Annotated in this window: 49 protein-coding genes; 38 read left to right on the top strand and 11 right to left on the bottom strand. The window is 56.8% G+C overall.

Features of this window, described 5'->3' with window-relative positions; all coding sequences use genetic code 11:
* The first annotated feature begins 559 nt into the window (after positions 1-559).
* The 5 genes from araF to otsA all read left to right on the top strand — a co-directional run bounded on the left by araF (position 560) and on the right by otsA (position 6,509).
* On the top strand, positions 560-1,549 hold the full coding sequence (gene araF / locus IM265_RS19990) for an arabinose ABC transporter substrate-binding protein AraF (protein WP_008500409.1): 990 nt from the start codon (positions 560-562) through the stop codon (positions 1,547-1,549).
* A 71-nt stretch (positions 1,550-1,620) separates the two neighbouring features.
* Entirely contained in the window at positions 1,621-3,135 is a 1,515-nt protein-coding gene (gene araG, locus IM265_RS19985) for an L-arabinose ABC transporter ATP-binding protein AraG (protein ID WP_028013659.1), read from the top strand.
* Positions 3,136-3,149: 14 nt separating this feature from the next.
* On the top strand, positions 3,150-4,130 hold the full coding sequence (gene araH / locus IM265_RS19980) for an arabinose ABC transporter permease AraH (protein ID WP_032644894.1): 981 nt from the start codon (positions 3,150-3,152) through the stop codon (positions 4,128-4,130).
* Between the two features lie 176 nt (positions 4,131-4,306).
* On the top strand, positions 4,307-5,110 hold the full coding sequence (otsB, locus tag IM265_RS19975; RefSeq protein WP_193032054.1) for a trehalose-phosphatase: 804 nt from the start codon (positions 4,307-4,309) through the stop codon (positions 5,108-5,110).
* Entirely contained in the window at positions 5,085-6,509 is a 1,425-nt protein-coding gene (gene otsA / locus IM265_RS19970; RefSeq protein WP_028013656.1) for an alpha,alpha-trehalose-phosphate synthase, read from the top strand. Before otsB ends, otsA begins: the two co-directional genes overlap by 26 nt.
* Before the next feature lie 16 nt (positions 6,510-6,525).
* Here otsA and uspC read toward each other — a convergent pair whose 3' ends face one another.
* The gene (gene uspC, locus IM265_RS19965) at positions 6,526-6,954 is read right to left on the bottom strand and encodes a universal stress protein UspC (RefSeq protein WP_063437716.1); all 429 of its coding nucleotides are present in this window, start codon (positions 6,952-6,954) and stop codon (positions 6,526-6,528) included.
* Positions 6,955-7,749: 795 nt separating this feature from the next.
* On the opposite strand from uspC, the gene flhD reads away from it, so the two are divergent.
* The 6 genes from flhD to cheW all read left to right on the top strand — a co-directional run bounded on the left by flhD (position 7,750) and on the right by cheW (position 13,182).
* The gene (gene flhD / locus IM265_RS19960; RefSeq protein ID WP_028013654.1) at positions 7,750-8,100 is read left to right on the top strand and encodes a flagellar transcriptional regulator FlhD; all 351 of its coding nucleotides are present in this window, start codon (positions 7,750-7,752) and stop codon (positions 8,098-8,100) included.
* 2 nt (positions 8,101-8,102) lie between these two features.
* Positions 8,103-8,681 (top strand): flagellar transcriptional regulator FlhC, encoded by a 579-nt coding sequence (gene flhC, locus IM265_RS19955; RefSeq protein WP_013096051.1) that lies wholly within the window; start codon positions 8,103-8,105, stop codon positions 8,679-8,681.
* A 123-nt stretch (positions 8,682-8,804) separates the two neighbouring features.
* Complete coding sequence (motA, locus tag IM265_RS19950; RefSeq protein WP_008500417.1) at positions 8,805-9,692, top strand: flagellar motor stator protein MotA; 888 nt, start codon at positions 8,805-8,807, stop codon at positions 9,690-9,692.
* Entirely contained in the window at positions 9,689-10,618 is a 930-nt protein-coding gene (gene motB, locus IM265_RS19945) for a flagellar motor protein MotB (RefSeq protein WP_028013653.1), read from the top strand. Before motA ends, motB begins: the two co-directional genes overlap by 4 nt.
* Before the next feature lie 4 nt (positions 10,619-10,622).
* Positions 10,623-12,659 carry a chemotaxis protein CheA gene (cheA, locus tag IM265_RS19940; protein ID WP_193032056.1) on the top strand — a complete coding sequence of 679 codons (2,037 nt, stop codon included), beginning with the start codon at positions 10,623-10,625 and terminating at the stop codon, positions 12,657-12,659.
* A gap of 19 nt (positions 12,660-12,678) precedes the next feature.
* Entirely contained in the window at positions 12,679-13,182 is a 504-nt protein-coding gene (cheW, locus tag IM265_RS19935) for a chemotaxis protein CheW (RefSeq protein ID WP_014884351.1), read from the top strand.
* A gap of 105 nt (positions 13,183-13,287) precedes the next feature.
* Here cheW and IM265_RS19930 read toward each other — a convergent pair whose 3' ends face one another.
* Positions 13,288-14,547 carry a dicarboxylate/amino acid:cation symporter gene (locus IM265_RS19930; RefSeq protein ID WP_028013651.1) on the bottom strand — a complete coding sequence of 420 codons (1,260 nt, stop codon included), beginning with the start codon at positions 14,545-14,547 and terminating at the stop codon, positions 13,288-13,290.
* Positions 14,548-14,978: 431 nt separating this feature from the next.
* Here IM265_RS19930 and IM265_RS19925 point away from each other — a divergent pair, with 431 nt between their 5' ends.
* From IM265_RS19925 to IM265_RS19850, 16 genes are all read left to right on the top strand, one after another.
* Positions 14,979-15,551: a spore coat protein U domain-containing protein gene (locus IM265_RS19925; protein WP_028013650.1), complete on the top strand. Its 573-nt coding sequence runs from the start codon at positions 14,979-14,981 to the stop codon at positions 15,549-15,551.
* Between the two features lie 8 nt (positions 15,552-15,559).
* Entirely contained in the window at positions 15,560-16,108 is a 549-nt protein-coding gene (locus IM265_RS19920; RefSeq protein WP_028013649.1) for a spore coat U domain-containing protein, read from the top strand.
* A 17-nt stretch (positions 16,109-16,125) separates the two neighbouring features.
* Positions 16,126-16,887, top strand: coding sequence for a molecular chaperone (locus IM265_RS19915; RefSeq protein ID WP_045260435.1), 762 nt, complete (start codon positions 16,126-16,128; stop codon positions 16,885-16,887).
* Positions 16,863-19,247, top strand: coding sequence for a fimbria/pilus outer membrane usher protein (locus IM265_RS19910; protein ID WP_045260326.1), 2,385 nt, complete (start codon positions 16,863-16,865; stop codon positions 19,245-19,247). The genes IM265_RS19915 and IM265_RS19910 overlap by 25 nt, the downstream gene beginning before the upstream one ends.
* Positions 19,244-20,206: a spore coat U domain-containing protein gene (locus IM265_RS19905; RefSeq protein WP_045260325.1), complete on the top strand. Its 963-nt coding sequence runs from the start codon at positions 19,244-19,246 to the stop codon at positions 20,204-20,206. The genes IM265_RS19910 and IM265_RS19905 overlap by 4 nt, the downstream gene beginning before the upstream one ends.
* 84 nt (positions 20,207-20,290) lie before the next feature.
* On the top strand, positions 20,291-21,958 hold the full coding sequence (gene tar, locus IM265_RS19900) for a methyl-accepting chemotaxis protein II (RefSeq protein WP_193032057.1): 1,668 nt from the start codon (positions 20,291-20,293) through the stop codon (positions 21,956-21,958).
* A gap of 44 nt (positions 21,959-22,002) precedes the next feature.
* A complete protein-coding gene (gene tap / locus IM265_RS19895) occupies positions 22,003-23,604 on the top strand; it encodes a methyl-accepting chemotaxis protein IV (RefSeq protein WP_193032059.1) in 1,602 nt (533 codons plus the stop codon).
* 19 nt (positions 23,605-23,623) lie between these two features.
* Complete coding sequence (gene cheR, locus IM265_RS19890; RefSeq protein WP_014884342.1) at positions 23,624-24,490, top strand: protein-glutamate O-methyltransferase CheR; 867 nt, start codon at positions 23,624-23,626, stop codon at positions 24,488-24,490.
* A complete protein-coding gene (locus tag IM265_RS19885; protein ID WP_014884341.1) occupies positions 24,487-25,536 on the top strand; it encodes a chemotaxis response regulator protein-glutamate methylesterase in 1,050 nt (349 codons plus the stop codon). The genes cheR and IM265_RS19885 overlap by 4 nt, the downstream gene beginning before the upstream one ends.
* Positions 25,537-25,553: 17 nt before the next feature.
* Positions 25,554-25,943 (top strand): chemotaxis response regulator CheY, encoded by a 390-nt coding sequence (cheY, locus tag IM265_RS19880; RefSeq protein WP_008500431.1) that lies wholly within the window; start codon positions 25,554-25,556, stop codon positions 25,941-25,943.
* A gap of 10 nt (positions 25,944-25,953) precedes the next feature.
* Entirely contained in the window at positions 25,954-26,598 is a 645-nt protein-coding gene (gene cheZ, locus IM265_RS19875) for a protein phosphatase CheZ (protein ID WP_028013643.1), read from the top strand.
* A 148-nt stretch (positions 26,599-26,746) separates the two neighbouring features.
* Positions 26,747-27,895, top strand: coding sequence for a flagellar biosynthesis protein FlhB (flhB, locus tag IM265_RS19870; protein ID WP_041909432.1), 1,149 nt, complete (start codon positions 26,747-26,749; stop codon positions 27,893-27,895).
* Complete coding sequence (flhA, locus tag IM265_RS19865) at positions 27,888-29,966, top strand: flagellar biosynthesis protein FlhA (RefSeq protein ID WP_028013641.1); 2,079 nt, start codon at positions 27,888-27,890, stop codon at positions 29,964-29,966. The genes flhB and flhA overlap by 8 nt, the downstream gene beginning before the upstream one ends.
* On the top strand, positions 29,963-30,355 hold the full coding sequence (locus tag IM265_RS19860; RefSeq protein ID WP_193032067.1) for a flagellar protein FlhE: 393 nt from the start codon (positions 29,963-29,965) through the stop codon (positions 30,353-30,355). Before flhA ends, IM265_RS19860 begins: the two co-directional genes overlap by 4 nt.
* 263 nt (positions 30,356-30,618) lie before the next feature.
* Positions 30,619-32,202, top strand: coding sequence for an MFS transporter (locus IM265_RS19855; protein ID WP_193032061.1), 1,584 nt, complete (start codon positions 30,619-30,621; stop codon positions 32,200-32,202).
* Between the two features lie 4 nt (positions 32,203-32,206).
* The gene (locus tag IM265_RS19850; RefSeq protein WP_193032069.1) at positions 32,207-33,346 is read left to right on the top strand and encodes a glycoside hydrolase family 105 protein; all 1,140 of its coding nucleotides are present in this window, start codon (positions 32,207-32,209) and stop codon (positions 33,344-33,346) included.
* 34 nt (positions 33,347-33,380) lie between these two features.
* On the opposite strand, the gene argS is transcribed toward IM265_RS19850, so the two are convergent.
* Positions 33,381-35,114: an arginine--tRNA ligase gene (gene argS, locus IM265_RS19845; protein ID WP_193032063.1), complete on the bottom strand. Its 1,734-nt coding sequence runs from the start codon at positions 35,112-35,114 to the stop codon at positions 33,381-33,383.
* Positions 35,115-35,353: 239 nt separating this feature from the next.
* On the opposite strand from argS, the gene IM265_RS19840 reads away from it, so the two are divergent.
* Positions 35,354-35,914, top strand: coding sequence for a VOC family protein (locus tag IM265_RS19840; protein WP_045631220.1), 561 nt, complete (start codon positions 35,354-35,356; stop codon positions 35,912-35,914).
* A gap of 78 nt (positions 35,915-35,992) precedes the next feature.
* The gene (gene cutC / locus IM265_RS19835; RefSeq protein WP_028013633.1) at positions 35,993-36,736 is read left to right on the top strand and encodes a copper homeostasis protein CutC; all 744 of its coding nucleotides are present in this window, start codon (positions 35,993-35,995) and stop codon (positions 36,734-36,736) included.
* A gap of 120 nt (positions 36,737-36,856) precedes the next feature.
* Here the strand turns inward: cutC and cmoB are convergent, their stop codons facing one another.
* From cmoB to IM265_RS19810, 5 genes are read right to left on the bottom strand one after another with little or no spacing between them, the layout of a single operon-like run.
* Positions 36,857-37,828: a tRNA 5-methoxyuridine(34)/uridine 5-oxyacetic acid(34) synthase CmoB gene (cmoB, locus tag IM265_RS19830; RefSeq protein WP_028013632.1), complete on the bottom strand. Its 972-nt coding sequence runs from the start codon at positions 37,826-37,828 to the stop codon at positions 36,857-36,859.
* 11 nt (positions 37,829-37,839) lie between these two features.
* Positions 37,840-38,583 carry a carboxy-S-adenosyl-L-methionine synthase CmoA gene (gene cmoA / locus IM265_RS19825; protein ID WP_045260318.1) on the bottom strand — a complete coding sequence of 248 codons (744 nt, stop codon included), beginning with the start codon at positions 38,581-38,583 and terminating at the stop codon, positions 37,840-37,842.
* Positions 38,584-38,623: 40 nt separating this feature from the next.
* On the bottom strand, positions 38,624-39,019 hold the full coding sequence (locus tag IM265_RS19820; protein WP_028013630.1) for an MAPEG family protein: 396 nt from the start codon (positions 39,017-39,019) through the stop codon (positions 38,624-38,626).
* A 52-nt stretch (positions 39,020-39,071) separates the two neighbouring features.
* Positions 39,072-39,890 (bottom strand): DUF72 domain-containing protein, encoded by an 819-nt coding sequence (locus IM265_RS19815; RefSeq protein WP_048956525.1) that lies wholly within the window; start codon positions 39,888-39,890, stop codon positions 39,072-39,074.
* The gene (locus tag IM265_RS19810) at positions 39,887-40,453 is read right to left on the bottom strand and encodes a hydrolase (protein WP_047367817.1); all 567 of its coding nucleotides are present in this window, start codon (positions 40,451-40,453) and stop codon (positions 39,887-39,889) included. The genes IM265_RS19815 and IM265_RS19810 overlap by 4 nt, the downstream gene beginning before the upstream one ends.
* A gap of 264 nt (positions 40,454-40,717) precedes the next feature.
* Here IM265_RS19810 and aspS point away from each other — a divergent pair, with 264 nt between their 5' ends.
* From aspS to ruvB, 6 genes are all read left to right on the top strand, one after another.
* Positions 40,718-42,490: an aspartate--tRNA ligase gene (gene aspS, locus IM265_RS19805; RefSeq protein ID WP_028013627.1), complete on the top strand. Its 1,773-nt coding sequence runs from the start codon at positions 40,718-40,720 to the stop codon at positions 42,488-42,490.
* 1 nt (position 42,491) lies between these two features.
* Positions 42,492-42,935, top strand: coding sequence for a dihydroneopterin triphosphate diphosphatase (nudB, locus tag IM265_RS19800; RefSeq protein ID WP_059353978.1), 444 nt, complete (start codon positions 42,492-42,494; stop codon positions 42,933-42,935).
* Between the two features lie 27 nt (positions 42,936-42,962).
* Positions 42,963-43,703: a YebC/PmpR family DNA-binding transcriptional regulator gene (locus IM265_RS19795; RefSeq protein ID WP_003859747.1), complete on the top strand. Its 741-nt coding sequence runs from the start codon at positions 42,963-42,965 to the stop codon at positions 43,701-43,703.
* Positions 43,704-43,737: 34 nt separating this feature from the next.
* The gene (gene ruvC, locus IM265_RS19790; protein WP_003859749.1) at positions 43,738-44,259 is read left to right on the top strand and encodes a crossover junction endodeoxyribonuclease RuvC; all 522 of its coding nucleotides are present in this window, start codon (positions 43,738-43,740) and stop codon (positions 44,257-44,259) included.
* 80 nt (positions 44,260-44,339) lie between these two features.
* Positions 44,340-44,954: a Holliday junction branch migration protein RuvA gene (gene ruvA, locus IM265_RS19785; RefSeq protein WP_028013624.1), complete on the top strand. Its 615-nt coding sequence runs from the start codon at positions 44,340-44,342 to the stop codon at positions 44,952-44,954.
* Positions 44,955-44,962: 8 nt separating this feature from the next.
* Positions 44,963-45,973: a Holliday junction branch migration DNA helicase RuvB gene (gene ruvB, locus IM265_RS19780; RefSeq protein ID WP_028013623.1), complete on the top strand. Its 1,011-nt coding sequence runs from the start codon at positions 44,963-44,965 to the stop codon at positions 45,971-45,973.
* A 52-nt stretch (positions 45,974-46,025) separates the two neighbouring features.
* Here the strand turns inward: ruvB and znuB are convergent, their stop codons facing one another.
* Together znuB and znuC are read right to left on the bottom strand one after the other, a co-directional pair.
* Positions 46,026-46,811, bottom strand: a complete 786-nt coding sequence (gene znuB, locus IM265_RS19775; RefSeq protein WP_041909449.1) for a zinc ABC transporter permease subunit ZnuB — start codon at positions 46,809-46,811, stop codon at positions 46,026-46,028.
* Complete coding sequence (gene znuC / locus IM265_RS19770) at positions 46,808-47,563, bottom strand: zinc ABC transporter ATP-binding protein ZnuC (RefSeq protein WP_028013621.1); 756 nt, start codon at positions 47,561-47,563, stop codon at positions 46,808-46,810. Before znuC ends, znuB begins: the two co-directional genes overlap by 4 nt.
* A gap of 77 nt (positions 47,564-47,640) precedes the next feature.
* On the opposite strand from znuC, the gene znuA reads away from it, so the two are divergent.
* The 3 genes from znuA to lpxM all read left to right on the top strand — a co-directional run bounded on the left by znuA (position 47,641) and on the right by lpxM (position 51,012).
* Complete coding sequence (gene znuA, locus IM265_RS19765) at positions 47,641-48,585, top strand: zinc ABC transporter substrate-binding protein ZnuA (protein ID WP_069733103.1); 945 nt, start codon at positions 47,641-47,643, stop codon at positions 48,583-48,585.
* A gap of 15 nt (positions 48,586-48,600) precedes the next feature.
* Positions 48,601-49,920 (top strand): murein DD-endopeptidase MepM, encoded by a 1,320-nt coding sequence (gene mepM, locus IM265_RS19760; protein ID WP_028013619.1) that lies wholly within the window; start codon positions 48,601-48,603, stop codon positions 49,918-49,920.
* Between the two features lie 120 nt (positions 49,921-50,040).
* Entirely contained in the window at positions 50,041-51,012 is a 972-nt protein-coding gene (gene lpxM / locus IM265_RS19755) for a lauroyl-Kdo(2)-lipid IV(A) myristoyltransferase (protein ID WP_028013618.1), read from the top strand.
* Between the two features lie 80 nt (positions 51,013-51,092).
* On the opposite strand, the gene IM265_RS22085 is transcribed toward lpxM, so the two are convergent.
* Positions 51,093-51,184 (bottom strand): hypothetical protein (locus IM265_RS22085; protein WP_226839559.1); only part of this gene is annotated, 92 nt, incomplete at its 5' end.

The following is a 51,184-nucleotide window of genomic DNA, read 5'->3' as shown; positions in this document are numbered from 1 at the left end:
TATATAGCCACCAAATGAAATTTTATTAACCTGTTGATACTAAAGGTTAAGTGTCTTTCGAGGGATACTGATTTACTTTCGTGAACATTTAGCCGGAATAATGCTCTGTAAGAAAAATAAATACAGATTATTCATTTCAAATATATGATGCGTTGCTGAATTTGCGCTAAGTCAATTTTAACGGAATAACGCCGTTTCATAACGCGTTCGTTTTTTTGATGAAAAGCATGGATGCCCGTCAGGGGAGAGCCACAGCGACATCCGCCGTAAGGCATCAGGGATTTCTTAGCTAATCTTATGGATAATTCTGCTTATCCTGCTTTCATTTGTCAGACAATTCCTGCCTTTTTTATGTCATTTTTCGCTGAATTTATGTACGCAATTACTGTAATTCTGCGGTGTGATGGGGCTCTCTTATGGATGATTAATTTCCCGCTAAAACTATCACCAGCAATAACGCTTATGACGAGGTAAGCGCTAATGCCTTGTTTTAAGTCCGATTAAATAAGAAGCACGCAAATCTTCCCTACAGAAAAGAATGCTAAAGCTGGAGTTTACCATGCACAAATTTACTAAAGCGCTGGCGGCCATCGGTCTGGCTGCCGTTATGTCACAATCCGCTATCGCTGAGAATTTAAAACTCGGTTTTTTGGTAAAACAGCCGGAAGAACCCTGGTTCCAGACCGAATGGAAATTCGCTGATAAAGCCGGAAAAGATTTAGGTTTTGAAGTGATTAAAATCGCCGTGCCGGACGGTGAAAAAACCCTGAACGCCATCGACAGCCTGGCGGCCAGCGGCGCGAAAGGCTTTGTTATCTGCACCCCGGATCCAAAACTCGGATCGGCAATTGCGGCGAAAGCCCGCGGTTACGACATGAAGGTTATAGCGGTTGACGATCAGTTCGTTAACGCCAAAGGCAAACCGATGGACAGCGTTCCGCTGGTCATGATGGCGGCGACCAAAATTGGGGAACGTCAGGGGCAGGAGCTTTATAAAGAGATGCAGAAACGCGGCTGGGATGTGAAAGAGACCGCCGTCATGGCCATCACCGCAGACGAGCTGGACACGGCGCGTCGTCGTACGACCGGTTCAATGGACGCGCTGAAAGCGGCCGGCTTCCCTGAAAAACAGATCTATAAAGTGCCAACCAAATCCAACGACATCCCGGGCGCCTTTGACGCGGCGAACTCTATGCTGGTCCAGCACCCGGAAGTGAAGCACTGGCTGGTGGTTGGCATGAACGACAACACCGTGCTGGGCGGCGTGCGCGCGACGGAAGGTCAGGGCTTCAAGGCGCCTGACGTTATCGGGATCGGCATCAACGGCGTGGATGCGGTGAGCGAGCTGTCCAAAGCGCAGGCCACCGGCTTCTACGGCTCTCTGCTGCCAAGCCCGGACGTTCACGGCTACAAATCCAGCGAAATGCTCTACAACTGGGTCACCAAAGGGGCTGAACCGCCGAAATTTACCGAAGTGACCGACGTGGTGCTGATTACCCGCGACAACTTCAAAGAGGAACTGGCGAAAAAGGGACTGGGCGGTAAGTAATACGCTGTGATTGTGCCCCTTACTCGCCGTAAGGGGCCAGACGTACACACTACAGGAATCACGGAGTCGTTATGCAACAGTCTAATCCGTATCTCTCTTTTCGCGGCATCGGGAAAACGTTTCCCGGTGTTAACGCGCTGACCGATATCAGCTTCGACTGCTATGCCGGCCAGGTTCATGCCCTGATGGGGGAAAACGGAGCGGGGAAATCCACGCTGCTAAAAATCCTCAGCGGCAACTACGCGCCAACAACCGGCACGCTGGCCATTCGCGGTGAAGAGGTGGCCTTTGCCGATACCACGGCGGCGCTCAACGCCGGTGTCGCCATTATCTATCAGGAACTGCACCTCATCCCTGAGATGACCGTGGCCGAAAACATCTATTTAGGCCAGCTTCCGCACAAAAGCGGCGTGGTGAATCGTTCGCTACTTAATTATGAAGCGGGGCTGCAGCTTAAGCATCTTGGTCTGGACGTCGATCCCCAGACCCCGCTGAAATACCTCTCCATCGGCCAGTGGCAGATGGTTGAAATTGCCAAGGCGCTGGCGCGTAACGCCAGGGTTATTGCCTTTGATGAACCTACCAGTTCGCTTTCCGCGCGTGAAATCGAAAACCTGTTCCGCGTGATCCGCGAGCTGCGGCAGGAAGGCCGCACCATTTTGTACGTGTCGCACCGCATGGAGGAGATATTTGCCCTGAGCGATGCCATCACCGTATTTAAGGATGGGCGCTATGTGCGCACCTTTACCGATATGCAGCAGGTTAACCATGATCAGCTTGTTCAGGCGATGGTCGGGCGCGATCTGGGCGATATCTATCACTGGAAACCGCGCGAGTACGGCCCCGAGCGTCTGCGTCTGGACAACGTCAAAGCGCCGGGCGTGCGAACGCCGGTTTCGTTATCCGTACGCAGCGGTGAGATCGTCGGTCTGTTTGGCCTTGTTGGGGCGGGACGCAGCGAGCTGATGAAAGGGCTGTTCGGCGGTACACGCATTACCGCAGGGCAGGTCTCTATTGACGGCGAGCAGGTGGATATCCAGAAACCCGCCCACGCAATCAGGGCCGGGATGATGCTCTGCCCGGAAGACCGCAAGGCGGAGGGGATCATTCCGGTGCATTCGGTGCGCGACAACATCAACATTTCCGCCCGGCGTAAATTTATCCGCGCGGGTTGCCTGATTAACGACGGCTGGGAGTCGAGCAACGCCGACCATCATATTCGCTCGCTGAATATCAAAACGCCGGGACCGGAACAGCTGATTATGAATCTGTCAGGAGGAAACCAGCAGAAGGCCATTTTAGGCCGCTGGCTGTCGGAGGATATGAAGGTCATTCTGCTGGACGAGCCGACGCGCGGTATCGATGTGGGCGCAAAACACGAGATTTACAACGTGATATATGAACTGGCAAAACGCGGCGTGGCGGTGTTGTTCGCCTCCAGCGATCTGCCTGAGGTGCTTGGCGTTGCTGACCGCATTGTAGTGATGCGCGAAGGCGAAATCGCCGGTGAATTACTTCATGAACAGGCGAATGAACAACAGGCGTTGAACCTCGCCATGCCTAAAGTCAGCCAGGCTGTCGCCTGAGTAAGGAGTTAATGATGTCCTCTGTTACTACATCCGGAGCGCCGAAGTCGGCTTTTAGTTTTGGACGCATCTGGGATCAGTACGGCATGCTGGTGGTCTTTGCCGCACTCTTCATCGCCTGTGCAATCTTCGTCCCTAATTTTGCCACCTTCATTAATATGAAAGGGCTGGGACTGGCGATTTCCATGTCCGGCATGGTGGCCTGCGGCATGCTCTTCTGTCTGGCCTCCGGTGATTTCGACCTGTCGGTGGCCTCGGTTATCGCCTGCGCGGGCGTCACCACGGCGGTGGTGATCAACATGACGGAAAGCCTGTGGATTGGCGTTTTTGCCGGTCTGTTGCTTGGCGTGATCAGCGGTCTGGTGAACGGTTTTGTTATCGCACGCCTGAAGATTAATGCCCTGATTACCACGCTTGCAACGATGCAGATAGTCCGCGGTCTGGCCTATATCATCTCCGACGGTAAAGCGGTAGGGATTGAAGACGAGCGCTTCTTTACGCTGGGCTACGCCAACTGGCTGGGCCTGCCTGCGCCTATCTGGCTCACCGTGGCCTGCCTGATCCTGTTCGGCTTCCTGCTGAACCGCACCACCTTTGGTCGTAATACGCTGGCGATCGGCGGCAATGAAGAAGCGGCCCGTCTGGCAGGGGTGCCGGTTGTACGCACCAAGATTATTATCTTCGTGCTCTCCGGGCTGGTCTCCGCCGCGGCGGGGATTATTCTGGCGTCGCGTATGACCAGCGGCCAGCCAATGACTTCTATCGGTTATGAGCTGATCGTCATCTCGGCGTGCGTTTTAGGGGGCGTTTCCCTCAAGGGAGGCATCGGAAAAATCTCATATGTAGTGGCCGGTATCCTGATTTTGGGCACGGTGGAAAACGCCATGAACCTGTTGAATATTTCGCCGTTCTCTCAGTACGTCGTGCGCGGCCTGATCCTGCTGGCAGCCGTGATTTTCGACCGTTACAAGCAAAAAGCGAAGCGTACCGTGTAACCCCAGCGCTGACTTTTTATTGCTCAACTAATAACCATAGTTGACCCCTGAACCGCCTCGCCAGTTTTGCTGGCGGGGCGGTTGTCAAATGGCGAGGCCCATCACACTGTCTATACTTACATGGCTATGAAAGAGGTAAAGGCGTTTACCTCTCGTAAACCGTAAGGAGGATTAGGGTGGCTGACTTGTTAACCGCACCGCCTGTACTGCCCGGAAAATATGCTTTCTTTTTTGACCTCGACGGGACGCTCGCCGGGATCCAGCCGCATCCTGACGACGTGGTCGTACCGGATACGGTGCTAGAGAATTTGCAGCAGCTCTCTCGACTGAACGAGGGCGCATTGGCATTGATTTCAGGGCGCTCAATGGCCGAGCTGGACGTGCTCGCCAGTCCTTACCACTTTCCGCTGGCCGGTGTACACGGAGCGGAGCGCCGCGATATCCATGATCAACTGCATGTTGTATCACTCCCCGATACCTTAATTCAGGCGTTACATACTGAACTCTCCTCGGCGCTGGCGTCGCTCCCGGGCACGGAACTGGAAGCGAAAGGCATGGCGTTCGCCTTGCACTATCGGCAGGCTCCGCATCACGAAGCGGCGATCTTTGCGATTGCCCGCAGCGTGGCCTATGCACATCCGCAGCTCGCGCTGCAGCCGGGGAAGTGCGTCGTTGAGATAAAACCTGAGGGCATCAATAAGGGGGCCGCTATTGCGGCGTTTATGGCGGAACCGCCATTTAAGGGACGTACACCGGTATTTTTTGGCGATGACCTGACCGATGAGGCCGGTTTTCGCGTGGTGAAACAGGCCGGAGGGATCGCCGTCAAGGTAGGGCCTGGTGACACTGTCGCAGAGTGGCGTCTGGCGAATGTCGAGGCCGTGTGGCAGTGGATTTCTGATATCGCTAACCAGCAACAACAACAAATAGCGCAAAACAAAGGGGGAAACCATTATGGGTCGCTTAGTCGTCGTCTCTAACCGAATTGCACCGCCTGATGATAAAAAAGCCAGTGCAGGTGGCCTGGCGGTAGGGGTATTAGGTGCCTTAAAAGCTGCTGGCGGGCTGTGGTTTGGCTGGAGCGGTGAAATCAATGAACAAGAGAAACCGCTTAAAAAGGTGACGCGCGGGAACATTACGTGGGCATCATTTGCGCTCAAAGAGAAAGACTATGACGAGTATTACTCGCAGTTCTCCAACGCGGTCCTGTGGCCTGCGTTTCACTATCGTCTTGACCTGGTGAAATTCCAGCGTGAATCCTTCGAGGGCTACTCGCGGGTGAACGCGCTGCTGGCGGATAAACTGCTGCCTTTAATAGAGGAAGACGACATTTTATGGATCCACGATTATCATCTGCTCCCCTTCGCCAGAGAGCTGCGTAAAAGGGGAGTCAATAACCGGATTGGCTTCTTCCTGCACATTCCGTTCCCGACGCCGGAAATTTTCACCGCGCTGCCGCCGCATGAAGAACTGCTGGAGGCGCTGTGTGATTATGACCTGCTGGGCTTCCAGACCGAAAATGACCGTCTCGCGTTCCTGGACTCCGTGTCAGGCAAAACGCGCCTGGTAACCAACGGCGGCAAAACCCATACGGCGTGGGGAAAAACCTTCCACACCGAGGTCTATCCGATTGGTATTGAACCCGACGAAATTGCGGAACAGGCCTCGGGCCCGCTGCCGCCGAAGCTGGCCCAGCTTAAGAATGAACTCAAGCACGTGAAGAATATCTTCTCGGTAGAGCGTCTGGATTATTCCAAAGGGTTGCCGGAACGCTTCCTGGCGTATGAAACGCTGCTGGATAAATACCCTCAGCACCACGGTAAAATCCGCTATACCCAGATCGCGCCAACGTCGCGCGGGGAAGTGCAGGCCTATCAGGATATTCGTCATCAGCTGGAGACAGAAGCAGGGCGCATCAACGGGCGCTACGGCCAGCTGGGCTGGACGCCGCTCTTTTATCTGAATCAGCATTTTGACCGTAAGATCCTGATGAAGGTTTTCCGCTACGCCGACGTTGGCCTGGTTACGCCGCTGCGCGACGGGATGAACCTGGTGGCAAAAGAGTACGTGGCGGCTCAGGACCCGGCGGATCCGGGCGTGCTGGTGCTTTCCCAGTTTGCCGGGGCAGCGAACGAACTGACCTCAGCGCTGCTCGTTAACCCTTACGATCGGGATGATGTGGCAAATGCCCTCAACCGCGCGCTGACCATGCCGCTGACGGAGCGAATTTCCCGCCATGCCGAAATGATGGAGACGATCCGGAATAACGATATAAATCACTGGCAGGCGCGTTTCATTCAGGATCTACGCGAAATAGCCCCGCAAAGTCACGAAGGCGATCTGCAAAAAAAGATCGCGACCTTCCCTAAACTCGCCTGATATTCCTCTGGGGGGGTTAAGCCCCCCCAAGCGGCACTAACAGCACGTCAACCTGGCTTGAGGCGATAATAGATTTTGCCGCGCAGGTAGCCCTTGATATAAAGCTGTGGTTATGGTTCCCGCAAATCACTAAATCAATATTCTGCTTGCGGCACATATTAAGAATATGGGCATTCAGTTCCCCCGTCGCAATAACGGTTTCATCAATGGGGTACTCTGCTTTTTCGACAAGCTCTCGCAGAAACTGCTGCGTTTCCTCCTGCAAAACCTCACGAATATCTTCCAGCATCGGGGCCGCCAGTTGATTGTACATCTCGGGCTCGGCCGCGAGGGTGATGAGGCTGATGCGCGCATTATGCGGCCGGGCGATGGATACGGCCCGGGCGACAAGCTGGTGGCTTTCGGGGGAAACGGCAACAGAAACAAGAAGATGGGAGTAACTCATGGCGCACTCCTTAGATGCCTGACAGACAGCGTTTCATCACCATTACCGCGAATTTCCTGGTTTCGCAAGACTTGAATACGACATTAGTGTGAAGCTTATCATAATTATTCATTAATTATTCTTATAAGAAGAATAACTGATAAATGCGCCTAAATGAAAAAAATTAACAACTTAACGTAAGTCACACAAATCCTCGCTTTCGCTATTAAATCATTCTAACAAGTTATAAACGCATTTCGAATGATCACGCAATGAAACAATTTTATTGCCAGAAATGCATAACTCTATGTTTTATCGAAGTAATCAAAATGTATCCCTGACGCATACGCGATGTAAACGATTGCTGATACTGCACGCACGGGTAGAAGCACATTGCGTGCCACTTATTCTCACGCTTATGCATGAGTATTCGTCGATTAAGAATACAAAACAGTGCCGATTGCTTAAAAAATGAGCAAATTAGAAGTCATACTGATGGATTTATGGGTAACATTCACTTAAATTGTGTGACGTAGATCACATTTTTTTTAAATTTGAGGGTGGCTGCATTGTATGTGTCAAATCTGGCGAGTAGAGTTTGCGTCGAATTAGGAAAAATCTTAGTTATTTGTAAGAAATGATAAAACCTGTAAGAGATGTAACCGCGTTGCATCCCTTACGCGTTTGGATGAATACAAACCTAGATTCAACTATGCATTTAGCCTTTTCTTTTTTATACCGGGTGATTTCCCGGCGACATCACGGGGTGCGGTCTTTCCGCATAAAAATAATAGTTGGTTATTCGGGATGGGAACAATGCATACATCCGAGTTGCTAAAACATATCTATGACATCAATTTGTCATATTTACTGCTCGCGCAGCGTTTAATTAGTCAGGACAAAGCGTCCGCGATGTTTCGTCTGGGTATTAACGAAGAAATGGCAACCATGCTGGGTGGATTAACCCTCCCGCAGATGGTAAAACTGGCGGAAACGAATCAACTGGTGTGCCAGTTCCGTTTTGATAATCCGCAGACGATAACGCGTCTGACGCAGGAATCCCGCGTGGACGATCTGCAACAGATCCATACCGGTATCCTGCTCTCCACTCGCTTGCTTAGCGACATCAGTCAGCCTGATGACGCAGCCCGTAAGAAAAGGGCCTAGCAATGAGCGAAAAAAGCATTGTTCAGGAAGCGCGTGACATACAGCTGGCCATGGAGCTGATTACGCTGGGTGCTCGTTTACAAATGCTGGAAAGCGAGACTCAGTTGAGCCGTGGTCGCCTCATCAAACTGTATAAAGAGTTACGCGGTAGTCCCCCGCCGAAAGGCATGCTGCCGTTTTCTACGGACTGGTTTATGACCTGGGAGCAGAACATCCACGCTTCCATGTTCTGTAATGCCTGGCAGTATCTTCTCAAAACCGGTTTGTGTAGCGGCGTAGACGCCGTGATCAAAGCGTACAAACTTTACCTTGAACAATGCCCACAGCAGGAAGAAGGCCCTCTGCTGGCGCTGACCCGCGCATGGACGCTGGTGCGTTTTGTTGAGAGCGGAATGCTTGAACTGTCGCGCTGCAATTGCTGCGACGGCAATTTTATTACCCATGCTCATCAGCCTGCAGGCAGCTTCGCCTGTAGTTTATGTCAGCCGCCGTCCCGCGCAGTAAAAAGACGTAAACTTTCCCGGGATGCTGCCGATATTATTCCACAACTGCTGGATGAACAGATCGAACAAGCTGTTTAACCCGAACGTGTGGGCAAGATTCCAGCAGCGGTAAGTCATTACCGCTGCTTTTTTTTACCCCGCAAACGGTAAACGCTGCGAGCTGGACGTCCTTGCCATAGTCACTAGCGGAAGGATGATGTCGTGCTTATCTTATTAGGTTACCTGGTAGTTCTCGGTACAGTTTTCGGCGGTTACATGATGACCGGCGGGCACCTTGGAGCACTCTATCAACCGGCTGAACTTATTATCATCGGCGGCGCAGGGGTAGGGGCTTTTATCGTTGGCAACAACGGTAAATCGATCAAGGGCACGTTGAAGGCAATTCCATTGCTTTTCCGTCGCTCGAAATACACCAAAAGCATGTATATGGATCTGCTGGCGCTGCTCTATCGCCTGATGGCGAAGTCGCGTCAGCAGGGGATGTTCTCGCTTGAACGGGATATCGAAAACCCGAAAGAGAGCGAAATTTTTGCCAGCTATCCGCGCATTCTGGCGGACGCCATGATGCTGGATTTCATCGTCGATTACCTGCGTCTCATCATCAGCGGCAATATGAATACCTTCGAAATTGAAGCGCTGATGGACGAAGAGATCGAAACCCACGAAAGCGAATCTGAAGTGCCGGCCAACAGCCTGGCGCTGGTGGGCGACTCCCTTCCGGCGTTTGGTATCGTGGCGGCGGTCATGGGGGTGGTACACGCCCTGGCCTCGGCGGACCGTCCGGCGGCTGAACTGGGCGCGCTGATTGCCCATGCGATGGTGGGCACCTTCCTCGGTATTTTGCTGGCTTATGGTTTTATCTCTCCGCTGGCAAGCGTGCTGCGCCAGAAAAGCGCGGAAACCACCAAAATGATGCAGTGCGTGAAGATCACGCTGCTCTCTAACCTCAACGGTTACGCGCCACCGATCGCGGTTGAATTTGGCCGTAAAACGCTTTACTCCAGCGAGCGTCCGTCGTTTATCGAGCTTGAAGAACACGTGCGCGCGGTGAAAAACCCAAACCAACAGACGACAACTGAGGACGCATGAAAAACCAGTCCCATCCGATCGTCATCGTTAAAAAACGCAAGCACAAGGGCGGCGGGCACGGTTCCCACGGCTCCTGGAAAATCGCGTACGCCGACTTTATGACCGCAATGATGGCGTTCTTTCTGGTGATGTGGCTGATCTCCATCTCCAGCCCGAAGGAGCTTATCCAGATTGCCGAATATTTCCGTACCCCGCTGGCGACGGCGGTGACCGGTGGGCCGCGTATCTCTAACAGCGAAAGCCCGATCCCTGGCGGCGGCGATGATTACACCCAGCAGAAGGGTGAGGTGAAAAAAGAGCCGAACATCGACGAGCTGAAACGCAAGATGGAGCAGGCGCGTCTGAAAAAACTGCGTGGCGATCTCGACCAGCTGATTGAAGCGGATCCTAAACTGCGCGCGCTGCGACCGCACCTGAAAATCGATCTGGTCCAGGAAGGGCTGCGTATTCAGATTATCGACAGCCAGAACCGCCCGATGTTTAAAACCGGGAGTGCGGAAGTTGAGCCGTACATGCGCGATATTTTACGCGCCATTGCGCCGGTGCTGAACGGCATTCCTAACCGAATCAGCCTTTCGGGCCACACGGATGACTTCCCGTACGCCAGTGGGGAAAAGGGATACAGCAACTGGGAGCTTTCTGCCGATCGTGCCAACGCCTCGCGTCGCGAGCTGGTGGCAGGTGGGCTTGATGATGGCAAGGTACTGCGCGTGGTCGGCATGGCAGCAACCATGCGGGTCTCCGACCGCGGGCCGGATGACGCCATCAACCGTCGTATCAGTCTTTTAGTGCTGAACCAGCAGGCGGAGCAGGCCATCCTGCACGAAAACGCCGAAAGTCAGAATGAGTCACTGGACGATTTAAAACAGCCTGGGGCCGTCCCTGCGGCTGCCGTTCCAACATCGCCACCAGCCAATCCGAGGTGATAGCGTGAGCATGGATATTAGCGATTTTTACCAGACATTCTTTGATGAAGCCGACGAACTGTTGGCGGATATGGAGCAACATTTGCTCGATCTGGTGCCCGAAGCACCGGACTCCGAGCAGCTCAATGCCATCTTCCGCGCGGCGCATTCTATTAAAGGCGGAGCCGGAACGTTTGGATTTACCATCCTGCAGGAAACGACCCATTTAATGGAAAACCTGCTTGATGAAGCACGACGCGGTGAGATGCAGCTCAATACCGACATTATCAACCTGTTTTTGGAAACCAAAGATATTATGCAGGAACAGCTCGACGCCTATAAAAGTTCGGCAGAGCCTGATGCCGCCAGCTTTGAATACATCTGCAATGCGCTGCGCCAGCTCGCCCTGGAAGCAAAAGGTGAGGTCGCTGCAGCCGTTGTCCCTGCGGCAAAGCTGAGCGTTGTCGATGCGGTTGCTGCTGAAGAGGCCGCGCCAGCCGCCGCGCAAGCGGGCAAGCTGCGCGTTGTGCTGTCACGCCTGAAAGAGAGCGAAGTTAACCTGCTGGAAGAAGAGCTGGGTAACCTGGCGAAATTAAGTAACGTAGTGAAAGGCAAAGACAGCCTCGCAGCGACCCTCGATGACGGTATCAGTCAGGACGATATCGTGGCGGTGCTGTGCTTTGTCATTGAAGCCGACCAGATCGCCTTCGAAACGGAAGCCGCCGCGGTAGCAGCTCCGGTTGCAGAAGAAGAGGTTGCTGTCGTTGCCCAGGCCGCCGCACCGGCTGTGGCCCCAGCGGCCCCGGTGCTGAAGGCGGTGCCAAAAGAGGCCGCGGCGCCTGGCCGTGGTGAAAAACCGGCCGCGCGCTCCAGTGAGTCCACCAGCATCCGTGTTGCCGTTGAGAAGGTTGACCAGCTGATTAACCTGGTTGGCGAACTGGTGATCACCCAGTCCATGCTGGCGCAGCGTTCTAACGAACTGGACCCGGTCACGCACGGCGATCTGATCACCAGCATGGGCCAGCTGCAGCGTAACGCCCGCGACCTGCAGGAATCGGTGATGTCCATCCGCATGATGCCGATGGAATATGTCTTCAGCCGCTTCCCGCGCCTGGTGCGCGACCTTGCCAGCAAGCTGAATAAGCAGATTGAACTGACCCTGATGGGCAGCTCAACGGAGCTGGATAAGAGCCTGATCGAGCGCATCATCGACCCGTTAACGCACCTGGTGCGTAACAGCCTCGACCACGGTATTGAACTGCCGGAAAACCGCATTGCCGCCGGGAAATCTCCGGTCGGGAATCTGATCCTCTCTGCGGAACATCAGGGCGGGAACATCTGCATCGAAGTGACCGACGACGGCGCGGGCCTTAACCGCGAGCGCATCCTGGCGAAAGCCATTTCACAGGGGATGGCGGTGAATGAAAACATGACCGACGAAGAAGTGGGCATGCTGATCTTCGCGCCGGGCTTCTCGACCGCCGAGCAGGTGACGGACGTTTCCGGACGCGGCGTCGGCATGGACGTGGTGAAACGTAACATTCAGGAGATGGGCGGCCACGTTGAGATCCAGTCTAAACAGGGCTCCGGCACCACCATCCGCATCCTGCTCCCGCTGACGCTGGCGATCCTCGACGGCATGTCGGTCAAAGTCGCGGACGAAGTCTTCATTCTGCCGCTGAACGCGGTGATGGAATCCCTCCAGCCGCGTGAAGAAGATCTGCATCCGCTGGCGGGCGGCGAGCGCGTTCTCGAAGTGCGCGGTGAGTACCTGCCGCTGGTCGAGCTGTGGAAAGTGTTCGAAGTGGACGGGGCGAAGACCGAGGCCACGCAGGGTATCGTGGTGATCCTGCAAAGCGCGGGCCGTCGCTACGCGCTGCTGGTCGATCAGCTGATTGGTCAGCACCAGGTGGTGGTGAAGAACCTCGAAAGCAACTACCGCAAGGTGCCGGGTATTTCTGCTGCCACCATTCTGGGGGATGGTAGCGTGGCGCTGATCGTCGACGTGTCGGCGCTTCAGGGATTAAATCGTGAACAACGTGTGGCGTACACAGCCGCCTGATTAAGTAGAAGGTAATAACATGACCGGTATGAGTAATGTAACGAAACTGGCGGGCGAGCCATCAGGGCAGGAGTTCCTGGTATTCACTTTGGGCGATGAGGAGTACGGCATCGATATCCTGAAAGTGCAGGAAATTCGTGGTTACGACCAGGTTACCCGCATCGCTAACACGCCAGCGTTTATTAAAGGCGTCACCAACCTGCGCGGCGTGATTGTGCCAATCGTGGATCTGCGCGTGAAGTTCAGCCAGGGCGACGTTGACTACAACGACAATACCGTCGTGATCGTCCTGAACCTGGGACAGCGCGTGGTGGGTATCGTGGTGGATGGCGTATCTGACGTGCTTTCCCTGACCTCTGACCAGATTCGTCCTGCGCCGGAGTTTGCGGTCACGCTGTCGACCGAATACCTGACCGGCCTGGGGGCGCTCGGCGAGCGTATGCTGATTCTGGTGAACATCGAGAAGCTGCTGAACAGCGAAGAGATGGCGCTGCTGGATATCGCGGCGAATCATGTAGCGTAGGTAAATGCAAAACGGCAACCCAGGTTGCCGTTTTTAGTGTTTGCTCCCTCTCCCTGTGGGAGAGGGCTGGGGTGAGGGCATCAGGCCTCACCCTTTTTCATGCCATTACGCTTCCTGCTTTACCAGTTCAGCTTCAGCTTCCCGCGCACCTTCATTCTGCGAGAGCATCGCCGTCGCAATCCCGTTCCCCAGCACGTTAATCGCGGAACGCCCCATATCCAGGAAGTGGTCGATCCCCATCAGCAGCAGGATCCCCGCCACCGGAATGTTAAAGCTTGGGATCGTCGCGGCCAGCACCACCAGCGAAGAACGCGGCACGCCCGCAATGCCTTTCGACGCCAGCATCAGGGTTAACATCAGCACCGTCACCTCAGAGAAGCTCAGGTGAATGTTGTACGCCTGCGCAATAAACATCGAGGCAAACGAGCAGTACACCATCGACCCCACGAGGTTGAAGGAGTAGCCAATCGGCAGAACGAAAGAGGCGATATTGCGCGAGCAGCCAAAGCGCTCCAGCTGCTCCAGCGTTTTAGGGTAGGCCGCTTCAGAACTGCTGGTGGTGAATGCGACCAGCACCGGATCTTTCAGCATGCTGACCAGGCGAAACACCTCTTTTTTCAGCACCATGTAACCCACGGCCAGCAGCACCATGCAGGTGAGAAGAATGGCAACGTAGTAGCCGCCAATAAAGGAGGCGTAGTTCAACAGGATGCCCAGACCCTGCGTGGCAATGACGGAGGAGATCGCCGCGAAGATGGCCAGTGGCGCAACGTACATCACGTAACCCGTTACCTTCAGCATGATATGGGAAACCACATCCAGTGCGGCCACCAGCGGCGCGTTGAATTTCTGCCCCAGCGACGCGCCGCCGATGCCGAAGAACATCGAGAACACCACAATCTGCAGGATCTCATTGTTCGACATCGCCCCCGCGATGCTGGTGGGAATGGTGTGAGACAGGAACGCCTTCAGCGTCATCCCGCCCACGGCCAGACCGGTATCCACCGCCTCGGTTGGAATAGTCAGGTTCAGGCCGCTTCCCGGACGCTCCAGCGTGACGATAAACAGTCCGACCAGAATAGAAAGCACGGATGAACTGATGAACCATACCATCGCTTTGCCGCCCACCCGGCCTATGGTGGAGGTTTCTCCCAGCTTCATAATGCCCACGGTCAGCGTGCTGAAGACCAGCGGCGCAATAACCATTTTGATCAGACGGAGGAAAATATCGGTCAGAAGGGTAATATTATCCGACCAGGCTTTGATGGCATCCGCAGATGCGTACTCGTGAATTGCCGCCCCTGAAAGAATACCCGCCAGCATGAATATCACGATGAAGAGTGTAAGTTTGTTTGCACTTGCCACGAAAAAAGACCCTCTATGCGCTATCAGATGTCGCCCGCGCCGATACATATAAATTTTTTATTACTGCGCGGGAAAATATTCGGCACATAAATTGACGCAAAGCGTAGGGGGTTACAACAAGTTTTTAAGTTTTATTGATTTTGTTGTTGGTAGTATGACGATATATTGTGATGGTGATCACACTATAAGGGATATATTCTCTTCTGAAAAAATAAAAATGCGGCCAAAATAATTTTAATTCATTGTTATTTATAAGAATATTAAGTCAATAGGACACAAGGATTATGCGTTTTGGGGCGGGTGGTGGAAGCGATATCCGTAAACTAAATTCTCATTAACCCCTCTCAGAGGAACCTTAAGCGGGGCTAACATCTTGAACAGCATAAATAAAATGTGGCAAGGGAACGCGTTTGACTTCCGGAGGGTGAAAAATGAAAAGAAAACGCCTTTTAATCTGCGCTGGCGCGTTACTGGCGGCGACAACGGTACATCCTGCGCTGGCCGTGACCAGCAGCGGCACCATCGGTGCGACGCTGACCCTCACAAACGGGTGTCTGATTAACGGATCGCCCACGCAAAACGGTATTAACTTCGGGACACTCGATTTTGGTACCCATCCCGCCACGTTTTCCACGCTGACCACCCAGCTCACCGGCGCCAGCGGCGGGAATACGTTCACCATTCAGTGCACCACCGCCAGCTATACGGTGGCGATCACCGGCAACACTAACTCCACCGCACCCGGTACCGTGGTCGGCACGCCGGGCACGCCTGCGCGCTATCTGATCAATACCGCCAATGCGGCGCAGGGCGTGGCTTACAGTCTGTACAGCGACAGCGGATTTAACAACGTCATCGCCAACAACGCGGCGCTGCCGGTCGCGTCGACGGCGGGCGGGGTCAACAGCTACACCCTTTACGGGCGCATCACCGGCGGCGGTAACAGCGTCACGGTGGTGCCGGGCACTTATACCGACACGATCAACGTCAGCGTCACCTACTAGCTCCAGCCATGAAGGCCTCCTTTTTAAGTCTGCGCGCTTGCGCAGAGGGGATCGTGCAGCCTTTTTTTGCGCTGGCGCTGGGGCTGACCCTGGTTTCCGGGGCCGGCGCTGTGACGTCGCAGTCGTTTAAGGTGAGCGCGACCGTCGTGCCGGGATGTTCTGTCACGACGGGGACCGGCGGGATCTTCGGGACGCTGGATTTTGGAACCCATACCGGCGTGGAGAGTGCCCCGGTCAGCACCAGCTTTGTGCCCAACGGGGCGCTGTCCATCGCCTGCACGCCGGGCGTGGCGCTGAGCATGAGTATCAACGGCGGGCAAAACTACGCCTCGGTGCGCCGCATGACGCGTTCAGGCGGCACCGACGTGGTGGGCTACCGGCTTTACAGCAGCAGTTCACTGGCGGCGAACAGTGAGATTGGGGTCAACCAGGCCATCCCGGTGACCTACACCAACAGCAACAATATTGCACTACCACTTTTTGGCGTAGCGCTGCTGACGGGATTTAGCCCGGCAGGCACCTATTCCGATCAGCTCACCGTGACCTTGTCATGGTGAAAAAGGGAGAACATTCGATGAAGCCACTATTCAGGCATTGGTACCTGGTGAGTATGTTGGGCGTGACCGCCATGGCGGCAGGACAGGCGCAGGCGGCGGCGACCATTCTGTTATGGCCCATCGATCCGTGGCTGTCGGCCGACAGCAAAGCGACTGAATTGTGGATCCAGAATCAGGGAAACAGTGCCACAACGATGCAGGTGCGCATTGTGCGCTGGAAGCAGGAGGGGGGCTTTGAGCGCTATACCGCCCAGCAGGACGTGGTCGCCAGCCCGCCCATCGTCACCATCGGCAAAGGCAGTAAACAGCTGATCCGCCTGATCAAACAGGGTACGGTTCCGATGGGCGTTGAACAAGCCTATCGCATTATCGTGGATGAAATTCCCCAGCCGGACGCGAAGGCCGACCCCGCCATCGGCCTTAAACTGCAGATGCGCTATTCCATACCGCTGTTCGTTTACGGACAGGGGATCCCGACAATAAAAGAGGGGGCGCATCATGCCCTCGTGGATACCCGTAACCTAAGCTGGCGCGTCACGCAGGTGGCGGGCCAGCCTGCCATTGAAGTGCGCAATCAGGGCGATGTTCACGTCAGGCTCAGCCAGGTGGCGCTGGAGCAGGGGGGACAAAAGCGCATGATTGCGGATGGCCTGCTGGGCTATGTGCTGCCGGGCAGCACCCGCAGCTGGCCGATTCCGGCCGGGATCCGCCAGCCCAGCCAGATCAGCGCGCAGATTAATGCCAGGGATGCACAATGGCAGTCGACGCCCGTCAACTGAAGCCCGCAATGATGATCCTGCTTTGCGTGAGTACCAGTACCTGGGCCGAACCGGGTGATGACAGCTTACCGCCGCCGCCGCAAGCGCAGGCGATAAACGGGGAGGCGGTTTTCCAGCTCGCCCTGGTACTGAACCACTACGACACCGGGCTGGTGGTTCCCGTGACGCAACGCGACGGCGCTTACTATATCTCCAGCGCCGATTTGCTGCGCGCCGGGCTTCCGCCTGAACATGTGCCCAACGGCGACGTCAATCTCAGCACGCTTCCGGCGGTGCGGGTGGAGTATGACAGTCCCGCGCAGCGTCTGCTGCTGACCGTGCCCCGTGAGTGGATAACCTCCCGCGTCACCCCGTTTGGCGGCCAGCCGACGCAGAGTAAGCCTCACTATGGCAGAGGCGCGCTGCTCAATTACGATTTTTATACCAACCATACCGAGCACGTCGGCGGGCAGGCCTCGCTCTGGCATGAATTCCGCTACTTCAATGAAAACGGTTCATTCTCCTCCACCGGCTACGCCCGCGAAAATTTCACCGGCAACGACGGTCAGCAGGAGGGCTATGTCCGCTATGACACCACCCTTCTGGTGACCAACGAGGAGGACGCCACCACCTGGACCGCCGGGGATGTCATCAGCGATGCCCTGAGCTGGAGCAGCAGCGTCCGCATGGGCGGGATCAGCTATGGGCGTGATTTCTCCCTGCGTCCGGACCTGGTGACCTGGCCGCTGCCGGAATTTTCAGGTGAAGCGGCGGTGCCGACCTCGGTCGACCTCTTCATTAACGGCTACCGCTCCGGGTCCACGCAGCTGCAGCCCGGACCGTTCACCCTGACGAACCTGCCCTACATTAACGGCGCCGGGGATGCGGTGCTGGTCACCACCGATGCGCTGGGGCGCCAGGTGAGTACCACGCTGCCGTTTTACGTCACCAGCGATCTGCTGAAAGAAGGGCTTAGCGACGGGGCCGTTACCCTGGGGAGCCTGCGGCGCAACTACGGCATTAAGAATTTTGACTACGGCCCGGCGGCGGGGAGCGGATCGTATCGCTACGGCCTGACGGACTGGCTGACGCTGGAGGGGCACGCCGAAGGCGCGGAGGAACTGGCGCTCGCCGGTGCGGGGACGGTGGTCAAGCTGGGGCGTTTTGGCGTGGTGAATACCTCGTACAGCCAGAGCCGGATGCGCGGAGATGACGGCGGGCAAATCAACTGGGGCTACCAGTACAGCACCAGCGAGTTCAGCCTCGCCACCCAGCATACCCGCCGCGATCGCGGCTTTGGTAACCTGGCCCTGTATGACCAGCCGACGGTGTACGACGAAAATGACCGCCCCATCGCCAGCTTTAGCCGCAATACCGATCAATATTCCCTGACCTTCAACCTGGGGGAATACGGCAACATCGGGGCGGCCTGGATCGGCGTGGAGAGCTTTGACAGCCAGAAAACCGAGCTGCTTAACCTCTCCTGGAGCCGAAATCTGTGGGGCTCCAGCAGCATTTACCTCGCCGCCAGCCGGGACCAGCAGCGGGGCGACTGGACGGTCGCGATGTCATTCCAGGTGCCGCTGGGCGAACGCGACAGCGCGGCGCTCACCGTGGAAAATACCCCGGATGCAGGCAGCACGCAGCGCATCAACTACAACCACTCGATGCCCTCCGACGGCGGCTTCAGCTGGAATATGGCGTGGGCGAACCAGTCGCGATCGAATAACTACCAGCAGGGAACGGTGGGCTGGCGCAATAACAATATCGAGCTGCAGGGGGGCGGGTACGGCGAGAAGGGCATGATGACCTGGTGGAGCGAAGCGATGGGCTCCCTGGTGCTGATGGACGGCGAACTGTTTGCGGCAAACAAAATCAACGATGCGTTTGTGGTCATCAGCACCGATGGCCAGCCGGATGTCCCCGTCAGCTATGAAAACCAGCCGGTTGGTAAAACCAACCGCAACGGGTATCTGCTGGTGAGCGGCGTCTCGGCCTATTACCCGGCAAGCTACAGTATTAATACCCTGAACCTGCCTGCCGACACCCGGCTGAAAGAGACCGAGCGGCGGGTGGCGATCCGCCGCCACAGCGGTTATCTGGTGGATTTCCCGATGGAACAGGAGCGGGTAGCGAGCGTCATCCTGCACGACGCGCAGGGGGAGGCCATTCCGGTGGGAAGCCAGGTTCGACGCGCCTCGCGCAGCAATGCGGTGGTGGGATATGACGGGATTGCCTGGCTGGAAAACCTCAGCGACGTCAATCTGCTCGACGTCACGACGCCGACAGGCAAACGCTGCAGGGCAACGCTGACCATCGGCGCGAACCCGGACCACAGGCTGCAAACCTACGGCCCGCTGGTCTGCCGGGAGGGGCCATGAAGCGCTGGGTGATGTTGCTCCTGCTGCTGCTCTCCGGCGGCAGCTGGGCGGCCTGTACCGTCAGCACGGTCAATGCGTCGTTCGGCAGCGTCACGTCGTTTGCGCTGAGCGGCTCCGGGGAGGTGGAGACCACCGGCACGCTGGTGGTGGCGTGTGATGCGATACTCAACCTGCTGACGAACGACTCGGTGACGCTGAACTACACCGCAGCAACGATATCGGCCAACAGTCGTGCGACCCTGAAACGCACCGATAATGCCGCCATCACGGACGTGATCCCCACCCGGCTGTGTGGACTTTCGGGTTGCGCGAGCAGCAGTGAGGTACAGATAAGTAAATCGTATACCTGGAGCGGAAATACCTTGCTGGGATTGCTCGGGTCAAAGCAGTACAACATTCCGCTCTATTTCCGCACCGTCGCCGGACAAAACGTCTCTGCCGGGCCGTATCAGGTGCAGTTAACCTTCAGCGTTAACTACAGCGTCTGTTCCGTGGGGGCGCTCGGTATTTGCACCATCAATCAAACGGGAACCGCGACGACCAGTATTCTGCTTAACCTGACCGTCACCAACGACTGCAGCGCCATGACCACGCCGGACGTCAACTTTAGCAGTGCGCCGCTGGTGCAAAATTTCCCCACGGTCTCGCAGGCGATTGCCGTCACCTGTACCAAAGGCAGTACCTATACCATCGGGATTAACAATGGTGCCAACGCGCTGAATAACGTGCGCCGGATGGTGAGCGGCAGTAACTACCTGAGTTATGACATCTATAAAGAAGCCACGACTAACCGCTGGGGCAGCAGCGGCAGCGAACGCTGGACCAGCGCGACCTCCTCGCTGGTCAGCGCCGACGGCCTGCTGCGTACCTATAACTACACCGCCAAAGTCCTGACGAATCAGGCCACGCCACCCGCCGGTACCTACACCGATACGCTGATTGTTGACGTCGCGTTTTAACCCCGCGCTTTTCCCTTTCGCAAATGTAAAGTTCCTGTGGCCTGTGCCGATAACACCGTTAATAAATCTATGAGAAGGTGTTGTATGTTGAACCGTATCCGCGTTGTCACAATGCTAATGATGGTGCTGGTCATTTTCGCACTACTTCAGCTTATCTCCGGCGGGCTTTTTTTCTCGTCGTTAAAACAGAACCAGGACAGTTTCGCCGCCTCAAACGATCTCCGCCTGCAGCAGAGTGAGCTCACCTCAACGTGGGATCTGATGCTGCAAACGCGTATCAACCTGAGCCGCTCGTCCGCGCGCATGATGATGGATCCGAACAATCAGCAGAGCAGCGCGAAAACCGATCTGCTAAAAAATGCCCGGGCCACGCTGGCCGACGCGGCTAAACACTACGCCGCCTTCAGGCAAATCGCACCGCAGCCTGCTATGGCGCAGGTGAGCCAGAACATTGATGAAAAATACAGCGCCTACTATGCCGGGCTGACGGAGCTGATCCAGTTCCTGGAGAGCGGCAACATGGATGCCTACTTCGCACAGCCGACGCAGGGGATGCAAAACGCACTCGGCGCGGCGCTGGGGGAATACGCGAAGGCCAGCGGCGATCTGTATCACTCGGCCTTTACTGAAAGCCAGAATGACTACCGCTTTGCGAAATGGCAGATGGCGGTATTGGCCCTGGCGCTGGTCATTGTGCTGTTCGCTGTGTGGTACGGCATTCGCCACATCTTGCTGAACCCTCTCGGCCGCGTGATTGCCCATATTCGCGAGATTGCCTCTGGCGATCTGACCAAAACGCTGACCGTTTCCGGACGTAACGAGATCACCGAGCTGGCCAACAGCGTCGACCACATGCAGCGTTCATTGATCGAGACCGTCGCCAACGTGCGTAACGGATCCGAGGCGATCTATACCGGCACCAGCGAAATCGCGATGGGGAATAACGATCTCTCATCCCGTACCGAGCAGCAGGCGTCGGCGCTGGAAGAGACGGCCGCCAGCATGGAGCAGCTCACCGCAACCGTGAAGCAGAACGCCGATAACGCCCGCCAGGCGTCTCAGCTGGCGGAAAGCGCCTCCGAAACCGCGCAGCGCGGCGGTCGCGTGGTGGATGGCGTGGTGAAAACCATGCACGAAATTGCCGACAGCTCGAAGAAAATCGCCGACATCATCAGCGTCATCGACGGCATTGCCTTCCAGACCAACATCCTCGCGCTCAACGCCGCCGTGGAAGCAGCGCGCGCGGGTGAGCAGGGGCGCGGGTTTGCGGTGGTGGCCGGGGAAGTGCGCAACCTTGCCAGCCGCAGCGCCAACGCGGCAAAAGAGATTAAATCCCTGATTGAAGACTCCGTCTCCCGCGTGGATACCGGCTCCGTGCTGGTGGAGAGTGCCGGGGAGACCATGAATGACATCGTGAATGCCGTTACCCGCGTGACGGACATCATGGGTGAAATCGCCTCTGCGTCCGATGAGCAGAGTCGTGGTATCGACCAGGTTGCCCTGGCGGTATCGGAAATGGACCGCGTGACACAGCAAAACGCCGCCCTGGTGCAGGAGTCCGCTGCGGCGGCCGCTGCACTGGAAGACCAGGCGAGCCGTCTGAAGATGGCCGTCTCGGCGTTTCGTCTCGCTTCACTCGCTGGAAATACGGTCACTGCGCAAGCTACGTACCGCGCGCCAGCCGCCGACACGGCGATCACCCGCACGCGTGCTGCAACGACCGGACAAGATGAAAACTGGGAAACATTTTGACTGACAATTAAACCGCGGCTGCTTGCCGCTTGATGGGAGCGTGGATGTTAAATCGTATTCGTATCTCGACCACACTGTTTTTGATTCTGATCCTTTGCGGTGTGTTGCAGGTTGGCAGTAACGGGTTGTCTTTTTGGGCGTTTCGCGATGGCTATCAGAATTTGCAGGACGTTGAGGCGAGTAATCAGCAGCGCTCCGCACTGGCACAAACGCGTGCCGTGCTGTTGCAGGCAAGCACTGCGCTGAACAAGGCAGGAACCTTAACCGCGCTCAGCTATCCGCCGGATGACATTAAGGCGCTGATGGCAACGGCGCGCGACAGCCTGAAGCAGGCAGACGCACAGTTTAAGGCCTTCACGGCGCAGGCGGCCGACGGCGAGAAAGAGAAAGCGCTGAAGGCGGCCATGAAAAAGAACTTTGAGCAGTGGTACAGCGATCTGGACCACCAGGCGACCTGGCTTGAGAACAACCAGCTTTCGGACTTCATGACCGCTCCGGTCCAGGCGTCTCAGGCGGCGTTTGACGGCAGCTTTGACGCATGGCAGCAGGATATCAATCAGTCTGTTCTGCGCGCCGGTGAAGCAAGCCGCACCAGCTATCACATGTCTGGCGTTATCTTTGCCGTCGTTGTGATTCTGGCGGGGCTGCTGACCGGCGGGGCGCTGCTCTGGGCGCGCAGAATGATTGTGCAGCCGCTGGCGATTATCAGCAGCCACTTCGACAGTATTGCGAAGGGGGATCTGGCGCGTCCGGTGGCGGTGTTTGGCAAAAACGAAATTTCGGCGATCTTTGCCAGCCTGAAGGCCATGCAGGGGTCGCTGCGGGATACGGTATCCGACGTGCGTCAGGGCAGTTACGCCATGCATACGGGGATCTCAGAGATTGCGGCGGGGAATAACGATCTCTCGTCCCGCACCGAGCAGCAGGCGGCGTCGCTGGCGCAGACGGCGGCCAGTATGGAACAGCTGACCGCGACGGTAAGCCAGAACGCCGATAACGCGCGCCAGGCGTCTGACCTGTCAAAACAGGCGGCGTTGACGGCGAAGAGAGGGGGCGATCAGGCCTCTCACGTGGCCAGAACCATGCAGGAGATTGCCGCCAGCTCGCAGAAGATCGGCGACATCATCAGCGTGATTGACGGTATTGCGTTTCAGACCAACATCCTGGCGCTGAACGCCGCCGTGGAAGCGGCGCGCGCCGGCGAGCAGGGACGTGGGTTTGCGGTGGTGGCAGGTGAAGTGCGAAACCTGGCGAGCCGCAGCGCCAACGCGGCGAAAGAGATTAAGTCCCTCATTGAAGAGTCGGTCTCTCGCGTCCAGCAGGGGTCTGCCCTGGTGGATACGGCGGCGCATACCATGCACGAGATCGTCACCTCCGTGACGCGGGTTAACGACATCATGGGCGAGATTGCCTCGGCGTCGGACGAACAGCGTCGCGGGATAGAGCAGGTGGCTCAGGCCGTCAGCCAGATGGATCAGGTGACGCAACAGAATGCCTCGTTAGTTGAGGAAGCGGCAGCGGCAACCGATCAGCTGGCCAGCCAGGCGGATCGTCTCACCGGGCTGGTCGCGGTATTTAATGTGAAAGAGCACGTTGAAGCAGTAACAGAAGTCGGGCGGTCGCAGGCCGTGCCAGTTGTATCCTGAATGTAATTAAGAAGGCGCTATGACATCACCAATGCCCCCTGGGCAAACGTCATTATTGTTGCAGATGACACAGCGCCTCGCGCTGTCCGACGCGCATTTTCGTCGGATATGTCAGTTAATCTACCAGCGTGCGGGGATCGTGCTTGCGGATCATAAGCGGGACATGGTCTACAACCGACTGGTGCGGCGCTTGCGTACGCTGGGGCTGGATGATTTTGGCCGCTATCTGAGCATGCTCGAAGCGAACCAGAACAGCGCGGAGTGGCAGGCTTTTATTAACTCACTCACGACCAACCTGACGGCCTTTTTCCGTGAAGCCCACCACTTTCCGGTTCTGGCCGAGCACGCGCGCCGTCGCACCGGGGAGTATCGCGTATGGAGTGCGGCCGCCTCAACGGGCGAAGAGCCGTACTCGCTGGCGATCACCCTTGCCGATACGCTGGGGATGGCGCCGGGACGCTGGAAAGTCTACGCCAGCGATATCGATACAGAAGTGCTGGAGAAGGCGCGTAACGGCGTGTATCGCCAGGACGAGCTGAAAACGCTGTCGCCGCAGCAGCTGCAGCGTTACTTCATGCGCGGCACGGGCCCGCATGAAGGCCTGGTTCGCGTACGCCAGGAGCTGGCGAACTGCGTCGAATTCGCGCCCGTTAACCTGCTCGATAAGCAGTACAACGTGCCGGGGCCTTTCGACGCCATTTTTTGCCGTAACGTCATGATCTATTTTGATAAAACGACGCAACAGGACATTCTGCGTCGGTTTGTTCCGTTGCTCAAGCCTGACGGTTTACTGTTTGCCGGGCATTCGGAAAACTTCAGCAACCTCGCGCGTGAGTTTAGCCTGCGTGGGCAAACGGTATATGCGCTGAGTAAGGAAAAAGCATGAGTAAAATCAGGGTATTGTCTGTCGATGATTCAGCGCTGATGCGTCAGATCATGACTGAAATCATCAATAGCCACAGCGACATGGAGATGGTGGCCACTGCGCCGGATCCGCTGGTAGCGCGGGATTTAATTAAAAAATATAACCCCGACGTGCTAACGCTGGATGTCGAGATGCCGCGCATGGATGGCATAGATTTCCTTGAGAAATTGATGCGCCTGCGTCCCATGCCGGTGGTGATGGTCTCCTCCCTGACCGGGAAAGGATCGGAAATCACTCTGCGCGCGCTGGAGCTGGGGGCGGTGGATTTTGTCACCAAACCGCAGCTCGGCATTCGCGAGGGGATGCTGGCGTACAGCGAGATGATCGCCGAGAAAATTCGCACCGCCTCGCGCGCGAAGCTCGCGGCCCACAAGCCGATGGCCGCGCCGGCAACCCTGAAGGCCGGACCGTTACTCAGCTCGGAAAAACTGCTGGTTATTGGGGCGTCAACCGGAGGAACAGAGGCAATTCGCCATGTACTCCAGCCATTGCCGCTTTCAAGTCCGGGTATTCTGATCACGCAGCATATGCCGCCTGGCTTTACCCGCTCCTTCGCCGAACGTCTGAACAAGCTGTGCCAGATCAGCGTGAAAGAGGCGGAAGACGGCGAGCGCGTGCTGCCGGGACATGCGTATATCGCGCCGGGGGACAAGCATATGGAGCTGGCGCGCAGCGGCGCTAACTATCAAATCAAAATTCATGACGGACCGCCGGTTAACCGGCACCGTCCGTCGGTGGATGTGCTGTTTCATTCGGTGGCGAAACATGCGGGGCGCAACGCCGTTGGGGTGATCCTGACGGGGATGGGCAACGACGGTGCCGCCGGAATGCTTGCAATGCACCAGGCTGGCGCCTGGACGATTGCGCAGAATGAAGCAAGTTGTGTGGTGTTCGGCATGCCGCGCGAGGCCATCAATATGGGTGGCGTGAGCGAAGTGGTCGATCTTAGCCAGGTAAGCCAGCAGATGCTGGCGAAAATCAGTGCCGGACAGGCAATACGTATTTGACTCAGGAGTATTATTTTATGGCGGATAAAGAGCTTAAGTTTTTGGTTGTGGATGACTTTTCCACCATGCGTCGCATTGTGCGCAACCTGCTGAAAGAGCTGGGCTTCAACAACGTTGAAGAAGCAGAAGACGGCGTGGATGCGCTGAACAAACTGCAGGCTGGCGGGTTTGGTTTTGTCATCTCCGACTGGAACATGCCGAACATGGACGGTCTGGAGCTACTGAAAACCATTCGTGCGGACGCGGGCATGGCGTCTATGCCGGTGCTGATGGTCACTGCAGAAGCGAAAAAAGAGAACATCATTGCCGCTGCACAGGCGGGCGCAAGCGGCTACGTGGTGAAGCCATTCACCGCAGCGACCCTGGAAGAGAAGCTCGGTAAGATCTTCGAGAAACTCGGCATGTGAGGTGTTGGTGATGATGCAACCTGCAATGAAACCCGTTGAAGAACACTCGCCGAGCGACATCATCGTCCGCATCGGCAGCCTGACGCGCATGCTGCGTGACAGCCTGCGTGAACTGGGGCTGGATCAGGCCATTGCCGAAGCGGCGGAAGCGATCCCGGACGCTCGCGACCGTCTGGACTACGTTGTGCAGATGACCGCTCAGGCAGCTGAACGCGCGCTGAACAGCGTTGAAGCCTCACAGCCGCACCAGGATGCGATGGAAAAGGGCGCGAAAGCCCTGACCCAACGCTGGGATGAGTGGTTTGAGAACCCCATCGAGCTGGCGGATGCTCGCGAGCTGGTTACCGACACCCGTCAGTTCCTGGGGGATGTGCCGGGCCACACCAGCTTCACCAACGCCCAGCTGCTGGACATCATGATGGCGCAGGATTTCCAGGATCTGACCGGTCAGGTGATCAAGCGCATGATGGATGTGATTCAGGAGATTGAGCGCCAGCTGCTGATGGTGCTGCTGGAGAACATCCCGGAACCGGCTGCCCGTCCAAAACGCGAGAACGAAAGCCTGCTCAATGGCCCGCAGCTCGACGCCAGCAAGGCGGGCGTCGTGGCAAGCCAGGACCAGGTGGACGACCTGCTGGACAGCCTCGGCTTCTGATTGTCCATTCCGCCTCAGGGGGGTTACGCCGCCTGAGGCGGTTTACGACAAAATCACCGAAAAGAGCCCGAATAAACGGGCTTTTCCCGCCATTGGATTTCCGCTGCGCTGGCATGATACCCGTGACGTAATGGGCTGAGCATGCACTGTGGCAGAAGAGAACGACGACAAAACGGAAGCCCCCACACCCCACCGACTAGAAAAGGCGCGTGAGGAAGGGCAGATCCCCCGATCCCGAGAATTAACCTCCCTGCTGATCCTTATCGTAGGCGTGTGCATTATCTGGTGGGGTGGGGAGTCGCTCGCCCGCAAGCTGGCGGGGATGCTCTCCACCGGCTTACGTTTTGACCACAGCATGGTCAACGACCCGAATCTGATCCTCAGCCAGATTATTCAGCTGATAAAAGGGGCCATGGTTGCGCTACTGCCCCTGATTACCGGCGTGGTGCTGGTGGCGCTGGTCTCCCCGGTGATGCTGGGCGGGCTGGTCTTTAGCGGAAAATCGCTGCAACCTAAATTTTCAAAACTGAACCCGCTGCCGGGCATTGCGAAAATGTTCTCTGCGCAGACCGGGGCCGAGCTGCTCAAGGCTATTCTCAAATCGGTGCTGATGGGCAGTTCCGCAGGGTTTTTCCTCTGGTACCACTGGCCCGAAATGATGCGCCTTATCAGCGAGTCGCCCCTTACCGCGATGAGCAATGCGCTGAACCTGGTTGGGCTTTGCGCGCTGCTGGTGGTGCTCAGCATTATTCCGATGGTGGGTTTTGACGTTATCTTCCAGCTCTATTCCCACTTCAAGAAACTGCGAATGTCACGTCAGGACATCCGCGACGAATATAAGCAGATGGAAGGTGACCCGCACGTGAAGGGGCGCATCCGGCAGATGCAGCGTGCCGCTGCCCGTCGCCGCATGATGGAAGATGTGCCGAAAGCGGACGTCATCGTTACCAACCCGACGCACTATTCCGTGGCGCTGCGCTATGACGAAAACAAAATGAGCGCGCCGAAAGTGGTGGCAAAAGGGGCGGGGCTGATTGCATTGCGCATCAGGGAAATTGGTACCGAAAACCGCGTGCCGATCCTGGAAGCGCCTCCGCTGGCGCGAGCCCTTTACCGCCACGCGGATATCGGACAACAGATCCCTGGTCAACTCTACGCCGCGGTGGCGGAAGTGCTGGCCTGGGTATGGCAGTTGAAGCGCTGGCGTCTGGCCGGCGGTCAACGGCCTGTCAAACCTGAGAACCTTCCGGTGCCTGCCGCGCTGGATTTTATGAACGAGAAGGACACTGATGGCTAATCTGGTGGCAATGTTGCGCCTGCCCGGCAACCTGAAATCGACCCAATGGCAGATCCTTGCCGGGCCGATCCTCATCCTGTTAATTCTGTCGATGATGGTACTGCCGCTCCCGGCGTTCATCCTCGATCTGCTTTTCACCTTCAATATTGCGCTGTCCATTATGGTGCTGCTGGTGGCGATGTTCACCCAGCGCACGCTGGAGTTCGCCGCGTTCCCGACCATTCTGCTGTTTACCACCTTGCTGCGGCTGGCGCTGAACGTGGCCTCCACGCGTATCATCCTGATGGAGGGCCACACCGGCGCGGCAGCGGCGGGTAAGGTGGTCGAGGCCTTCGGCCACTTCCTGGTGGGCGGGAACTTCGCTATCGGTATCGTGGTGTTCGTTATCCTCGTGATCATCAACTTTATGGTTATCACCAAGGGTGCCGGGCGTATCGCGGAAGTGGGCGCGCGCTTTGTGCTGGACGGGATGCCGGGCAAGCAGATGGCGATCGACGCCGATCTGAACGCCGGGCTTATCGCCGAAGATGAAGCCAAAAAGCGCCGCGCGGAAGTGACCCAGGAAGCGGACTTCTACGGCTCCATGGACGGTGCGAGTAAGTTTGTGCGCGGGGATGCCATCGCGGGCATCTTGATCATGGTGATTAACGTGGTCGGCGGCCTGCTGGTGGGGGTACTGCAGCACGGGATGGACATGGGCCACGCGGCGGAAAGCTATACGCTGCTGACCATTGGTGACGGTCTGGTCGCACAGATCCCGGCGCTGGTTATCTCCACTGCGGCAGGCGTTATCGTGACCCGCGTCAGTACCGATCAGGATGTTGGCGAGCAGATGGTGGGCCAGCTCTTCAGTAACCCGCGCGTGATGCTGCTGGCGGCTGCGGTGCTCGGGCTGCTCGGCCTGGTGCCGGGGATGCCAAACCTCGTGTTCCTGCTGTTTACGGCGGGGCTGCTGGGGCTGGCCTGGTGGATGCGTGGCCGTGAGACCAGGCCGGCTGCGGATCCGGTTCCGGTGAAAATGCCGGAGAACACCCAGGCCGTCGAAGCAACCTGGAACGACGTTCAGCTGGAAGATTCCCTGGGAATGGAAGTGGGGTATCGCCTGATCCCGATGGTGGATTTCCAGCAGGATGGCGAGCTGCTCGGCCGCATCCGCAGCATCCGTAAAAAATTCGCCCAGGACATGGGCTTCCTGCCGCCGGTGGTGCATATCAAGGACAATATGGACCTGCCGCCTGCGCGCTATCGTATTCTGATGAAGGGTGTTGAAATTGGCAGCGGCGATGCTTACCCGGGACGCTGGCTGGCGATTAACCCTGGCACTGCAGCAGGCACGCTGCCGGGCGAGCAGACCGTCGATCCGGCCTTTGGCCTGGCGGCAATCTGGATTGAAAGCGCGCTGAAAGAGCAGGCGCAAATTCAGGGTTATACGGTTGTCGAAGCCAGTACCGTGGTGGCAACCCACCTTAATCATCTGATTGGGCAATTCTCGGCCGAGCTGTTTGGCCGTCAGGAAGCGCAGCAGCTTCTCGATCGCGTGACGCAGGAGATGCCGAAGCTGACGGAAGACCTGGTGCCGGGCGTGCTGACGTTAACCACGCTGCACAAGGTGCTGCAAAACCTGCTTGAGGAAAAAGTGCCGATCCGCGATATGCGTACCATCCTGGAAACCCTTGCCGAGCATGCGCCGCTGCAGAGCGATCCGCACGAGCTGACGGCGGTGGTGCGCGTGGCGCTGGGGCGTGCGATCACCCAGCAGTGGTTCCCGGGAACCGGCGAAGTCCAGGTGATTGGCCTCGATACGCCGCTTGAACGCCTGCTGCTGCAGGCCCTGCAGGGCGGCGGCGGCCTCGAGCCTGGCCTGGCGGATCGCCTGCTGGAGCAAACTCAGGAGGCGCTGGCGCGTCAGGAGATGCTGGGCGCGCCGCCGGTGCTGCTGGTCAACCACGCGCTGCGTCCGCTGCTGTCGCGCTTCCTGCGCCGCAGCCTGAATCAGCTTGTTGTGCTGTCGAATCTGGAGCTGTCGGATAACCGCCATATCCGCATGACGGCAACGATTGGAGGAAAATAATGAAATGGCTATGGATTTTGCTCTTCCCGCTGGCGGCTCAGGCTGCCGGGGAAGGGTCCTGGCAGGCAAGCAGCATGGGCGTGACCCTCAGCAACCGGGGTGTCGCCATGTCTTCTAATCCGCTGTCGCCCTCTGAAACGGTTTCTGGTCAGATGGGGATGGTGGTGTGGAACTACAGGCTGATTGGCCCAACGCCAGCCGGACTGCGGGTGCGCCTCTGCTCACAGACCCGCTGCACGGAAATCGACGGCGAAAATGGCACAACGCAGGCGTTCAACGGCGTGCCGGCCATTGAACCTTTACGTTTTATCTGGGAAGTGCCGGGCGGAGGACGTTTGATCCCGGCACTGAAGGTGCAGAGCAATTCTGTTATCGTCAACTACCGCTAGCTGCCTGCCTTTTTTACCAGCCATCAGTCAATTCTGATGGCTGTCTCGCAAAATTGACCTCACCTTTTGATGCAACAGAAACGCTGTTTTATAAATTAGTGACACGCGTGACGCGACTCTTTGCATTTTTGCCATTTACCCTGCCCGTGATGGCAGAAACAGAAAGGTATCAGGACGTCGTTGCATTTACTGTAGCCGTGTAAAAACTCCCCGATGAGCCTTACTTGCAGGGAGTCTCCCAAATTTGCTTAGGGTTGACGGCAATGAAAACACGTAAAATTGGACTCGCAAATTATCTTGCTTACGGGGCAGGCGATTTTCTCGGGGCTGGTACGACCGCCCTGACGGCGGCCTGGCTTTTGTATTTTTATACCACCTTCTGTGGACTCACACCGATTGAAGCAACCTTCATCTTTGCCGCTGCGAGGGTGCTGGATGCTGTTGTCAGCCCGTTAATGGGCTTTTTGACGGATAACTTCGGTACGACCTGGCCTGGAAAGCGCTTTGGTCGGCGTAAGTTCTTTATCCTGCTAGGCATTCCGTGCGTGTTCAGCTACTCGTTGATGTGGGTAGGGGACATGAATTTCTGGTACTACCTGCTGACCTATCTGGTGTTTGATATTGTCTACACCATGATTCTGGTGCCTTACGAGACGCTGGTGCCGGAAATGACCGACGACTTCAAACAGAAAACCAAGTTCTCCGGGGCGCGTATTTCTATGGCGCAGATGTCAGCGATTCTGGCCTCCTTCCTGCCGGGGATCCTGCTCACCCACTTCGGTAAAGACAACGCCGTCTCATTCTTTTACGCAAGCCTGGTTTTCTCCGTGCTGTGCGCCCTGATGCTGACCTTTGTGTGGTTCTATACCTGGGAGCGCCCGCGTGAGGAGTGGTCTGAAGCGGCGCTGCGTGCCGAAGAAGAGAAGAAGAAACTGACGCTGGGGCAAAGCATCAATCGTCTGTTTGTCGAATTAAGCTCTACGCTGCGCATCAAGATTTTCCGCCAGCATCTCGGCATGTACCTCGGCGGCTACATCGCGCAGGACGTATTTAACGCAGTCTTCACCTATTACGTGGTGTTTGTGCTGATGCAGGAAGCGTCAATGGCGTCCAACCTGCTGGGCACGATGGCTATCTTCCAGTTCCTCGCCGTGATCGGGATGATCCCGCTGTGTATTCGCTTCGGACCTGCGCCGTCCTACCGCATGGTGGTGGTGCTGTTTGGCCTGGCGTCTCTCTCTTACGCCATGCTCTATTACGCCGGTCTGAGCGACGTCTACGCTCTGCTGTTGCTGATCTCTGCGGTGGCTGGGCTGGGTCGCGGCGGTATTAACTACGTGCCATGGAATACCTATACCTACATTGCTGACGTGGATGAAGCGATCACCGGCCAGCGCCGGGAAGGGATTTTCGCTGGCATCATGACCCTGACCCGTAAGGCGTCACAGGCCGGTGCGGTGATGCTGGTAGGCATCGTGATGCAAATGTCCGGCTTTGTCAGCGGTCAGAAGGTACAGCCTGCGGAAGTGAGCCACACCATTCTGCTGATCCTGAGCGTGGGCACCATCCTGGTGCTGTTCTGCGGTTTCCTCGTTTCCCTGCGCTTCAGGCTTAATTTGCAGACCCACCGCACGCTGCGCGAGGAGACCGCGAAAATGCGTGAGTGTGGTCATGCGATGCCGGAGTCAGCGACGCCACACGCCCGCGCCACCGTCGAGATGCTGGCCGGTATGCCTTATGAGTCACTGTGGGGCAATAACAACATCGGTTATCTGAATCGCAATAAGCCAGCGGCATCTTCGCTGAAGGATCGCGCGGTACTCAATTCGACATACAACAGAGGTTAAGATGATGAAAGTTTGGCCTGTCAAACATAGCCCGCTATTGCGTCAGCCAGAGCGTTTTATCGCCCGGGACGAGCTGAAATCGCTGATTCAAAAAGTGACGCACAACCTGGTCAATATCCACGACAAAACGGGTGAATTTTTGCTGCGGCTGGACGACGGGCGCGTGATCGACACCAAAGGCTGGGCCGGATGGGAGTGGACGCACGGCGTCGGCCTGTATGGCATCTGGCAGTATTACTGCCAGACAGGCGACGAAGGGATGCGCAACATTATCGACAGCTGGTTTGCCGACCGCTTTGCGGAAGGCGCCACCACCAAAAATGTCAATACGATGTCGCCGTTCCTGACGCTGGCCTATCGCTACGAAGAGAGCAAAAACCCGGCCTGGCTGCCGTGGCTGGAAAGCTGGGCGGAGTGGGCGATGAATGAGATGCCACGCACCGAACATGGGGGCATGCAGCACATCACGCTGGCGGAAGAGAATCATCAACAGATGTGGGACGACACGCTGATGATGACGGTGCTGCCGCTGGCGAAAATCGGCAGGCTGCTGAATAAGCCGGAGTACGTAGAGGAGGCGATCTATCAGTTCCTGCTCCACGTGCAGAACCTGATGGACCGGGAGACGGGGCTGTGGTTCCACGGCTGGAGCTACGACGGCAATCATAACTTTGCCCGGGCCCGCTGGGCGCGCGGCAACAGCTGGCTCACCATCGTGATCCCCGACTTCCTTGAGCTGGTGGATCTGCCGGAAAACAACGCCGTGCACCGTTATCTGGTGCAGGTGCTGAAGGCTCAGGTTGCCGCGCTGGCAAAATGTCAGGACGAAAGCGGGTTGTGGCATACGCTGCTTGACGATCCTGATTCTTATCTGGAGGCGTCGGCCACGGCAGGGTTTGCCTACGGGATCCTGAAAGCGGTGCGGAAGCGCTATGTTGAGCCTGAATATGCTGACGTTGCTGAAAACGCGATTCGCGGCATCGTGAAAAATATCTCGCCGGAAGGGGAGTTGCTGCAAACGTCGTTCGGGACGGGAATGGGCAGCGATCTTGATTTTTATCGCCAGATCCCGCTGACGTCGATGCCGTATGGCCAGGCGATGGCGATTCTCTGTCTGACAGAGTATTTGCGGAAATACTTCTGATAATAAAAAACCCGGCGTTTGCCGGGTTTCTTTTTTACATACGTTCTACGGTTTCGATACCCAGGGTATCCAGACCCAGCTTCAGGGTCTTCGCCGTCAGCTGAGCCAGCTTCAGGCGGCTGTTACGCACCGATTCATTTTCTGCAGACAGAATAGGGCAGTGCTCGTAGAAGCCGGAGAACAGACCCGCCAGATCGTACAGGTAAGCACACATCACGTGCGGCGTGCCGTCACGCGCGACAACCGTCAGCGTCTCTTCGAACTGCAGCAGACGCGCCGCCAGCTGTGCTTCACGGTCTTCCGTGATGGTCACTGTCGCTTTCGCCAGCACGCTTTCATCAATGTTCGCCTTGCGGAACACGGAGAGCACGCGGGTATAGGCGTACTGCATGTACGGCGCCGTGTTGCCTTCAAACGCCAGCATGTTGTCCCAGTCGAAGATGTAGTCGGTGGTGCGGTTCTTGGAAAGATCCGCGTATTTCACCGCGCCGATACCGACGGCGTTGGCCAGTTTTTCCAGTTCGTCAGCAGGCATGTCCGGGTTCTTCTCTGCCACCAGGCGACGGGCGCGCTCCAGCGCTTCGTCCAGCAGATCGGAAAGCTTCACGGTACCGCCCGCGCGGGTTTTGAACGGCTTGCCGTCTTTACCCAGCATCATGCCGAACATGTGGTGTTCCAGCGGCACGCAGTCCGGCACGTAACCGGCTTTACGCACGATAGTCCACGCCTGCATCAGGTGCTGGTGCTGGCGGGAGTCGATGTAGTACAGCACGCGGTCGGCGTGCAGGGTTTCGTAACGGTATTTCGCACACGCGATGTCCGTGGTGGTGTAAAGATAGCCGCCATCCTTTTTCTGGATAATCACGCCCATCGGTTCGCCTTCCTTGTTTTTGTACTCATCAAGGAACACTACCGTTGCGCCTTCGCTCTCCACCGCCAGGTTTTTGGACTTCAGGTCCGCCACAATGCCTGGCAGCATCGGGTTGTACAGGCTTTCACCCATCACGTCGTCGCGAGTCAGGGTCACGTTCAGACGGTTATAGGTAAGCTGGTTCTGGGACATGGTGATGTCAACCAGCTTGCGCCACATCTCGAGGAAGTATTGATCCCCGCCCTGCAGCTTCACCACGTAGCTGCGTGCGCGCTCGGCAAAGGCTTCGTCTTCGTCATAGTGCTTTTTGGCTTCGCGGTAGAACCCTTCCAGGTCCGCCAGCGCCATTTCACCCGCGTTTTCCTGCTGCTGTTTTTCCAGGTAAGCAATCAGCATGCCGAACTGGGTGCCCCAGTCGCCCACGTGGTTCGCGCGGATCACCTTGTGACCGAGGAACTCAAGGGTGCGTACCGCGGCGTCACCGATGATGGTGGAGCGCAGGTGGCCTACGTGCATCTCCTTCGCCACGTTCGGGGCTGAGTAGTCGACCACCACGGTCTGCGCTTCCGGCTGGGAAACGCCCAGACGGTCAGACTTCAGCGCCGCGTCAACGTGGCTCGCCAGGAACGCAGGCTCAAGGAAAATATTGATAAAGCCCGGACCAGCAATTTCGGTTTTGCTGGCAATGCCGGAGAGATCCAGATGCGTCAGTACCTGCTCAGCGAGCTGTCGCGGCGGCATGCCCAGTTTTTTAGCCACTGCCATCACGCCATTAGCCTGATAGTCGCCAAACTGTACTTTTGCTGACTGACGAACCTGCGGTTCGCAATCCGCAGGTGCGCCTGCGGCAATCAGTGCCTGACTGACTTTTTCGGAGAGAAGAGCCTGAATATTCACCTGGATACCTTACGTTTTTGATGCGGGCTTACAACCGCCCGCGCCAGTTAAAGAATTTAGGGCGGGAGTATACTGCAAATGCCTTCTGGCGTCAGCATTGCGGGGCCCGAAGATTGCTCAGAATCCAGGCTAAGAAAGCGTGCATAACCATGCAGTCATAAAAAGCCGGATTCTGCGGTTGGTCAAAACGGGGCAACGGAGTAAATTAGCGGCTTTGCGACACGAAAAGAGACTGACTTATGGCGAACTGGCAATCCATTGACGAACTGCATGATATTTCCGCAGATTTACCGCGCTTCACAAAGGCGTTCACAGAACTTGCCACCCGTCTTGGTCTGGATATCGTGCCGCTTGCGGCGGATCACATTTCCTTGCGCTGCCACCAGAATGCCACCGCCGAGCGCTGGCGTCGCGGGTTTGAACAGTGCGGCGAGTTGCTCTCTGAGAACATCATCAATGGACGCCCCATTTGCCTGTTCAAACTGCATGAGCCGGTGAACGTGGCGCACTGGCAGTTCACCGTGGTTGAACTGCCGTGGCCGGGCGAGAAACGCTATCCGCACGAAGGCTGGGAGCATATCGAAATCGTCCTGCCGGGTGAGCCGGAAACGTTGAACGCGCGCGCTCTGGCCCTGCTGTCAGACGACGGGTTAAGCAAGCCGGGGATTTTTGTGAAGACGAGTTCACCCAAAGGCGAGCGCGAGCGTCTGCCTAACCCGACGCTGGCCGTGACGGACGGGCAGGTGACCGTGAAATTTCATCCCTGGACCATTGAGCAGATCGTTGCCAGCGAAGCCTGAGAGTTGTGATTCGTCGCTAAGACCCGAACCGAGAGGCGTGCCATGATGGCGCGTTAAGCTGATTTTAAGGAGAAGCAGATGGCGCTGCTGGAGATTTGTTGTTACAGCGTGGCGTGTGCCGTAACGGCGCAACAGATGGGAGCTGACCGTATTGAGCTATGCGCCGCCCCGAAAGAAGGGGGGTTAACGCCTTCATACGGCGTGTTGAAGTCTGCCCGCCAGGCCGTCACCATCCCGGTCCACCCGATTATTCGCCCTCGCGGCGGCGATTTTTGTTACACGGCGGGCGAGTTCAGTGCCATGCTTGAAGATATCGCGCTGGTTCGTGACCTGGGCTTCCCGGGGCTGGTGACCGGCCTGCTTGATGAGGATGGTCACGTCGATCTGCCGCGGATGCGTAAGGTGATGGACGCCGCGAAAGGAATGGCCGTCACCTTTCATCGTGCGTTTGATATGTGCAAAGATCCCCTGCAAGCATTTGATACGCTTGCCGAACTTGGCGTGGCGCGCGTCCTGACATCGGGACAGCAGTCTTCGGCGGAAAAAGGTCTGCAATTAATTACGGAACTAAAAGCACATTCCGGTGTTCCAATAATAATGGCGGGTGCGGGAGTCCGTGCCAGCAATCTGGAACGGTTTTTAAACGCCGGGGTGGAAGAGCTTCACAGCTCTGCGGGGAAATGGATACCTTCACCCATGCGTTATCGCAATACAGGGCTGTCAATGTCGACGGATGCTGAAGCGGATGAATATTCTCGCTACGGCGTAGAGGGAGAGTCGGTTGCGGAAATGAAGTCGCTGATTGAGCGTCATCACGTGTAGCAACGTACCGATTTTTACCGCGCATCATGTCGCCCAATATGATGCTTGCTTGTACCAGGCCCCTGCAATTTCAACAGGGGCCTTTTTTTATCCCCTCACCCCACACGGGAGAGGGAAAAACTACGGCTTGGTCGCAATCAACACCGCACGCATCGGTGCAGGATAGCCTTCAACGGTTTTGCTGTGGTCGGCCGGGTCGAGGAACTGCTCCAGCGATTCGGTGATCATCCAGTCGGTGCGGCGCTGCTCTTCGATAGACGTTACGCAAACATCGGCAATGCGCACATCCACAAATCCGCATTTCTCCAGCCAGTTTTTCAGCGCCAGCGCGGACGGGATGAAGTAAACGTTGCGCATCTGCGCGTAGCGATCGCCCGGCACCAGAACCGCATGCTCATCGCCTTCAATCACCAGCGTTTCCAGCACCAGCTCGCCGCCGCTGACCAGCTGATCTTTAAGCTGCCACAGGTGTTCAAGCGGGGAACGACGATGATACAGCACGCCCATTGAGAAGACGGTATCGAACGCTTTCAGGGCAGGGAGCTGCTCGATGCCCAGCGGCAGCAGGTGCGCGCGCTGGTCGTTGCCGAGCAGTTTTCGCACCGCCTCAAACTGGCACAGGAAGAGCTGCATCGGGTCGATGCCGACCGCCAGATGGGCTCCCGCGCCAATCATGCGCCACATGTGGTAACCGCTGCCGCAGCCTACGTCCAGAATGGTGCGCCCGGTCAGATCGGAAAGGTGCGGCAGTACGCGATCCCACTTCCAGTCTGAACGCCACTCGGTATTGATGTTCACGCCGTACAGCGAGAACGGCCCTTTGCGCCACGGCATTAAATTACGCATCAGCGTTTCGATGCGGTTGATCTGCCCGGCAGGGAGCGGCTCTGCGCTTTCCGCCGTCACGCTGTGCAGTAAATCCAGACGATGCGGCGTCAGCTCCGGCAGATACTCCACGGCATTTGACCACTGCTTTAACAGGCCGTGCTGCTGATCGCGCTGCCACGCGGCAATCTGCGCCGGCAGGGTCTCCAGCCAGTGGGAAAGGTGATTTTTAGCAATCAGCTGATAAAAGTTGCTGAATTCAATCATGCGGCATTCAATCATGCGGCATCCCCGGCTTTTAGCGCCACCAGAGAGCCAAAGTTAAAGCACTGGAACCACAGTTCGCTGTGCTCAAAACCGGCTTTGTGCAGGCGCGCTTTATGGGTTTCCACGGAGTCCGTCAGCATCACGTTTTCCAGCATGCTGCGCTTCTGGCTGATCTCCAACTCGCTGTAGCCGTTCGCCCGTTTGAAATCGTGGTGCATGTTGAACAGCAGCTCGCCTACTTTGGCATCCTCAAAGCTGAATTTCTCAGAAAGCACCAGCGCGCCGCCGGGATTCAGCCCCTGGTAAATTTTGTCCAGCAGCAGCTGGCGATCTTCAGGCACCAGGAACTGCAGGGTAAAATTCAGCACTACCATCGAGGCGTTGTTAATCTCGATCTCGCGGATATCGCCTTCCACCACGTCCACCGGAACGGGGGCTTTGTACGCGTCAATATGGCGACGGCAGCGTTCCACCATGGCCGGGGAGTTATCGACGGCAATGATTCGGCAGCCATCGTGATGAATGTTACGACGTACCGACAGCGTTGCCGCGCCGAGCGAGCAGCCCAGGTCATAGACCTGCGTACCGGGTTGAACGAAGCGCTCAGCCAGCATACCGATCATAGAGATAATATTGGAATAACCGGGAACAGAGCGCTGGATCATATCCGGGAAGACTTCGGCTACCCGTTCATCGAAGGTCCAGTCGCCCAGGCTGGCGATAGGCGCGGAAAAAAGCGTGTCGCGATCTGACATAACGTAAAAATCCGGGAAAAATAAAGTGGCGTATTGTGCGCTAATGGAGGGAGAAAACCAACTCCCACGGCATATACCACAGGTTAGCCAGCACCATCAGCAAAAGCGAACACCAGGTAGCGCTCATGCCGGAACGACGCCAGCGGAATAAACGGTGGTGAAAGCCGTAATAATGCATTAACCGGCCGGCAATAAGCATCAGGCCACAAATATGCACCATCCAGGTTTCCGCGCCATTCATCTCCATAAACAGCAGCAGGATGAGAGCAACGGGGATGTATTCCACCGCATTACCGTGAATGCGAATAGCGCTTTGCAGTTCGGAGAAACCGCCGTCGCCGTAAGAGACGCGGTACTGCATCCTGAGGCGCACAACATCAAATGAAAATTTAATCAGCAGTAATGCACCTAACACCGCATACAGCGCGCTGACCATACTAACTCCCTGTTTTTTGGCAGATGGCACTTCACTATGATAGGGGGTGATATCAGAAAAGAGAAGATTGTTGTGGGATGGAAGGGACGCTGCCCACGGACGGCACCGCTGCCTGCAAGGCCTGCCACAGAGCATCGACCAGTTCGGGCGCCTGAGCAATATCCGGCGTGTGCAAAAAGAGGTACGGCGTGGTGGTGTGCTCCCAGCTCGCGAGTTTTTGCAGCCAGACGGCGAACATCGCCTGATTTTGCTGCATATTGTCGCTGCCGATGAACCTGACCATCGGGTTCTGTGCGGTCACGATGGCGTGGACCGGCACTTTCGGTTTTTTACGCTGAGCATCAACGATGGCCTCGTTATGCGGTACCGCGCTGTGCACCGGACGACTGTCGAGGATCACCCGGTTAACGGAACGATCCAGCAGGCCCCGGTTGAGCGCTTTTTCGGCTTCGCCTTTCGCAAAGAAGTCCTGGTGTCGGACTTCCACGCCGTAGGTGAATTCGCGGGGCAGGGCATCCAGGAACTGCCACAGGGCGGGCAGATCGCGCGGGCCAAACGTGGCGGGAAGCTGGAGCCAGTATTGTCCAATTCGGTTCGCCAGCGGCGACATGCGCGTGAAAAATTCTTCCGTTAAGTCCCCGCAGTTGCGCAGCGCGGCCTGGTGGGAAATGGTCGCCGGAAACTTAAAGCAGAAACGGAAATCGTCCGTTGTTTGCTCCCGCCAGCGTTCGACTATCTCGGCTTTGGGCAGCGCATACAGCGTGGTGTTACCCTCGACGCAGTTAAAGTGTCGGGCATACTCTTCAAGGCTGGTAATGCCCAGGCGCACCCATTTCGGGTGCGACCACTGGGGCAGGCCCACGTACATCATAGCGCGCTTAAAATCTCATCCGTGCTGCGCACGCGTCCGATGCGCGGAAAGATATGGGTCATGCTGCCCTGATGCTGTTCGGCGGAAGCCGCGCTGCAGGCATCTTCAGCAATCACCAGATTAAAGCCCAGCTCCCAGGCGTTACGGGCTGTCGATTCCACGCCGATGTTGGTGGATATGCCGCACAGAATAATGGTGTCGATACCGCGGCGGCGAAGCTGCAGCTCAAGGTCGGTCCCGTAGAACGCGCCCCACTGGCGTTTAGTCACTTCGATATCGCTGTCGCGTTTGCCCAGCGACACCGGGTACGTCCACCAGTTTTCCGGCAGGGCATGTGCGGGCGCCTGGGCATCAACGGGCTGTTTTAACGCCTCGGCGAAATCAGCGGACCAGCCGACGCGCACCATGACCACAGGGGCACCGCTGGCGCGGCACTTCTCGGCCAGGCGAGCGGCGCGGCTGACGACTTCATCCGCTGCGTGTGGACCACCGGCGAAGGGCAGGATCCCTTCCTGTAAATCAATCACAACAAGCGCGGTTTTGCGGGCATCAAGTGTTAACATCGTCACTCCAGGTAAATTAATCACTTCCGTAACACCTTACGACGTGATGACCTGTTATCGGTCGGATAATTTTGTTAATTTTTGTGAGAATGCGCAATAAGAGTGCAGCAAACGACCGTCTGGCGGTGGTTCGCTCTTATCGTCCGGCGGAATTTCCAGTATAATAGCCGCCTTTTTTCATCCAGTTGTGACATACAGAAAGCTGCGACATAGTAGCCTGCATACCAGGCGACATTTAGCCTGCGGCTAATTAAGGGATATCTCATGCGTACAGAATATTGCGGGCAGCTGCGTCAGTCCCACGTCGGACAGCAGGTCACCCTGTGTGGTTGGGTCAACCGTCGTCGTGATCTTGGTAGCCTTATCTTCATCGATATGCGCGACCGTGAAGGTATCGTTCAGGTGTTCTTCGACCCGGATCGCGCAGATGCGCTGAAGCTGGCCTCTGAGCTGCGTAATGAGTTCTGCATTCAGGTCACCGGCACCGTGCGTGCGCGTGACGAGAAAAACGTTAACGCAGACATGGCGACGGGCGCTATCGAAGTGCTGGCGTCCGATCTGGTTATCATCAACCGTGCCGAAGCGCTGCCGCTGGACTCCAACCACGTCAACACTGAAGAAGCGCGTCTGAAATACCGCTACCTGGATCTGCGTCGTCCGGAAATGGCTCAGCGCCTGAAAACCCGTGCGAAAATCACCAGCCTGGTGCGTCGCTTTATGGATGACCACGGTTTCCTCGATATTGAAACCCCGATGCTGACCAAAGCGACGCCGGAAGGCGCGCGCGATTACCTGGTGCCATCCCGCGTTCACAAAGGCAAATTCTACGCGCTGCCGCAGTCACCGCAGCTGTTCAAACAGCTGCTGATGATGTCCGGCTTCGACCGCTATTATCAAATCGTTAAGTGCTTCCGCGACGAAGACCTGCGCGCTGACCGTCAGCCAGAATTTACCCAGATCGATGTTGAGACTTCCTTCATGACCGCCGAACAGGTGCGTGAAGTGATGGAAGCGCTGGTGCGTAGCCTGTGGAACGACGTGAAGGGCGTTGAGCTGGGCGATTTCCCGATCATGACCTTCGCCGAAGCGGAACGTCGCTACGGCTCCGACAAACCAGACCTGCGTAACCCGATGGAGCTGGTGGACGTGGCAGACCTGGTGAAATCCGTTGAGTTCGCGGTATTCGCGGGACCGGCTAACGATCCGAAAGGCCGCGTGGCTGCCCTGCGCGTACCGGGCGGCGCGGCGCTGAGCCGTAAGCAGATTGATGACTACGGCAACTTTATTAAGATCTACGGCGCGAAAGGTCTGGCCTATATTAAAGTGACCGAGCGAGCGAAAGGTCTGGAAGGGATCACCAGCCCGGTGGCGAAGTTCCTGAACGCGGACATCGTGGAAGCGATCCTTGAGCGCACCGGTGCGCAGGACGGCGACATGATCTTCTTCGGCGCAGACAACAAGAAAGTCGTTGCGGATGCGATGGGCGCTCTGCGTCTGAAGCTCGGCAAAGACCTGAACCTGACCGATGAAAGCAAATGGGCACCGCTGTGGGTTATCGACTTCCCGATGTTTGAAGACGACGGTGAAGGCGGCCTGACCGCAATGCACCACCCGTTCACCTCGCCAAAAGAGATGACGGCGGCAGAGCTGAAAGCGGCGCCGGAAGAGGCAGTGGCAAACGCTTATGACATGGTTATCAACGGCTATGAAGTGGGCGGCGGCTCCGTGCGTATTCACAGCGGTGAAATGCAGCAGACCGTGTTCGGCATTCTGGGTATTAACGAGCAGGAGCAGCGCGAGAAGTTTGGCTTCCTGCTGGACGCCCTGAAGTACGGCACACCGCCGCACGCGGGTCTGGCCTTCGGTCTCGACCGTCTGACCATGTTGCTGACCGGCACCGATAACATTCGTGACGTTATCGCCTTCCCGAAAACCACTGCCGCAGCGTGTCTGATGACCGAAGCGCCAAGCTTTGCCAACCCGGCAGCGCTGGCCGAGCTGGGCATTGAAGTGGTGAAGAAGGAAGAGAAAAACTGATATGGCATATAAGCTTCCCGTTTCTGTCCTGGTGGTCATTTATGCAGAAGACACGAAGCGGGTGCTGATGTTGCAGCGGCGCGACGATCCTGATTTCTGGCAGTCGGTTACCGGCAGTCTGGAAGAGGGGGAGACCGCGCCGCAGGCCGCCGCGCGTGAAGTAAAGGAAGAGGTCACCATTGACGTTGCTCATGAGCAACTGACCCTGAAGGACTGTCAGCGCACGGTGGAGTTTGAAATTTTTAGCCATTTACGTCATCGCTATGCGCCGGGCATTGAGCGCAACACAGAGTCGTGGTTCTGTCTCGCGCTCCCCCATGAGCGGGAGATCGTGTTTACCGAACACCTGAACTACCGCTGGGTGAACGCGGCGGATGCCGCCGCACTGACCAAGTCGTGGAGCAACCGGCAGGCGATTGAAGAATTTGTAATTAACGCGGCCTGAGAAGGCGCGATTTTTGGAGAACTTTTTATGGCAGGTCATAGTAAGTGGGCCAACACCAAACACCGTAAAGCGGCACAGGATGCCAAGCGCGGTAAGATCTTTACCAAAATCATTCGCGAGCTGGTGACAGCAGCGCGTCTGGGCGGCGGCGACCCGGCTTCTAACCCACGCCTGCGCGCGGCGGTAGATAAAGCGCTGTCTAACAACATGACGCGTGACACCCTGAACCGTGCTATCGCACGCGGCGTGGGCGGTGATGAAGACGCGAACATGGAAACCATCATTTATGAAGGTTACGGCCCTGGCGGTACTGCGGTGATGGTTGAATGCCTGTCTGACAACCGTAACCGTACCGTTGCGGAAGTGCGCCACGCGTTCACCAAAACCGGTGGCAACCTGGGCACTGACGGCTCCGTAGCTTACCTGTTCAGCAAAAAAGGCGTCATCTCTTTCGAGAAAGGCGACGAAGATGCGATCATGGAAGCGGCGCTGGAAGCGGGTGCGGAAGACGTGGTGACCTACGATGATGGTGCCATTGACGTCTACACCGCGTGGGAAGAGATGGGTGCCGTGCGCGATGCGCTGGAAGCGGCGGGCCTGAAAGCGGACAACGCTGAAGTCTCCATGATCCCGTCCACCAAAGCGGATATGGATGCAGAAACCGCACCGAAACTGCTGCGTCTGATCGACATGCTCGAAGACTGCGACGACGTGCAGGAAGTGTACCACAACGGTGAAATCTCTGATGAGGTTGCAGCGACTCTCTGATGAGAGCCTGTAAACCGTTTACGGGAGACGCGTGATGTCGATTATCCTCGGGATTGACCCCGGCTCACGCGTCACCGGGTATGGCGTTATCCGTCAGGTGGGACGCCAGCTAACCTACCTCGGCAGTGGATGCATTCGCACCAAAGTGGACGATCTGCCGTCGCGCCTCAAGCTTATTTATGCGGGCGTATCGGAGATCATCACCCAGTTTCAGCCAGACTATTTCGCCATTGAGCAGGTCTTTATGGCGAAGAACGCGGATTCGGCGCTGAAGCTCGGTCAGGCGCGTGGGGTGGCCATCGTGGCTGCGGTGAACCAGGATTTGCCGGTATTCGAATACGCGGCAAGGCAGGTTAAGCAGACGGTGGTGGGCATCGGTAGCGCGGAGAAGAGCCAGGTGCAGCACATGGTGCGCACCCTGCTGAAGCTTCCCGCGAACCCGCAGGCCGACGCCGCCGATGCGCTGGCGATTGCAATTACCCACTGCCACGTCAGCCAGAACGCGATGCAAATGAGCGAGTCGCGGCTCAATCTGGCGCGAGGCAGGTTACGATAATCAGAAATCAGGCTGGATAAACATCCAGCCTTTTTTTATTATGTCGGCAGTTAATTTCTCCCAGAACGCAGGAGCGTCACGTGATAGGCAGACTCAGAGGCATCATCATTGAAAAACAACCCCCGTTAGTGCTGCTGGAAGTGGGTGGCGTGGGCTATGAAGTCCATATGCCGATGACCTGTTTCTACGAGCTGCCGGACGCGGGCAAAGAGGCGATTGTCTTTACCCAGTTTGTGGTGCGTGAAGACGCTCAGCTGCTGTACGGCTTTAACAACAAGCAGGAACGCACCCTGTTTCGCGAGCTGATTAAAACCAACGGTGTGGGGCCTAAGCTGGCGCTGGCGATTTTGTCCGGCATGTCCGCTCCGCAGTTTGTGAATGCCGTTGAGCGCGAAGACCCCGCGGCGCTGGTTAAGCTTCCGGGCATTGGTAAGAAAACCGCAGAGCGTCTGATAGTTGAGATGAAAGACCGCTTTAAAGGTCTGCACGGCGATCTGTTCACTCCGGCTGCCGATTTGGTTCTGACTGCTCCGGGTGCGCCTGCCTCTGATGATGATGCCGAGCAGGAAGCGGTTGCCGCGCTGGTGGCGCTGGGCTATAAACCTCAGGAGGCCAGCCGGATGGTGAGCAAAATTGCCAAACCGGACGCCAGCAGTGAAACTCTGATTCGTGAAGCGCTGCGCGCTGCATTGTGAGGTAAAGGATGATTGAAGCAGACCGCCTGGTATCGGCAGGCACCCTTCAGGCAGAAGACGTGGTGGATCGTGCGATCCGCCCGAAGCTGCTTGATGAGTACATCGGCCAGCCGCAGGTACGTTCCCAGATGGAGATTTTCATCCAGGCGGCAAAGCTGCGCGGCGATGCGCTCGATCACCTGCTGATTTTTGGCCCGCCGGGGTTAGGGAAAACTACCCTGGCGAATATCGTCGCCAATGAAATGGGCGTCAACCTGCGTACTACCTCCGGCCCGGTGCTGGAAAAAGCGGGCGATCTGGCGGCGATGCTGACCAACCTTGAACCGCATGACGTGCTGTTTATCGATGAGATCCACCGCCTGTCACCGGTGGTGGAGGAAGTGCTCTATCCGGCGATGGAGGATTACCAGCTGGATATCATGATCGGCGAAGGCCCGGCCGCGCGCTCCATCAAAATCGATCTGCCGCCGTTTACCCTGATTGGCGCCACGACCCGCGCCGGGTCGTTGACCTCTCCGCTGCGCGACCGCTTTGGCATCGTTCAGCGTCTGGAGTTTTATCAGGTACCCGATCTTCAGCATATCGTGGGGCGCAGCGCGCGCTACATGGGGCTGGATATGAGCGAAGAGGGGGCATATGAAGTGGCGAAACGTTCCCGCGGTACGCCGCGTATTGCCAACCGCCTGCTGCGCCGCGTGCGTGACTTTGCTGAAGTGAAGCACGATGGTTCGATTTCCGCCGAGATCGCCGCTCAGGCGCTGGATATGCTGAACGTCGATGCTGAAGGCTTTGACTATATGGATCGCAAACTGCTGCTGGCGGTGCTGGACAAGTTCTTTGGCGGGCCGGTCGGGCTGGATAACCTGGCGGCGGCAATTGGCGAAGAGCGTGAGACTATCGAAGATGTGCTGGAGCCGTATTTGATCCAGCAGGGCTTCTTACAGCGTACCCCACGTGGTCGTATGGCGACGGTGCGGGCGTGGAATCATTTCGGTATTACGCCGCCCGCGATGCCGTAAGTAGCGATAAATGGTAGCCCCGGTAAGCGAAGCGCCACCGGGGACATGCTCACTACTGCGCGGTCTTTTTCATCATACTGAAAACAAACAACACCGCCGCGCTCAAGACCACCGACGGCCCTGCTGGCGTGTCATAAAACGCCGAAAAGGTTAACCCGCCCGTGACGGCGATCATCCCGATAACCACCGCGATACCGGCCATCTGCTCTGGCGTACGTGCAAAACGGCGCGCCGTGGCGGCAGGGATGATCAGCAGCGATGTTATAATCAGCGCGCCGACAAACTTCATTGCGACACCAATCGTTAACGCCGTCACCAGCATCAGCAGCAGCTTCACGCGCTGCAGCTTCACGCCGTCGACAAACGCCAGATCCGGGCTGACGGTCATTGCCAGTAAATTCCGCCACTGCCACAGCAGAATACCCAGTACCACCACCACGCCAATGGCGATCGCGATGAGATCGTCAGGCGTCACGGCCAGCAGATCGCCAAACAGGTAGGCCATCAGGTCAACGCGGATATTTGACATCAGGCTAACAACGACCAGACCCAGCGACAGCGCGCTGTGCGCCATGATGCCAAGCAGCGTATCAATCGCGAGGTGAGGGCGCTTCTCCAGCCAGACCAGACCGGCTGCCAGCAGCAGCGTGACCACAATCACCGCGTAAAAGGGATTCACATCCAGCAGCAAACCAAAGGCAACGCCCAGCAGCGACGCATGCGCCAGGGTATCACCGAAGTAAGACATTCTGCGCCACACCACAAACGAGCCGAGTGGGCCTGCGGCGCAGGCAAGCATAACCCCGGCCAGCCAGCCGGGCAGTAACAGTTCAATCATGAGTGTCCATTTCCCCGACGCAGAACGATTCGTCCCTGCAAATCATGGCGGTGATTATGATGATGGCGATAAATGCCAAGCTGTTCAGCGCCGCGAGGGCCAAACATGGAGATAAATTCCGGGTGCATTGAGACCACTTCAGGCGTGCCGGAACAGCAAATGTGATGGTTGAGACACAGCACTTCGTCGGTTTTCGCCATCACCAGATGCAGGTCATGGGAGACCATCAGCACGGCGCAGTTCAGTTCGCGGCGCAGCTGGTCGATCAAATCATAAAGCGCGACCTGACCATTGACGTCCACGCCCTGGGTTGGCTCATCCAGCACCAGCAGCTGCGGGCTGCTCAGCAGCGCACGGGCCAGCAAAACGCGCTGCGTCTCACCGCCGGACAGCTTCTGCAACGGCGCATCGATAAGGTGGCCCGCCTGCACGCGCTTCAGTGCCGGGAGAATATCGGCTTTTCGCGTGCCCGGACGCAGACGCAGAAAACGATTTACCGTCAGCGGCAGGGTGGCGTCCAGATGTAATTTTTGCGGCACATAGCCGATCCGCAATTTTTCCTCGCGCGTGATTACACCTTCATCCGGTGTAACCAGACCCAGCACCACGCGCACCAGAGTGGATTTACCTGCGCCATTGGGGCCGAGCAGCGTCAGAATTTTTCCGGGCTTGAGATCCAGCGATACGTCAGAGAGGACGCGGCGCTGGCCAAAGGAGACCGAAATATTGTCGAGAGAAACCAGAGTCGTCATGTCAATTTAAGCTTGAAGAAGTCAACGAATGTTATAATATCACATTCCACGCATTCACTACGATGATTAGTCGCATTATGTTACATAAAAATACGCTTCTTTTCGCAGCATTATCCGCTGCCCTTTGGGGAACAACCGCACAAGATGTTAACGCTGCCGTTGTTGCTTCGCTTAAACCGCTTGGATTCATCGCGTCGGCCATTGCCGATGGGGTAACGGAAACCCAGGTTCTGCTCCCTGACGGGGCTTCAGAGCATGACTATTCTCTGCGTCCGTCTGATGTAAAACGCTTACAAAACGCAGACTTAGTTGTCTGGATTGGTCCGGAGATGGAAGCATTCATGCAGAAATCCGCCAAACAGATTGCTAATGAAAAACAGGTCGCGATTGCCGGGCTTTCCGGCGTGAAACCGTTGCTCATGAAAGGGGCGGATGATGACGGTGACGAACATGATCATCACGCTGCAGAGGGTGAAAAAGGTGATGGAGATCACCATCACGGCGAGTACAACATGCATCTCTGGCTATCCCCAGAGATAGCGCGGCTTTCCGCGGTTGCAATCCATGACAAATTAGTGGAACTTATGCCGCAAAGTCGAGCCAAACTAGACGCCAACCTGAAGGATTTTGAGGCACAATTAGCCGCAACCGATAAGCAGGTAGGTAATGAGCTCGCACCGTTGAAAGGAAAAGGGTATTTCGTTTTTCATGACGCCTACGGCTACTACGAAAAACACTACGGCCTGACCCCGCTTGGGCACTTTACCGTCAACCCTGAAATTCAACCTGGTGCGCAGCGTTTACATGAAATCAGAACACAGTTGGTTGAGCAGAAAGCGACATGCGTTTTTGCTGAGCCACAGTTCAGGCCAGCGGTCGTAGAAGCCGTGGCCAGGGGAACATCCGTGCGCATGGGAACCCTTGACCCGCTAGGTACGAATATCCAGTTGAGCAAAGCGAGCTATTCGCAGTTCCTCAGCCAACTGGCGAACCAGTATGCGAGCTGCCTGAAAGGAGATTAACGAGGAAGTGAATACGTGCAACAGATAGCCCGCTCTGTCGCCCTGGCATTTAACAATCTGCCTCGACCCCACCGCGTTATGCTGGGGTCGCTTACAGTTCTCACCTTAGCGGTCGCCGTCTGGCGGCCCTATGTTTACCACCCGAGTTCTGCCCCTATCATTAAAACCATCGAGCTTGAAAAGAGCGAGATCCGCTCTTTGCTGCCTGAAGCCAGCGAGCCTATCGACCAGGCCGCTCAGGAAGATGAAGCTATCCCTCAGGATGAACTGGACGATAAAACCGAGAACGAAGCGGGGATCCACGAATACGTTGTCTCTACCGGTGACACGCTGAGCAGCGTGCTCAACCAGTACGGTATCGACATGGGCAATATCAGCCAGCTGGCCGCTGCGGATAAAGACCTGCGTAACCTGAAAATCGGGCAACAGCTCTCCTGGACATTAACGGCGGATGGCGATCTTCAGCGTTTGACCTGGGAAATGTCCCGCCGCGAAACCCGCACCTATGACCGCACTGCAAACGGTTTCAAAATGACCAGTGAAATGCAGAAAGGCGACTGGGTTAACAGCGTGATGAAAGGTACCGTGGGCGGAAGCTTTGTTTCCAGCGCCCGTGATGCGGGCCTGACCAGCGGTGAAATCAGCGCGGTGATCAAAGCCATGCAGTGGCAGATGGATTTCCGTAAGCTGAAGAAAGGCGATGAGTTTTCCGTCCTGATGTCCCGCGAAATGCTGGACGGCAAGCGCGAGCAGAGCCAGCTGCTGGGGGTGCGTCTGCGCTCCGAGGGAAAAGATTACTACGCCATTCGCGCTGAAGACGGCAAGTTCTATGACCGTAGCGGTACGGGCCTTGCGAAAGGCTTCCTGCGTTTCCCGACGGCGAAACAGTTCCGCGTCTCCTCTAACTTTAACCCGCGTCGTCTGAACCCGGTTACCGGCCGCGTTGCGCCTCACCGCGGGGTAGACTTCGCGATGCCGCAGGGCACGCCGGTGCTGTCCGTTGGTGATGGCGAAGTGGTGATGGCAAAACGCAGTGGTGCAGCGGGCTATTACGTGGCTATCCGTCACGGTCGTACCTATACCACCCGCTATATGCACCTGCGCAAGCTGCTGGTCAAACCGGGGCAGAAAGTGAAACGCGGCGACCGTATCGCGCTCTCCGGCAACACCGGACGCTCTACTGGCCCGCATCTGCACTATGAAGTGTGGATTAACCAGCAGGCCGTGAACCCGCTGACGGCCAAACTGCCGCGCACCGAAGGCCTGACAGGTAAAGATCGTTCCGATTACCTGGCGCAGGCGAGAGAGGTGATACCGCAGCTGAGCTTAAACTAAGCTCTCTGTTTTGTGAAAAAAGCCGGTGTCAGCATGCGCCGGCTTTTTCTTTTGTGCGTGGGCGACTGCCTCGCTACACTATCTGAATAATTTTTTGCGTCACCAGACCCTGGAACCAGCATGGAAACAAAAAAAAATAATATTGAATACATTCCTGAGTTTGAAAAATCCTTTCGACACCCGCGCAACTGGGGCGCCTGGCTGGGGGTTTACACCTTTGCGGGCATCGCTATGCTGCCTGCCGCGCTGCGCGATCCCGTACTGGGAAAAATTGGCCGTCTGGCCGGGCGCTTAGGTAAAAGCGCGCGTCGTCGTGCGCAGATCAACCTCTATTACTGTTTTCCTGAAAAAAGCGATGCCGAGCGCGAGGCCATCATCGACGCGATGTATACCACCGCACCGCAGGCCATGGCGATGATGGCGGAGCTGGCGCTGAAAGGACCGGAAAAAATCATCGACCGCGTTGACTGGAAAGGGCTGGAAATCATCGACGAAATGCGTCGCAATGATGAGAAGGTCATTTTCCTCGTGCCCCACGGCTGGGGCGTGGATATCCCGGCAATGCTGATGGCTTCCCAGGGGCAGAAAATGGCGGCGATGTTCCATAACCAGGGCAATAAAATCTACGATTTTGTCTGGAATACGGTACGTCGTCGTTTTGGCGGACGCTTGCATGCGCGTAACGACGGCATCAAGCCGTTTATTCAGTCGGTACGTCAGGGGTACTGGGGCTACTATCTGCCGGACCAGGACCACGGACCTGAGCACAGCGAGTTTGTCGACTTCTTTGCAACCTACAAAGCCACGCTCCCCGCCATTGGGCGCCTGATGAAGGTTTGCCGCGCCCGCGTGATCCCGCTCTTTCCGGTTTACGACGGTAAAACGCATCGTCTGAGCATTGAAGTCCGTCCGCCGATGGACGACCTGCTGACCGCGGACGATCGCACCATCGCGCGCCGCATGAACGAAGAGGTGGAGCTGCTGGTGGGGCCGCATACCGAACAGTACACGTGGATACTGAAGCTGCTGAAAACGCGGAAGCCGGGAGAGACGGAGCCCTATAAGCGTAAAGAGCTTTACCCGAGGAAATAGAAAACCTTCACCTTGCCCCTCTCCCCTTGTACAGTCCGGGGACATGGTAGACAGGTGTTCGGGGACATGGTGAACACTTTTTAACATCCTTTACCCATGGTGATCGACTTTTTCTTCAGGTCGATCACCCCCACTTTCGTGCTGTACCACCACACTACATAGCAGCCGTCAT

The organism is Enterobacter cloacae complex sp. P17RS (assembly GCF_014895885.1).
In the GTDB taxonomy this organism is placed as follows: domain Bacteria; phylum Pseudomonadota; class Gammaproteobacteria; order Enterobacterales; family Enterobacteriaceae; genus Enterobacter; species Enterobacter bugandensis.
This window is presented reverse-complemented; position numbering and strand designations above follow the sequence as displayed.

Coding starts and splice junctions, on each gene's coding strand:
- IM265_RS19925 (WP_028013650.1), top strand. CDS start 14,979: ATGAAAAGAAAACGCCTTTTAATCTGCGCTGGCGCGTTACTGGCGGCG.
- cheW (WP_014884351.1), top strand. CDS start 12,679: ATGACCGGTATGAGTAATGTAACGAAACTGGCGGGCGAGCCATCAGGG.
- znuA (WP_069733103.1), top strand. CDS start 47,641: ATGTTACATAAAAATACGCTTCTTTTCGCAGCATTATCCGCTGCCCTT.
- flhA (WP_028013641.1), top strand. CDS start 27,888: ATGGCTAATCTGGTGGCAATGTTGCGCCTGCCCGGCAACCTGAAATCG.
- aspS (WP_028013627.1), top strand. CDS start 40,718: ATGCGTACAGAATATTGCGGGCAGCTGCGTCAGTCCCACGTCGGACAG.
- cheR (WP_014884342.1), top strand. CDS start 23,624: ATGACATCACCAATGCCCCCTGGGCAAACGTCATTATTGTTGCAGATG.
- cmoA (WP_045260318.1), bottom strand. CDS start 38,583: ATGTCAGATCGCGACACGCTTTTTTCCGCGCCTATCGCCAGCCTGGGC.
- IM265_RS19920 (WP_028013649.1), top strand. CDS start 15,560: ATGAAGGCCTCCTTTTTAAGTCTGCGCGCTTGCGCAGAGGGGATCGTG.
- araG (WP_028013659.1), top strand. CDS start 1,621: ATGCAACAGTCTAATCCGTATCTCTCTTTTCGCGGCATCGGGAAAACG.
- ruvC (WP_003859749.1), top strand. CDS start 43,738: ATGTCGATTATCCTCGGGATTGACCCCGGCTCACGCGTCACCGGGTAT.
- cutC (WP_028013633.1), top strand. CDS start 35,993: ATGGCGCTGCTGGAGATTTGTTGTTACAGCGTGGCGTGTGCCGTAACG.
- IM265_RS19905 (WP_045260325.1), top strand. CDS start 19,244: ATGAAGCGCTGGGTGATGTTGCTCCTGCTGCTGCTCTCCGGCGGCAGC.
- nudB (WP_059353978.1), top strand. CDS start 42,492: ATGGCATATAAGCTTCCCGTTTCTGTCCTGGTGGTCATTTATGCAGAA.
- lpxM (WP_028013618.1), top strand. CDS start 50,041: ATGGAAACAAAAAAAAATAATATTGAATACATTCCTGAGTTTGAAAAA.
- tap (WP_193032059.1), top strand. CDS start 22,003: ATGTTAAATCGTATTCGTATCTCGACCACACTGTTTTTGATTCTGATC.
- IM265_RS19810 (WP_047367817.1), bottom strand. CDS start 40,453: ATGTTAACACTTGATGCCCGCAAAACCGCGCTTGTTGTGATTGATTTA.
- cmoB (WP_028013632.1), bottom strand. CDS start 37,828: ATGATTGAATTCAGCAACTTTTATCAGCTGATTGCTAAAAATCACCTT.
- IM265_RS19910 (WP_045260326.1), top strand. CDS start 16,863: ATGGCAGTCGACGCCCGTCAACTGAAGCCCGCAATGATGATCCTGCTT.
- flhD (WP_028013654.1), top strand. CDS start 7,750: ATGCATACATCCGAGTTGCTAAAACATATCTATGACATCAATTTGTCA.
- znuC (WP_028013621.1), bottom strand. CDS start 47,563: ATGACGACTCTGGTTTCTCTCGACAATATTTCGGTCTCCTTTGGCCAG.
- cheZ (WP_028013643.1), top strand. CDS start 25,954: ATGATGCAACCTGCAATGAAACCCGTTGAAGAACACTCGCCGAGCGAC.
- uspC (WP_063437716.1), bottom strand. CDS start 6,954: ATGAGTTACTCCCATCTTCTTGTTTCTGTTGCCGTTTCCCCCGAAAGC.
- IM265_RS19915 (WP_045260435.1), top strand. CDS start 16,126: ATGAAGCCACTATTCAGGCATTGGTACCTGGTGAGTATGTTGGGCGTG.
- IM265_RS19815 (WP_048956525.1), bottom strand. CDS start 39,890: ATGATGTACGTGGGCCTGCCCCAGTGGTCGCACCCGAAATGGGTGCGC.
- flhC (WP_013096051.1), top strand. CDS start 8,103: ATGAGCGAAAAAAGCATTGTTCAGGAAGCGCGTGACATACAGCTGGCC.
- motB (WP_028013653.1), top strand. CDS start 9,689: ATGAAAAACCAGTCCCATCCGATCGTCATCGTTAAAAAACGCAAGCAC.
- IM265_RS19840 (WP_045631220.1), top strand. CDS start 35,354: ATGGCGAACTGGCAATCCATTGACGAACTGCATGATATTTCCGCAGAT.
- znuB (WP_041909449.1), bottom strand. CDS start 46,811: ATGATTGAACTGTTACTGCCCGGCTGGCTGGCCGGGGTTATGCTTGCC.
- ruvB (WP_028013623.1), top strand. CDS start 44,963: ATGATTGAAGCAGACCGCCTGGTATCGGCAGGCACCCTTCAGGCAGAA.
- araH (WP_032644894.1), top strand. CDS start 3,150: ATGTCCTCTGTTACTACATCCGGAGCGCCGAAGTCGGCTTTTAGTTTT.
- araF (WP_008500409.1), top strand. CDS start 560: ATGCACAAATTTACTAAAGCGCTGGCGGCCATCGGTCTGGCTGCCGTT.
- IM265_RS19850 (WP_193032069.1), top strand. CDS start 32,207: ATGAAAGTTTGGCCTGTCAAACATAGCCCGCTATTGCGTCAGCCAGAG.
- cheY (WP_008500431.1), top strand. CDS start 25,554: ATGGCGGATAAAGAGCTTAAGTTTTTGGTTGTGGATGACTTTTCCACC.
- tar (WP_193032057.1), top strand. CDS start 20,291: ATGTTGAACCGTATCCGCGTTGTCACAATGCTAATGATGGTGCTGGTC.
- IM265_RS19795 (WP_003859747.1), top strand. CDS start 42,963: ATGGCAGGTCATAGTAAGTGGGCCAACACCAAACACCGTAAAGCGGCA.
- IM265_RS19885 (WP_014884341.1), top strand. CDS start 24,487: ATGAGTAAAATCAGGGTATTGTCTGTCGATGATTCAGCGCTGATGCGT.
- otsA (WP_028013656.1), top strand. CDS start 5,085: ATGGGTCGCTTAGTCGTCGTCTCTAACCGAATTGCACCGCCTGATGAT.
- IM265_RS19820 (WP_028013630.1), bottom strand. CDS start 39,019: ATGGTCAGCGCGCTGTATGCGGTGTTAGGTGCATTACTGCTGATTAAA.
- IM265_RS19855 (WP_193032061.1), top strand. CDS start 30,619: ATGAAAACACGTAAAATTGGACTCGCAAATTATCTTGCTTACGGGGCA.